Origin of the sequence: Streptomyces sp. NPDC001604, assembly GCF_042893475.1 — a bacterium.
Classification (GTDB): Bacteria; Actinomycetota; Actinomycetes; order Streptomycetales; family Streptomycetaceae; genus Streptomyces.
Window position 1 is genome coordinate 171,752 of the sequence record NZ_JBIAUY010000011.1, and the last position, 57,426, is coordinate 229,177.

48 protein-coding genes and 1 pseudogene are annotated in these 57,426 nt (G+C 71.3%); 25 read left to right on the forward strand and 24 right to left on the reverse strand.

Going from position 1 to position 57,426, the window contains the following annotated elements; all coding sequences use genetic code 11:
- Positions 1-200 precede the first annotated feature (200 nt).
- Together ACFY1E_RS28015 and ACFY1E_RS28020 are read left to right on the forward strand one after the other, a co-directional pair.
- On the forward strand, positions 201-845 hold the full coding sequence (locus ACFY1E_RS28015; protein ID WP_389080392.1) for a ScbR family autoregulator-binding transcription factor: 645 nt from the start codon (positions 201-203) through the stop codon (positions 843-845).
- A gap of 244 nt (positions 846-1,089) precedes the next feature.
- Entirely contained in the window at positions 1,090-2,259 is a 1,170-nt protein-coding gene (locus tag ACFY1E_RS28020) for a damage-control phosphatase ARMT1 family protein (protein ID WP_389080394.1), read from the forward strand.
- Between the two features lie 15 nt (positions 2,260-2,274).
- On the opposite strand, the gene ACFY1E_RS28025 is transcribed toward ACFY1E_RS28020, so the two are convergent.
- Positions 2,275-3,537, reverse strand: a complete 1,263-nt coding sequence (locus ACFY1E_RS28025) for a cytochrome P450 (protein WP_389080395.1) — start codon at positions 3,535-3,537, stop codon at positions 2,275-2,277.
- A gap of 633 nt (positions 3,538-4,170) precedes the next feature.
- On the opposite strand from ACFY1E_RS28025, the gene cyc2 reads away from it, so the two are divergent.
- From cyc2 to ACFY1E_RS28055, 6 genes are all read left to right on the forward strand, one after another.
- The gene (gene cyc2 / locus ACFY1E_RS28030) at positions 4,171-6,327 is read left to right on the forward strand and encodes a germacradienol/geosmin synthase Cyc2 (RefSeq protein ID WP_389080397.1); all 2,157 of its coding nucleotides are present in this window, start codon (positions 4,171-4,173) and stop codon (positions 6,325-6,327) included.
- 101 nt (positions 6,328-6,428) lie between these two features.
- Entirely contained in the window at positions 6,429-8,306 is a 1,878-nt protein-coding gene (phsA, locus tag ACFY1E_RS28035) for an O-aminophenol oxidase PhsA (RefSeq protein ID WP_389080399.1), read from the forward strand.
- Positions 8,307-8,388: 82 nt separating this feature from the next.
- A complete protein-coding gene (locus tag ACFY1E_RS28040; protein WP_389080400.1) occupies positions 8,389-8,964 on the forward strand; it encodes a PDZ domain-containing protein in 576 nt (191 codons plus the stop codon).
- 156 nt (positions 8,965-9,120) lie between these two features.
- Entirely contained in the window at positions 9,121-9,738 is a 618-nt protein-coding gene (locus tag ACFY1E_RS28045) for a LysE family translocator (RefSeq protein WP_389080401.1), read from the forward strand.
- 117 nt (positions 9,739-9,855) lie between these two features.
- Positions 9,856-10,983 carry a M24 family metallopeptidase gene (locus tag ACFY1E_RS28050; RefSeq protein ID WP_389080403.1) on the forward strand — a complete coding sequence of 376 codons (1,128 nt, stop codon included), beginning with the start codon at positions 9,856-9,858 and terminating at the stop codon, positions 10,981-10,983.
- Between the two features lie 47 nt (positions 10,984-11,030).
- The gene (locus ACFY1E_RS28055) at positions 11,031-11,978 is read left to right on the forward strand and encodes an aminoglycoside phosphotransferase family protein (RefSeq protein ID WP_389080404.1); all 948 of its coding nucleotides are present in this window, start codon (positions 11,031-11,033) and stop codon (positions 11,976-11,978) included.
- Positions 11,979-12,278: 300 nt separating this feature from the next.
- Here ACFY1E_RS28055 and treZ read toward each other — a convergent pair whose 3' ends face one another.
- Positions 12,279-14,024, reverse strand: a complete 1,746-nt coding sequence (gene treZ, locus ACFY1E_RS28060) for a malto-oligosyltrehalose trehalohydrolase (protein WP_389080405.1) — start codon at positions 14,022-14,024, stop codon at positions 12,279-12,281.
- Positions 14,025-14,197: 173 nt separating this feature from the next.
- On the opposite strand from treZ, the gene ACFY1E_RS28065 reads away from it, so the two are divergent.
- The 3 genes from ACFY1E_RS28065 (at position 14,198) to ACFY1E_RS28075 (ending at position 16,689) form a co-directional block, all read left to right on the forward strand.
- Entirely contained in the window at positions 14,198-14,749 is a 552-nt protein-coding gene (locus ACFY1E_RS28065; RefSeq protein WP_389080407.1) for an FHA domain-containing protein, read from the forward strand.
- 159 nt (positions 14,750-14,908) lie between these two features.
- Complete coding sequence (locus tag ACFY1E_RS28070) at positions 14,909-16,273, forward strand: M14 family zinc carboxypeptidase (protein WP_389080408.1); 1,365 nt, start codon at positions 14,909-14,911, stop codon at positions 16,271-16,273.
- On the forward strand, positions 16,270-16,689 hold the full coding sequence (locus tag ACFY1E_RS28075; RefSeq protein ID WP_389080410.1) for an SSI family serine proteinase inhibitor: 420 nt from the start codon (positions 16,270-16,272) through the stop codon (positions 16,687-16,689). Before ACFY1E_RS28070 ends, ACFY1E_RS28075 begins: the two co-directional genes overlap by 4 nt.
- Positions 16,690-16,732: 43 nt before the next feature.
- Here the strand turns inward: ACFY1E_RS28075 and ACFY1E_RS28080 are convergent, their stop codons facing one another.
- Both ACFY1E_RS28080 and lpdA read right to left on the reverse strand, forming a co-directional pair.
- Complete coding sequence (locus tag ACFY1E_RS28080) at positions 16,733-17,983, reverse strand: M14 family zinc carboxypeptidase (protein WP_389080411.1); 1,251 nt, start codon at positions 17,981-17,983, stop codon at positions 16,733-16,735.
- 155 nt (positions 17,984-18,138) lie between these two features.
- Positions 18,139-19,584, reverse strand: a complete 1,446-nt coding sequence (lpdA, locus tag ACFY1E_RS28085; RefSeq protein ID WP_389080413.1) for a dihydrolipoyl dehydrogenase — start codon at positions 19,582-19,584, stop codon at positions 18,139-18,141.
- A gap of 88 nt (positions 19,585-19,672) precedes the next feature.
- On the opposite strand from lpdA, the gene ACFY1E_RS28090 reads away from it, so the two are divergent.
- Complete coding sequence (locus tag ACFY1E_RS28090) at positions 19,673-20,593, forward strand: LysR family transcriptional regulator (RefSeq protein WP_389080414.1); 921 nt, start codon at positions 19,673-19,675, stop codon at positions 20,591-20,593.
- Positions 20,594-20,719: 126 nt separating this feature from the next.
- Here ACFY1E_RS28090 and treY read toward each other — a convergent pair whose 3' ends face one another.
- The 3 genes from treY to glgX form a co-directional block, all read right to left on the reverse strand.
- Positions 20,720-23,077: a malto-oligosyltrehalose synthase gene (gene treY, locus ACFY1E_RS28095; protein WP_389080416.1), complete on the reverse strand. Its 2,358-nt coding sequence runs from the start codon at positions 23,075-23,077 to the stop codon at positions 20,720-20,722.
- A 728-nt stretch (positions 23,078-23,805) separates the two neighbouring features.
- On the reverse strand, positions 23,806-24,054 hold the full coding sequence (locus ACFY1E_RS28100) for a hypothetical protein (RefSeq protein WP_389080417.1): 249 nt from the start codon (positions 24,052-24,054) through the stop codon (positions 23,806-23,808).
- A gap of 76 nt (positions 24,055-24,130) precedes the next feature.
- Positions 24,131-26,260: a glycogen debranching protein GlgX gene (gene glgX / locus ACFY1E_RS28105; RefSeq protein ID WP_389080419.1), complete on the reverse strand. Its 2,130-nt coding sequence runs from the start codon at positions 26,258-26,260 to the stop codon at positions 24,131-24,133.
- Positions 26,261-26,453: 193 nt separating this feature from the next.
- Here glgX and ACFY1E_RS28110 point away from each other — a divergent pair, with 193 nt between their 5' ends.
- The 4 genes from ACFY1E_RS28110 (at position 26,454) to ACFY1E_RS28125 (ending at position 30,876) form a co-directional block, all read left to right on the forward strand.
- On the forward strand, positions 26,454-27,254 hold the full coding sequence (locus ACFY1E_RS28110) for a Tat pathway signal sequence domain protein (protein WP_389080420.1): 801 nt from the start codon (positions 26,454-26,456) through the stop codon (positions 27,252-27,254).
- A 53-nt stretch (positions 27,255-27,307) separates the two neighbouring features.
- A complete protein-coding gene (locus tag ACFY1E_RS28115) occupies positions 27,308-28,639 on the forward strand; it encodes a copper amine oxidase (protein WP_389080422.1) in 1,332 nt (443 codons plus the stop codon).
- Between the two features lie 71 nt (positions 28,640-28,710).
- Complete coding sequence (locus tag ACFY1E_RS28120) at positions 28,711-29,988, forward strand: SAV2148 family HEPN domain-containing protein (protein ID WP_389080543.1); 1,278 nt, start codon at positions 28,711-28,713, stop codon at positions 29,986-29,988.
- A 102-nt stretch (positions 29,989-30,090) separates the two neighbouring features.
- Positions 30,091-30,876, forward strand: a complete 786-nt coding sequence (locus ACFY1E_RS28125; protein ID WP_389080423.1) for a 3'-5' exonuclease — start codon at positions 30,091-30,093, stop codon at positions 30,874-30,876.
- A 4-nt stretch (positions 30,877-30,880) separates the two neighbouring features.
- Here the strand turns inward: ACFY1E_RS28125 and ACFY1E_RS28130 are convergent, their stop codons facing one another.
- Complete coding sequence (locus tag ACFY1E_RS28130) at positions 30,881-31,753, reverse strand: phosphotransferase enzyme family protein (RefSeq protein ID WP_389080425.1); 873 nt, start codon at positions 31,751-31,753, stop codon at positions 30,881-30,883.
- Between the two features lie 187 nt (positions 31,754-31,940).
- Between ACFY1E_RS28130 and ACFY1E_RS28135 the strand changes: the two genes are divergently transcribed.
- From ACFY1E_RS28135 to ACFY1E_RS28150, 4 genes and pseudogenes are all read left to right on the forward strand, one after another.
- Positions 31,941-32,876, forward strand: coding sequence for a carbohydrate ABC transporter permease (locus ACFY1E_RS28135; protein WP_389080426.1), 936 nt, complete (start codon positions 31,941-31,943; stop codon positions 32,874-32,876).
- Positions 32,873-33,706, forward strand: coding sequence for a carbohydrate ABC transporter permease (locus tag ACFY1E_RS28140; RefSeq protein ID WP_389080428.1), 834 nt, complete (start codon positions 32,873-32,875; stop codon positions 33,704-33,706). The genes ACFY1E_RS28135 and ACFY1E_RS28140 overlap by 4 nt, the downstream gene beginning before the upstream one ends.
- The gene (locus ACFY1E_RS28145; protein ID WP_389080430.1) at positions 33,706-35,013 is read left to right on the forward strand and encodes an ABC transporter substrate-binding protein; all 1,308 of its coding nucleotides are present in this window, start codon (positions 33,706-33,708) and stop codon (positions 35,011-35,013) included. Before ACFY1E_RS28140 ends, ACFY1E_RS28145 begins: the two co-directional genes overlap by 1 nt.
- Before the next feature lie 66 nt (positions 35,014-35,079).
- Positions 35,080-35,291, forward strand: a pseudogene (locus tag ACFY1E_RS28150) (ErmE/ErmH/ErmO/ErmR family 23S rRNA (adenine(2058)-N(6))-methyltransferase); the annotation flags it as partial.
- Between the two features lie 210 nt (positions 35,292-35,501).
- Here ACFY1E_RS28150 and ACFY1E_RS28155 read toward each other — a convergent pair.
- On the reverse strand, positions 35,502-37,760 hold the full coding sequence (locus tag ACFY1E_RS28155; RefSeq protein WP_389080431.1) for an MMPL family transporter: 2,259 nt from the start codon (positions 37,758-37,760) through the stop codon (positions 35,502-35,504).
- A gap of 411 nt (positions 37,761-38,171) precedes the next feature.
- On the opposite strand from ACFY1E_RS28155, the gene ACFY1E_RS28160 reads away from it, so the two are divergent.
- Genes ACFY1E_RS28160 through ACFY1E_RS28175 form a run of 4 tightly spaced genes read left to right on the forward strand, consistent with a single transcriptional unit; the run spans position 38,172 to position 41,092 of the window.
- The gene (locus ACFY1E_RS28160; protein ID WP_389080432.1) at positions 38,172-38,717 is read left to right on the forward strand and encodes a DUF1697 domain-containing protein; all 546 of its coding nucleotides are present in this window, start codon (positions 38,172-38,174) and stop codon (positions 38,715-38,717) included.
- Positions 38,718-38,774: 57 nt separating this feature from the next.
- Complete coding sequence (locus tag ACFY1E_RS28165) at positions 38,775-39,812, forward strand: ketopantoate reductase family protein (RefSeq protein ID WP_389080434.1); 1,038 nt, start codon at positions 38,775-38,777, stop codon at positions 39,810-39,812.
- Positions 39,813-39,822: 10 nt separating this feature from the next.
- The gene (locus ACFY1E_RS28170; RefSeq protein ID WP_389080435.1) at positions 39,823-40,419 is read left to right on the forward strand and encodes a TIGR03086 family metal-binding protein; all 597 of its coding nucleotides are present in this window, start codon (positions 39,823-39,825) and stop codon (positions 40,417-40,419) included.
- Between the two features lie 55 nt (positions 40,420-40,474).
- Positions 40,475-41,092: a DsbA family protein gene (locus ACFY1E_RS28175; RefSeq protein WP_389080437.1), complete on the forward strand. Its 618-nt coding sequence runs from the start codon at positions 40,475-40,477 to the stop codon at positions 41,090-41,092.
- 12 nt (positions 41,093-41,104) lie between these two features.
- On the opposite strand, the gene ACFY1E_RS28180 is transcribed toward ACFY1E_RS28175, so the two are convergent.
- The 15 genes from ACFY1E_RS28180 to ACFY1E_RS28250 form a co-directional block, all read right to left on the reverse strand.
- The gene (locus ACFY1E_RS28180; RefSeq protein ID WP_389080438.1) at positions 41,105-41,854 is read right to left on the reverse strand and encodes a sirohydrochlorin chelatase; all 750 of its coding nucleotides are present in this window, start codon (positions 41,852-41,854) and stop codon (positions 41,105-41,107) included.
- Between the two features lie 5 nt (positions 41,855-41,859).
- Positions 41,860-42,738 (reverse strand): ABC transporter permease, encoded by an 879-nt coding sequence (locus tag ACFY1E_RS28185; RefSeq protein WP_389080440.1) that lies wholly within the window; start codon positions 42,736-42,738, stop codon positions 41,860-41,862.
- Entirely contained in the window at positions 42,725-43,504 is a 780-nt protein-coding gene (locus ACFY1E_RS28190) for an ABC transporter ATP-binding protein (protein WP_344401978.1), read from the reverse strand. The genes ACFY1E_RS28185 and ACFY1E_RS28190 overlap by 14 nt, the downstream gene beginning before the upstream one ends.
- Positions 43,505-43,538: 34 nt before the next feature.
- Positions 43,539-44,651 (reverse strand): aliphatic sulfonate ABC transporter substrate-binding protein, encoded by a 1,113-nt coding sequence (locus ACFY1E_RS28195; RefSeq protein ID WP_389080441.1) that lies wholly within the window; start codon positions 44,649-44,651, stop codon positions 43,539-43,541.
- A 231-nt stretch (positions 44,652-44,882) separates the two neighbouring features.
- Positions 44,883-46,211, reverse strand: a complete 1,329-nt coding sequence (locus tag ACFY1E_RS28200; protein WP_389080443.1) for a sulfate adenylyltransferase subunit 1 — start codon at positions 46,209-46,211, stop codon at positions 44,883-44,885.
- Positions 46,212-46,213: 2 nt separating this feature from the next.
- Positions 46,214-47,152: a sulfate adenylyltransferase subunit CysD gene (gene cysD, locus ACFY1E_RS28205; RefSeq protein WP_389080444.1), complete on the reverse strand. Its 939-nt coding sequence runs from the start codon at positions 47,150-47,152 to the stop codon at positions 46,214-46,216.
- The gene (gene cysC, locus ACFY1E_RS28210) at positions 47,149-47,715 is read right to left on the reverse strand and encodes an adenylyl-sulfate kinase (RefSeq protein WP_389080446.1); all 567 of its coding nucleotides are present in this window, start codon (positions 47,713-47,715) and stop codon (positions 47,149-47,151) included. Before cysC ends, cysD begins: the two co-directional genes overlap by 4 nt.
- Positions 47,712-48,422 carry a phosphoadenylyl-sulfate reductase gene (locus ACFY1E_RS28215; protein ID WP_389080447.1) on the reverse strand — a complete coding sequence of 237 codons (711 nt, stop codon included), beginning with the start codon at positions 48,420-48,422 and terminating at the stop codon, positions 47,712-47,714. Before ACFY1E_RS28215 ends, cysC begins: the two co-directional genes overlap by 4 nt.
- Positions 48,419-48,598: a hypothetical protein gene (locus tag ACFY1E_RS28220; protein ID WP_030940226.1), complete on the reverse strand. Its 180-nt coding sequence runs from the start codon at positions 48,596-48,598 to the stop codon at positions 48,419-48,421. The genes ACFY1E_RS28215 and ACFY1E_RS28220 overlap by 4 nt, the downstream gene beginning before the upstream one ends.
- A gap of 31 nt (positions 48,599-48,629) precedes the next feature.
- Positions 48,630-50,327, reverse strand: a complete 1,698-nt coding sequence (locus tag ACFY1E_RS28225; protein WP_389080449.1) for a nitrite/sulfite reductase — start codon at positions 50,325-50,327, stop codon at positions 48,630-48,632.
- 154 nt (positions 50,328-50,481) lie between these two features.
- Positions 50,482-50,565 (reverse strand): putative leader peptide, encoded by an 84-nt coding sequence (locus ACFY1E_RS28230; RefSeq protein ID WP_310591794.1) that lies wholly within the window; start codon positions 50,563-50,565, stop codon positions 50,482-50,484.
- A 127-nt stretch (positions 50,566-50,692) separates the two neighbouring features.
- On the reverse strand, positions 50,693-51,265 hold the full coding sequence (locus ACFY1E_RS28235; RefSeq protein ID WP_389080450.1) for a GNAT family N-acetyltransferase: 573 nt from the start codon (positions 51,263-51,265) through the stop codon (positions 50,693-50,695).
- Positions 51,266-51,398: 133 nt separating this feature from the next.
- The gene (locus tag ACFY1E_RS28240) at positions 51,399-52,673 is read right to left on the reverse strand and encodes a hypothetical protein (RefSeq protein ID WP_389080452.1); all 1,275 of its coding nucleotides are present in this window, start codon (positions 52,671-52,673) and stop codon (positions 51,399-51,401) included.
- A gap of 174 nt (positions 52,674-52,847) precedes the next feature.
- Positions 52,848-54,137 (reverse strand): GAF domain-containing protein, encoded by a 1,290-nt coding sequence (locus ACFY1E_RS28245; protein ID WP_389080453.1) that lies wholly within the window; start codon positions 54,135-54,137, stop codon positions 52,848-52,850.
- A gap of 293 nt (positions 54,138-54,430) precedes the next feature.
- Positions 54,431-56,065: an acyl-CoA dehydrogenase family protein gene (locus ACFY1E_RS28250; RefSeq protein ID WP_389080455.1), complete on the reverse strand. Its 1,635-nt coding sequence runs from the start codon at positions 56,063-56,065 to the stop codon at positions 54,431-54,433.
- 210 nt (positions 56,066-56,275) lie between these two features.
- On the opposite strand from ACFY1E_RS28250, the gene ACFY1E_RS28255 reads away from it, so the two are divergent.
- Entirely contained in the window at positions 56,276-57,418 is a 1,143-nt protein-coding gene (locus ACFY1E_RS28255; protein WP_389080456.1) for a YihY/virulence factor BrkB family protein, read from the forward strand.
- The last annotated feature ends 8 nt before the right edge of the window (positions 57,419-57,426 follow it).

The window sequence follows — 57,426 nt, forward strand, 5'->3', positions numbered from 1 at the left end:
ATCATTATGCTGAGCTGGACGGACCCACCTGGATCGAAGTGACGGACGAGGCCGGGGCTGATGTGGGGGTCTGTGGCCTCCAGGGCGAGCCGACAGTTTTCGAGTGCGAAGTCTGTACCGCCGCACGGTGAGATATCGTTCACTGGGAGTGAGAGAAACAGACAGTCCGGCCCGTTTACAGCCCCAGGAGTGTTCAGTCGATGGCGAGGCAGTTACGCGCCGAGCAGACCCGCGCGACGATCATTGCGGCCGCAGCAGACCTGTTCGACCGCCGCGGCTACGAATCGACCAGCTTGAGCGACATCGTGGAACACGCCCAAGTCACCAAGGGCGCCCTCTACTTCCACTTCGCGGCCAAGGAGGACCTCGCCCACGCCATCATGGAGCTGCAGTCCAAGGCCTCGCACGAGGTGACGAAGGATCTGGACGGACGCGGCTACTCCTCGCTCGAAACCCTGATGCGCATCACCTTCGGCATCGCCCGGCTCTCCGTCGAGGGCCCGATACCCCGGGCCGGGCTCCGGCTTGCCACTGGCGAAGTCGCCGTGCGGCCGCCCCTGCAGCACCCCTTCACCGAATGGCGGGACCTCGCCACTCGCAAACTCCTCGGCGCCGTCAAGGAGTCCGACGTCCACCCGGACATCGATGTCGACGCCGTCGCCCACTCCCTCGTCAGCTTCTTCGTCGGCACCCGCGTCGTGGGCCGTTCCCTCGAACCCGTCGCCCACCAGCCCCGCAGACTGGCCGAGATGTGGCACCTCACGATCCGCGGCCTGGTCCCGGTGACCCGCCGCGCCCGCTATGTGAGCCTCGCCGCCCGGCTGGAGCGGGAGCGCTCCGCTTGAATGGCCGAAGTGCTGCTCCACCGCGGGTGCCGTGGCGTCGGGTGGGCCGGGCGTCGGGTGTGTCCGGCGTCTGCGGCTGCGTCGTGGCTTGTCGCGCAGTTCCCCGCGCCCCTTACAGGGCGCTTGTCTGCGGGGCGTCGTGGTTTGACGCGCCCGCGCGTTGGGCCGCCGATCGACACGGCCCCGCGCCCCTTTCGGCGCCGGGGACCGGAGTGGAGTCGCTCGGCCCGCTTAGGGTGGGTGCATGCCCCACAGCCCGTCCGTGCCCGTGATCCTCGGCAACGAGCCGGGGTCCTTCCCCCACAGCGTGCTCGCCGAGCGGCACCCCGCGATCATCCGGCAGGTCCGGGATGCCTTCCCCTACGGCCCCGCACAGCACCGCGCCCTCGACGCGCTCCTGGCGAGCTGCACCAAGGGCGTCGTCGAACCGCTCCCGGCCGAGGCGCACGACCGGGACCGCTGGGAGGCGTGGGGCCTGGCCCAGTACGCCGGCCGCTCCTGGTACGACATCCCCTGGCTCTGGTCGGAGAGCTACTTCTACCGCCAACTCCTCGACGCCGTGGGCTACTTCGGCCCCGGGCCCTGGCAGGGCATCGACCCGTTCCGCCCCTTCAAGCTGGCCGAGCTCGACTCCCCGGAGACGGACGAGGAACTGGCCGCCCTCGACGCCCTGCCCGCCGACGACCAGGACCGCGCCCTGCTGCACGGCTCCCTCTGGGGCAACCGCGCCGACCTCGGCTTCCGCCTCTCCGCCACCGGCGCCGGCACCGCGGACACCGCCCCGGGCCTGGTCGCCGACGACAGCGAGACCCTCTGGTCGCTGCTCCCGTCGTCCGGTGCGGGCACGCTCTGCCTCATCGCGGACAACGCGGGCCGCGAACTCATTCCCGACCTGCTCCTCATCGCCCACCTCCTGGAACGCGGGCGCATCGGGCGTGCCGTCCTGCACATCAAGCCGTACCCCTACTACGTCTCCGACGCGACGACGGCCGATGTGCTCGACGGGCTCAGGAGACTGGCGGGGGCGCGGGGCGCAGCCGTCGAGTACGGCCGCATCCTGTGGTCGGCGATGACCGACGGCCGCCTCGCCCTCCGCGCCCATCCCTTCTCCGCGGCACCGCTGCCGTACGCGGACATGCCGGGCGACCTCCGCGCGGAACTCGCCACGGCCGCGCTGACCGTCGTGAAGGGCGACCTCAACTACCGCCGTCTCGTGGGAGATCGGCTGTGGACCCCGACCACGCCCTTCGCTGACGTCACGGCCCACTTTCCCGGCCCGGTCGCCGCTCTGCGTACCCTGAAGTCCGACGTGATCACCGGCCTGGCCCCCGACACCGAGGCCGCGCTCGTGGCGGCCGAGGGGCAGCGGTGGCGGACCGGCGGCACCCACGCACTGATCCAGGTACGGACGTGAGGGCCGTGTCCGAACTCAGTCCACCTGCACCGGCAGCGACTTGATCCCGTTGATGAAGTTGGACGTCAGCCGCCTGGCGGGCCCCGCCGTACGCAGGACCGGCAGGGCGCGCAGCGCCGCCCCGTACAGCACCCGCAGCTGCAACCGCGCGAAGTGCGCGCCCAGGCAGACGTGCGGGCCGTCCCCGAAGGAGACGTGCGGGTTCGGCGTACGGGACAGGTCGAGGCGGTCCGGTGCGGCGAAGACCCTCTCGTCGTGGTTCGCGGAGGCATGGAAGACGACCACCTTGTCGCCCGCACGGATGCGCCGCCCCGCCAGCTCGGTGTCGCGGGCAGCGGTGCGGCGGAAGGTGAGGACGGGCGGGTGCCGACGGAGCAACTCCTCCACCGCGAGGGACAGTTCGGCCTTCCCGGCGTGCAGCAGCTCGTACGCCTCAGGGTGCTCGGCCAGGATCAGCAGGCCGCCGGGTGCGGCGCTGCGGACGGTGTCGTTGCCCGCGACGGTGAGCAGGAAGAAGAACATCTCCAGTTCGGTGTCGGCGAGTTCGGGGTCCTGGGCGAGCGTCGTCATCACGTCGTCGGCGGGGTGACGGCGCTTGTGCGCCGCGAGCTGCTGGGCGTAGGCGAACATGTCCCGGAGCATCGCGGGGGAGCGGGGGTCGACCGGTTTGCCGTCCGCGTCGAGCACGGGGGTGCCGGCCTCGTCCGGGTCCTGGTAGCCGATGACCCGCTGCGTCCAGTGCAGCAGCAGACCGCGGTCGCTGTCCGGGACGCCGAGCAGGTCGGCGAGGTTGAGCAGGGCGTAGTCGTCGGTCACGGCGGTGACGAGGTCGACGGTGCCGTCGGTCGTACGGGCCGTCTCCAGCGCCTGGGCGAACAGGGTCCGGGCCCGCTCCTGCACGACCGACGCGAAGCGGTCGATCCGGCCGGGGGTGAAGGCGCGGCTGACCATTCGCCTCAGGCGCCCGTGCCGCGGCGGGTCCTGATTGAGCATCATGCGCCGGATGAAGGGAAGGTCGGCGGGGTCGGGGTCGCGGATCTGGGTCGCTCCGAGGTGTGAGGAGTACGTGGCCGAGTCCTTGAGGACGCGTACGACGTCCGCGTGCCGGGTCACCGCCCAGAATCCGGGCCCGGCCGGCCAGCCCAGCACCTCGGGCTCGTCCTGCCAGGCCACGGGGTGGTGGTCGCGCAGGACGCGGTAGGCGGCGTGGGGGACTCCGGCGGCGTACTGCCGTGGATCGAAGACGTCCGGGACCGGCGGGGCCTCGTGCGCATGCATGCGACCACGGTGGGGTTCCCCGCGGGGCTTCGGCAAGGGAACGCGGGACGTTTCGCGCGATGTGCCTCCTTTGTCGGCGGCTGCGTCGTGACTGGTCGCGCCCACGCGGCGGAGCCGCAGATCGATGCAGTCCCGCCGCCCTGTGGGTGCGTCCTCCCGTGTTGTGGTTCTCGGGGCCGGTCCGGCACGGGTTTCTCACCGAGGCCGCCGTGGGGGACGTGCTGCCGAGCCTCGGGCGGATGGCGGCGGGATTCGGGGTCGCCGCCGTCGCCGGGATCGCGGCGGGTGTCGCGGTGGGACGGTCGCGCCGGGCCTACGCCCTGTGCAGTCCCGTCCTGCAGTTCGCGCGGGCCGTGCCGCCGCCCGCGCTGGTCCCGTCTTCGTCGTCGTCCTCGACTTCGGCACGCCGCCTCCCACATCGTCCTCGACCTGCCCGTCGAACTCCCCGGAAAGCGCGACCGGATCGCCACCAGCGGCCTGCCAGAGTTCGTGGTGCTGCGAGCGGAGGTGGGGCGGGCGGTGCGGGGCTCCTAGGGCCGCCGTCCTGTTCCCGGTTCGCCCCGGATTCACGCGATGGTGTGATCATGTCCCGGCCCGCGGATGGTCCCGCAGGGCCACGGGTAGGGCCCGGCCATGACGCAGCAGCCCTTCGAACTCCCGCACTTCTACATGCCGTATCCCGCACGGCTGAACCCACATGTCGACGAGGCGCGTGCCCATTCGACCGAGTGGGCCCGCGGGATGGGCATGCTGGAGGGATCCGGGATCTGGGAGCAGTCCGACCTCGACGCCCACGACTACGGACTTCTGTGCGCCTACACCCACCCCGAGTGCGACGGCCCCGCCCTCTCCCTGATCACCGACTGGTACGTGTGGGTCTTCTTCTTCGACGACCACTTCCTGGAGACCTTCAAACGCAGCCAGGACCGCGTCGGCGGCAAGGCCTACCTGGACCGGCTGCCCTTGTTCATGCCGCTCGACCTCGCCACTCCCGTACCGGAGCCGCAGAACCCGGTCGAGGCCGGGCTCGCCGACCTCTGGGCCCGCACCGTGCCGTCGATGTCGGTGGACTGGCGCCGCCGCTTCGCCGTGGCGACCGAGCACCTGCTCAACGAGTCCCTGTGGGAGCTGTCCAACATCAACGAGGGGCGGATCGCCAACCCCGTCGAGTACATCGAGATGCGCCGCAAGGTGGGCGGCGCCCCCTGGTCGGCGGGGCTCGTGGAGTACGCGACCGCCGAGGTGCCCGCGTCCGTGGCCGCATCGAGGCCGCTCAGGGTGCTGATGGAGACGTTCTCCGACGCCGTCCACCTGCGCAACGACCTGTTCTCCTACCAGCGGGAAGTCGAGGACGAGGGCGAGAACAGCAACGGCGTGCTCGTCCTGGAGACCTTCTTCGACTGCACCACCCAGGAGGCCGCCGACACCGTCAACGACGTCCTCACCTCCCGCATGCACCAGTTCGAGCACACCGCCCTGACCGAAGTGCCCGCACTGGCCCTGGACCGGGGCCTCACCCCGGACGAGGTCGCCGCCGTCGCCAAGTACACCCAGGGCCTGCAGGACTGGCAGTCCGGCGGCCACGAATGGCACATGCGCTCCAGCCGCTACATGAACGCCCGTGCGCAGGCCACGCACCCATGGCACGGCCTGACCGGCCCCGGCACCTCCGCCGCCGACGTCGGTGCCCTGCTCGCGGCGGCCGGCGCCGAGCGCCTGCGCGCCTACACGCACGTGCCGTACCAGAAGGTCGGCCCGTCCCTGCTGCCCGACTTCCACATGCCCTTCGAGGTGGAACTGAGCCCCCACCTGGACGGCGCGAGGCATCGCCTCACCGGCTGGATGCACGCCATGGGCATGCTCCAGGAGGGCGTCTGGGACGAGGACCGGCTCGCCGCCGCCGACCTCCCGCTGTGCTCCGCGGGCCTCGACCCCGACGCGACACCCGAGGAACTCGACTTGAGTTCGCAGTGGCTGGCCTGGGGGACGTACGGCGACGACTACTACCCGCTCGTGTACGGCCACCGCCGCGATCTGGCCGCCGCACGGCTGACCACCCGGCGCCTGGCGGACTGCATGCCCGTCGACGGCGAGGAGGCCCCCGCCCCGCTCAACGGCATGGAACGCGGCCTCACCGACCTCTGGGCGCGCACCACGGCGCAGATGACCCCCGAGCAGCGGCGCACCCTCAGGGACTCGGTGAACGTCATGACCGAGAGCTGGGTGTGGGAGCTGTCCAACCAGCTGCAGAACCGCATCCCCGACCCGGTCGACTACCTGGAGATGCGCCGCGCCACCTTCGGCTCCGACCTCACCCTGAGCATGTGCCGGATGGGCCACGGCCCCGCGGTCCCGCCCGAGGTCTACCGCAGTGGCCCCGTCCGCGCCCTGGAGAAAGCCGCCATCGACTACGGGTGCCTCATCAACGACGTCTTCTCGTACCAGAAGGAGATCGAGTACGAGGGCGAGATCCACAACGCGATCCTCGTCGTGCAGAACTTCTTCGGCATCGACTACCCGACCGCACTCTCCGTCGTCCACGACCTGATGACCCAGCGCATGCAGCAGTTCGAACACATCGCCGCGCACGAACTGCCCGTCGTGTACGACGACTTCAACCTCACCCAGGAGGCACGCGAGGCGATGGACCGCTATGTGAAGGACCTGCAGAACTGGATGGCGAGCATCCTCAACTGGCACCGGAACGTGGACCGTTACAAGCCGGACCATCTGGCCCGCCGCACTCACGGCTTCCTCCCGGAACGGTCGGCCGCCATGACCGCACATTAAACTTTTTCGTGCGGAACGGGACATTCAGGGAACTTGGGCGAGGCGTCGGGAGTCTTCTGAGACAAGGGGAACAGACCACAGAACACGGGGGTGTTCGAGCCTTGACCGAAATCATCGAGAGGATCACCGAGGGCGGCAGCACGGGGGAGACGGCGCCGGCTCCGGACGAACTGGCGCCGTACGTCACGCCGTTACCCGTCCCGCCCGTCGTACGTCCCGGATCCGGTGACGTCCTGCGGGAGACGGAGATCGCCCTGCGTCCGACCTGGGTCCGGCTGCACCCGCAGCTTCCGCCGACCCTGATGTGGGGGTACGACGGGCAGGTGCCGGGCCCGACCATCGAGGTGCGCCGCGGGCAGCGTGTCCGCATCGCCTGGACCAACCGCATTCCCCGGGGCAGCGAGTACCCGGTCACTTCGGTGGAGGTCCCGGTCCGCGCCCCCGGCACCCCGCCGCCCACGACCGAACCCGGCCGCGAGGGCGTCGAGCCGAACAAGGACGTCGCCGCCCTGCCCGCCTGGTCGGTGACACACCTGCACGGAGCCCAGACGGGCGGCGGCAACGACGGCTGGGCCGACAACGCCGTCGGGTTCGGCGACGCCCAGCTGTCGGAGTATCCGAACGAGCACCAGGCGGTGCAGTGGTGGTACCACGACCACGCCATGAACATCACCCGGTGGAACGTGCACACGGGCCTGTACGGCACCTACCTCGTCCGTGACGACGAGGAGGACGCCCTCGGGCTGCCCTCCGGGGACAGGGAGATCCCGCTGCTGCTCGCCGACCGCAACCTCGACACGGACGAGGACGGCCGGCTCAACGGACGGCTGCTGCACAAGACGGTCGTCGTCCAGCAGCAGAACCCGGAGACGGGCAAGCCGGTCTCCATCCCGTTCACCGGCCCGTACACCACGGTCAACGGCCGCATCTGGCCGTACGCCGACGTGGACGACGCCTGGTACCGATTCCGGCTGGTCAACGCGTCCAATGCGCGCATCTACAGCCTGGTCCTCGTCGACGAGGACGACAACCCGGTGCCGGGAGTCGTCCACCAGATCGGCAGCGACGGCGGACTGCTGCCCCGCCCGGTCCCGGTCGACTTCGACGACGCGCTGCCCACGCTGACCGCTGCCCCCGCCGAGCGCTTCGACCTGCTCGTCGACTTCCGCGGCCTCGCGGGCCGGACGCTGCGCCTGGTCAACAAGGGCCGCGGACAGGCGCCGGGCGTGCCCGACCCGGTGAACGACGTGCGCTACCCGGCGGTCCTGGAGTTCCGCGTGGGCGACAGCGGCTGCACGGACGACTTCGAACTGCCCGAGGTGCTCTCCGGCTCCTTCCGCCGGCTCACCCACGACATCCCGCACGGCCACCGCCTGGTCGTACTCACCCCGCCCGCCACCAAGGGCGCCGGCGGACACCCGGAGATATGGGAGATGACCGAGGTCACCGACCCCGCCGGCATCCAGGTCCCGGCCGACGGCATCATCCAGCTCAAGGGCCCGGACGGCACGACGAAGACGTACCGGCGCACCTCCCGGACGTTCAACGACGGCCTCGGCTTCACCATCGCCGAGGGCTCCTACGAGCAGTGGAGCTTCCTGAACCTCGCGCCGATCGTCCACCCGATGCACATCCACCTGGCCGACTTCCAGCTGCTGGGCAGGGACGCGTACGACGTCTCGGGCTTCGACCCGGCGGTGGGCGGCACCCGCGCGCCGATCGCGTACGACGCGGGCACGCAGCTTCCGCTGGCGCCCAACGAACGCGGCTACAAGGACGTCTTCCGGGTCCCCGGCGGTCAGATTCTGCGGGTCATGGGGAGGTTCGACGGTGCGTACGGCCGGTTCATGTACCACTGCCACCTTCTCGAACACGAGGACATGGGCATGATGCGGCCCTTCGTCGTGATGCCCGAGGAAGCGATGAAGTTCGACCACGGCGGCGCGCACGGCGGCCACGGCGAGGGCCACACGGGCTGACCCCGCGGGCCGTCGCAGTCTCACCCGTTCGTGGCTCGTCGGGCGCCGGGGCTCCGGGTAGAGCTCCAGCCGGAGGCGATCCATGGAACAGACTGCGTTGCGTCCCAAGCCGATGCCGGGCGGGGAGCCCGGCGGCGGCACCGAACCCGGCTCCGCCCGGCGCCCGCATGCCGTGCGCCGGCGCGGCCGACGGCTCAGGACCGCCCTGTTCGGCCTGCTCGTCGGAACGGTCCTGGTGCTGTCCGGGGTAGGACTCGGCACCGTCGGCGCCACGGTGATCGGCATGAGCAAACTCGCCGACCTGCAACGCCAGGCGCAGGCCCCCGGCAGCCCGTCGGCCAGGGCGCACCCCAGTCCGTCGTCCCCGACGGCATCCGCGTCCCCGGCGCCCGCCGTCGCGACCCTGGGCCTGGAGGCCGTGGACGCGTACAAGGCGGGCGCCCTGGTCGTCGGCGTCCACGTGCCCGGCCCGGGCTATGCGGCGGGACTGGTCCGGGGAGACGTGATCCTCGCGTTCGGCAGGACCCGCATCGACTCGGCCGCCGACCTCGCACGCGCCGTCGCCCGGGCCCGCCCGGGCGACGGCATCACCCTGACGGTCCGTCATCGAAGCGGCGGCTACCAGCAGTTGTCGGCGATCCCGGGCGTCGTCACATGACCACCCGGAAGTGAGTCGGGCAGCAGGGCCGACCGGGGCGTCCCGGTCGGCGATCTGCTCGCCCTCCCAGGGCAGCCGCAGCGTCCAGGCCGCGTATCCGTTCAGCGGCGGGGAAAACAGTGGTCCCCGTCCATGGAGTGGGCCACGATGAGCCGCATGCTGAGCACCCTTCTCGCCTTCCTCGGCGCCTGTACCTTGATCGCCGCCTCACCCGGCCCCAGCACGGTGCTGATCATCAAGCAGTCGCTGCGCAGCCGCCGCTCCGGCTTCCTGACCGTGCTCGGCAACGAGACCGGCGTCTTCGTCTGGGGCGTGGTCGCCGCGTTCGGGCTGACCGTGCTGCTCGCGGCCTCCGAAGTGGCGTACGGGGTGATGCGGATCGTCGGCGCGGTCGTCCTGGTCGGCTTCGGCATCCAGGCGCTGCGGCAGGCGCGGCGCACCAAGGAAGCCCCGGACGGCTGGGAGGGCGCCGAGAGGAGCGGCTGGGCCGCCTACCGCGGCGGGCTGCTGCTCAACCTCGCCAACCCCAAGGCGGCGATCTTCGCCATGTCCTTCCTGCCGCAGTTCGTGCCGCAAGGCGTCGCGCACCTGCCCGCGATGATCGGTCTCGCCGCACTCTGGGCCGTCTACGAGGTCGGTTACTACGGCCTGTACGTGTGGTTCGTCGGCCGGACGCGGGCCGTCCTGTCCCGCGCCGGGGTGCGCCGGCGCCTGGAGCAGGTCTCCGGGGGCATGCTGCTGCTCCTCGGTGCCCGCCTCGCCCTGGAGGGCTGACGCCATGGCCGACGCAGCGCCCGAAAGACCGGCAGACCGGTCGCGCCGCCCCCGCGGTACGGGCAGGATGCTGCCCGTAGTCCCTTGTGGTCCCTTCACCCGCCCAGGGAGGCCCGGATGACCGGCAGTACGCGCGCGCCCTTCACCGCCGACGACTACCGGGACCGGATGGACCGCGCCGCGCGGGCCGCCGCCGACGCCGGTCTCGCCGGGCTGCTGGTGGCGCCCGGCCCGGACCTGGTGTGGCTGACCGGCTATGCACCCCCCGCGGTCACCGAACGGCTCACCCTGCTGGTCCTCGTCCAGGGACGCACCCCCGTCCTGGTCGTCCCCACCCTGGAGGCCCCCGACGCCGCACAGGCCGCCGGCGCTCCAGCCCTGGCGCTGCGCGACTGGACCGACGGCAAGGACCCCTACGCGGCGACCGCCGCCCTGCTCGCCGGCAGCGGCCGCTTCGGCATCAGTGACAACGCCTGGGCGATGCACCTGCTCGGACTGCAGCGGGCGCTGCCCGGCACCGACTACGCGTCGCTCACCGACGCACTGCCGATGCTCCGCGCCGTCAAGGACCCGGCGGAACTGGAACTGATGGCGGCCGCGGGAGCGGCCGCAGACGCAACGTTCGAGGAGATCCGCAAGGTTCCCTTCTCCGGCCGCAAGGAGTCCGAGGTCGGCGCGGACCTCGCCGACCTGCTGCGACAGTTCGGCCACTCGCAGGTCGACTTCACCATCGTCGCCTCCGGCCCGAACGGCGCCAACCCGCACCACGAGGTCGGCGAGCGCGTCATCGAACACGGCGACATGGTCGTCCTCGACTTCGGCGGCCTCAAGGACGGCTACGGCTCCGACACCTCCCGCACCGTCCACGTCGGCGACCCCACCGACGAGGAGCGCCGGGTGCACGACCTGGTGCGCGAGGCCCAGGAGGCGGGTTTCCGGGCGGTGAAACCCGGCGTGGCCTGCCAGGAGGTCGACCGAGCCGCCCGGGCGGTCATCGCGGAGGCCGGGTACGGCGAGTACTTCATCCACCGCACCGGGCACGGCATCGGCGTCACCACGCACGAGCCGCCGTACATGATCGAGGGCGAACGGCAGCCGCTCGTGCCCGGCATGTGCTTCTCCGTCGAGCCCGGGATCTATCTGCCCGGCCGCTTCGGCGTGCGCATCGAGGACATCGTCACGGTCACCGAGGACGGCGGCCGTCGCCTCAACAACACCGACCGAGAGATGGTCATAGTGGACTGAACGACCCCAGGAGCCCCAGCACACCTTCGAGTGACAACGGCGCGACCATGACCCAGGCACCGACACCCACCGCGGACACCGTCCGCCGGCTGGTCAGTTCTCTGATCAAGGAGGGCACTGCAAGGGGGGACGGCGGACCCGAGGTGCGGCCCGTCGCCGAGGGCGGCGAGCACTCCACCTGGTGGGTCGGCACCCGCCATGTCCTGCGGCTCGCCCCGGACCGCGAGGCCGCCCTGCGCCGGCGCCGTGAACTGCGCCTGCGTGACCTGGTACGCCCGCATCTGCCGGTCGCCGTGCCGACCAGCGTGGCGCACGGCGAGTGGGCGCCCGGGCTGACGTACACGCTCGACACCAAGGTGCCCGGCGGGACGGCGGAGCAGTACGACGTGTCCGCCGTCGGTGAGGCCGACCTCGCGGGGGTGCTCACCGGGCTGCGCGAGGTGCCCGCACGGCAGGCCGAGACGCTCGGTGTGCCGCGCACCGCCCCGCGCTCCCTGGAGGCGCTGCGCCGGGCCGCCGTACACGCCGCCGAACGCCTCGCCGCGGCCGACGAGTTCGACCCCTCCCGCCTCCACCAGCTCACCCCGCAGGCCGCCGTCCAGCTCGCCGCACAGCCCGGCACCGCGGTTCTCGTCCACCACGGCCTCAAGGGCGAGCACCTCGTGGTCAGCGCCGACGGCAGGGTGCGCGGCATCCTGGACTGGACCGACGCGGTCGTCGGCGACCCCGCCGAGGACATCGCCGGCCTCGCGATCGCGGTCGGCTCACCGGCCGCCGTCCGCGCCGCCACACTCGCCGGCTACGCCGCCCGCCCCTGCCTCCGCGGCCTCTGGCTGGCCCGCTGCGATACCGTCGTACGCCTCGCCGAACACCTCAAGGGCCAGGACACCGACCCCCTGCCCCTCCTCAGGCTCCAACTCCGCCGCGCCTGGGAGGCGATCCTCCTGGAGAGGGTGACGGAGTTCCGGGACGAGGACGCGGACGACGAACTCTAGGCAGCCTCGGCAGGTCCGGTGCAGCGGCGTGGGGCGGTGTTCGTGTGTGGCTGCCGCCGGGCGGGCGCGACCGTCGTGACGGAAGCGCGGAGGGCCGGGCGTGGCAGGGTCCGCGGAGTGACTGGTGCCGTTCAGGTCTGCGGCAGCGCTGTGGCCGACTTGCCGGGCAGCCGCGGCACCGCGTGTGCGCTCAAGGGTGCGGGGCGGTCTTCGTGTGTGGCTGCCGGGCGGGCGTGATCCGCCGCGAGGGCCCCGCGGACGGCCGAGTGTGGCACGGTCCGCGGAACTCCCGGTGGCCGTTCAGGCCTGCAGCAGGACCACGGCCGACTCCCCGGGCACATGCAGCACCCCGTCCGCGCCCGGCGGCTCGACGGGCTCCCATGCGGCCAGTACGTCCGCGTGGCGGGGGCCCAGGGGGATCGCCGCCGGCTCCTTGGCGAGGTTCACGGCGACGCGGACGTCCCCGCGGCGGAAGGCCAGCCAGCGCTCCCGCTCGTCGAAGGCCACCTTGGTGTCGGCGAGGTCGGGATCGGTCAGGTCGGCCTGCTCGTGCCGCAGGGCGATCAGCCTGCGGTACCAGTCCAGCACGCGCGCGTGGGGCTCGTCCGAGAGCTCCGCCCAGTCCAGGCAGGAGCGGTCGCGCGTCGCCGGGTCCTGCGGATCGGGGACGTCCTCCTCGGCCCAGCCGTGCGCCGCGAACTCCCGCCGCCTGCCCCGCCGTACCGCCTCGGCGAGTTCCGGATCGGTGTGGTCGGTGAAGAACTGCCAGGGCGTGCCGGCCGCCCACTCCTCGCCCATGAACAGCATCGGGGTGAAGGGTGCGGTCAGCGTGAGGGCGGCAGCGCAGGCGAGCAGGCCGGGGGAGAGGAGCGCCGACAGGCGGTCGCCCTGGGCGCGGTTGCCCACCTGGTCATGCGTCTGGCTGTAGCCAAGGAGCCGGTGCCCGGCCACCCGCGTGCTGTCCAGGGGGCGCCCGTGGTGCCGGCCGCGGAAGCTGGAGTACGTGCCGTCGTGGAAGTAGCCGTGGGTCAGGGTCCGGGCCACCGCGGCGAGCGGAGCGCGGGCGAAATCCGCGTAGTAGCCCTGGGACTCGCCGGTCAGCGCGGTGTGCAGGGCGTGGTGGAAGTCGTCGTTCCACTGCGCCTGCAGCCCGAATCCGCCCTGTGCCCGGGGCGTGATGAGCCGCGGGTCGTTGAGGTCGGACTCGGCGATCAGGAACAGCGGTCGGCCCAGATCGGCCGCGAGGGCGTCCACGGCCGTCGACAGTTCCTCGAGGAAGTGGCACGCGCGCGTGTCCGCCAGCGCGTGCACCGCGTCCAGGCGCAGCCCGTCGATCCGGTAGTCGCGCAGCCACGCCAGCGCGCTGCCCAGCAGAAACGCCCGCACCTCGTCCGAGCCGGGAGCGTCCAGGTTGACGGCGGAACCCCAGGGCGTGTGGTGCGTGTCCGTGAAGTACGGACCGAACGCGGGCAGGTAGTTGCCCGACGGCCCGAGGTGGTTGTGCACGACGTCCAGGACCACGCCGAGGCCCAGTTCGTGCGCCCGGTCGACGAACCGTTTCAGCGCCTCGGGCCCGCCGTACGGCTCGTGCACGGCCCACAGCGAGACACCCTCATAACCCCAGCCGTGCCGGCCCGGGAAGGGGCACAGCGGCATCAACTCGACATGGGTGATGCCCAGTTCGGCCAGATGCCCGAGCTGCTCGGCGGCCGCGTCCAGAGTGCCCTCGCGGGTGTACGTGCCCACGTGGAGCTCGTACAGGACCGCGCCCGGCAGCGGGCGCCCGGCCCACTCGGTGCGCCATGCGTACCGGTCGTGCTCGACGACCGCGCTCAGCCCGTCCGGCCCGTCCGGCTGCCGCCGCGACCGCGGGTCGGGCAGCACGGGGCCGTCGTCCACCGCGAACCCGTACCGCGAGCCGTCCCGCGCCGCGGCCTCCGTCCGCCACCAGCCCTCCCGGTCCGGATCGCGCTCCAACGCGCGCGTGGCGCCGTCGCACTGGAGCGTCACTCGGCCGGCCTGCGGTGCCCACACCTCGAACTGCACGGACGGTTCCCCTTTGTCTGCTCACCGTGATGTAGCCCGTCCATGGTGCTTCAAACGAGATCAATCCGCTTTTGAATCACCCCTTTTACGGCGGGTGTCGTCAGGTGCGCGCGCGTGGCGGCCGTTTTCTCGTTTTCTGGACACCCGCGGTTCACTGACCGACAATCACCAACGTGACGTCGTCTTTCGAGTTCAACACGTACCCCGCGCGGCTGTCCGACGGGGAGCGCGACAAGGCGCTGAAGGTGCTGCGTGACGGCGTCGCCATGGGTCGGTTGTCGCACGATACGTTCATCCGCCGCATGGAGCTGGCCCTCACCGCCCGCCGCTCCGAGGAACTCGCCGCACTCACCGCCGACCTCCCGCAGGAAAGCCGCGTCGCCCGCCTGGTGTTCGGCACCGTGGAGGCGGTCTCCGGCTTCACCGTACGGCTGCGCAGGGCCTGGCAGGCCGAGCGGCTCCCCAAGCTGCTGCTGCCCCACCCCGCGGGCGGCCACCCGCTGCGCATCGGTCGGGATCCGGCCAACGGACTGCGCCTCACGCATGAAACCGTGTCCCGTGTGCACGCCGAACTCAGCCGCCAGGGCGGCATGTGGGTGCTGCGCGACCTCGGCTCGACCAATGGCACCACGGTGAACGGCCGGCGGGTCATCGGAGCCGCCGTCGTGCGCGAGGGCGATCAGGTGGGCTTCGGGCGGATGGCGTTCCGGCTCGCCGTCGACTGAGCCCCGCTGAGTCACGCCTTAGCTTTGGCCTGGGCATGACACCCTGTTGACGTGGGGTGATGGCGCAAATCGCATTGTGTTCCATGGTGTTGACGTACCCGTCAAGTCGTGACTGACTGTGCGTACGCCATGCACATCAGGTGAACCGACGGCGCCACATTGTGGAGGTGTGCCCTGCCGCCCCTCCTGCGCTACCCGACCGTCGACGAGCTCGGCGCGCGGGCGGCTGCACTCGTCTCCCGGCGTCCGAGCGACGCCCGTCTGCGCCGCGTCGGTACCTCGCGCGCGGGCACCCCCATGTGGCTGCTTTCCGTCGGTCACGGCAGCCGTCAGGCCCTCGTCGTCGCAGGGCCGCACGCCAACGAACCGGTCGGCGGCGCCACCGTGCTCCGCCTGGCCGAACGGGTCCTGGCCGACCCCGGTTTCACGGAGGGCGCCGACGCCACCTGGAACCTGCTGCTGAGCCTCGACCCCGACGGCCTGCGCCGCAACGAGGGCTGGCTGCCGGGCCCGTACAGCCTCGGCCGGTACTTCCGGAACTTCTTCCGGCCCGGCTTCCTGGAACAGCCCGAATGGCTGCCCGACGGCGCGGCCGCCGCCGCCCTGCCGGAGACCCGCACCCTGCTCGACCTCCAGGACGAACTGCGGCCCTTCCTGCAGTGCTCCCTGCACGGCGTCGACGTGGGCGGCGGCTTCGTCGAGCTCACCCACGACCTGCCGGGCCTCGCGGGCCGCCTCGCGCACACCGCCGCCCGCTTCGGCATCCCGCGTGAACTCGGGCCCTACGACACCCTGTACTGGCCGAGCCTCGGCCCCGCCGTCCACCGCATCCCGCCGCCCCGCATCGGCGACCTGGCCGCGGCCATCACCGAGGCGGCCGTCGAGTCGACCTGGTTCCACCCCTACCGGCACGGCACGGTCACGGCGGTCGTCGAGGCGCCCATGTGGGGCGTGGCGGCCGTGGAGGACGGCTCCCCGCCCGCCGACGCGGCCGAGGTGCTGCGCGCCGTCAGCCACACCCTGCGCCACGACACAAGGCTCCTGGAGGTGCTCCTGGCGCGGCTGCGGCCCCATCTCGCAGGCATGCCGGACGCGGCCCGCCTGCTCGCCCCGGTGGACGACTATTTACTGGTCTGCCCCGGGCTCGCCGACGCATGGGACCCCGATGTCGCCGACGGCGCGCGTCCCCTCCCGCCGCTCAGCACCGCCCATCTGGCCGCCCTGCGCATCGCCGGGCGGCGGCTGGCGCTGCGCACGGCGGGCCTGCTGCACCAGCTCGTGACCCGCGCCGGCCGCGACCCGGCCGGCGTGCTGCCGGACCTGGACCGTCTCATCGACGACTGGTGCGCGGACTACCGCGAGGGCATGGGGGCGCGCTGGATCCCGGTACCGCGCCAGGTGGAGTACCAGTCGCGCGTGGTGCTCGCCGCGTTCGAACTCGCCCTGCGGCATGCGCCCGCGTGCTCCCGTTCGGGTGAGTCGGGGTGGGGTTCCCAGGCCGCCGTGCCGATGCATCGGGAATGACGATCAGCACCACAGTGAAAGCGGTACGGGGCTCGCTGCTGGCGGCCGCCCTCCTCGCCGGCGGCGCGGCCCCGGCCCAGGCGGCGTCCCCGGGTTTCCCGCCGACCGACTGGCTCTACCTCACCGTCACCAAGGGCGACGCACGGTCCCCCCACACGCGTGACACCCTGCTGCTGTGCGACCCACCCCAGGGGCACGCGCGAGCAGCCGACGCATGTGAGGAGCTGGCGGCGGCGGACGGCGACATCGCCCGCATCCCGTCGAAGAAGAACATCTTCTGCCCGATGATCTACGCCCCGGTGACCGTCCACGCGCGCGGGGAGTGGAACGGCCGACGGGTCGAGTACACCCAGACCTTCTCCAGCGCCTGCGTCATGGCCGGCCGCACCGGGTCGGTCTTCGCGCTGGACGCCTGACCCGCGCGCTGCGGCGGCCTGCCGGGCGCGTGACGGCTCGTGGTCAGGCCGCCCGGTCGCGCGCGTGCAGCGCCGCCGCGAGGACCGTCCGCAACTGGTGCTCGACCTGGTGCTCCAAAGGCACCCAGCGGGCGCGGAAGCGCTCCGCGAAGGCGTCGCTCCAGGTCGCCACCAGCCGCTCCAGGCCCGGTGCCGCCCGGTCGTCCGCCTCCTGCAGGACACGCAGCAGCATGGCCGCCGCCCGCAGCGGCAGGCGGCGGCCGAACGCGTCCACGCTGCCGACGTACGCCATCGTGTTGTCGGCGGGCGGCGTGCGCATCCAGTCCGCGGCCAGGCCCGGAACCAGTTCCAGCGCCCACTTGGCGGCCCGCAGCAGCGGACCGTCGAGGCCCTCCAGACGCGGCAGCGCCTCGGCGAGCACCCGCTCCACCTCCAGCGCGTCCCGCAGCAGCCGGCGCGCCAGCCGGCGCATCGCCGCGGCCGGAGCGGGATGCGGGGCGGGGTCGTCCACCAGGTCGCTGGCCCACATCGGCACCTCGACCACCGCCGTCAGACCGCCGTGCCGGTGCGGGTCGTACCAGGTGCTGTGGCGTGCGTCGTCCGGCATGCTCGGATACGCGGCGCCCGCACCGGGGGAGGGCATCACATGCACCCCGGGCCCGGACGCGGCCCAGCCCGCGGCGTCCGAGGCGCCCGTCTCCACCGGGATGTGCAGCTCGGCGGCGGACTTCGCGAACGGCTCGGCGAGACCCGGTATGTCCTTGGTCAACTGGACCCAGCTGCCGCCCAGATCGGTTCCGTGCAGGGTCGCCTGGAGGTAGGGGCGCAGCTCGTCGATGACCCGGGTGAGCGCGCGGGTCTCGGGCGGCAGCCGGTGCGGCGGCAGCACCGACGGCGACCACTCCGGCTGCTCCTCGGCCGCCGGCCGGAAGAACCCGAGGTGGTAGTCGAACAGGCTGCGGGGCGCCGGTGTGCGGTGCAGGCTCGCCCCGTCGGGGTCGGCGCACAGCAGGAAGTGCCAGGAGGTGTCCGCACGCAACTCCCCCTCGGACACCACCCGTTCGGCGAGCGCGAGGGACGTGGAGCCGCCGGTCGGCTCATTGGCGTGGGCGCCCGCGACGACGAGCACGGCACGCCGCGCATGGCCCACGGACAGCAGGTGCAGCGGTCTGCCCGCGCGGGAGACGCCGACCTGTCTCAGCGTGCACAGACCCGGTCTGTGAGCGGCCAACGCGCCTGCGGACGCGATGAGTTGAGTCAGGGTGGGATAGCGCAGCTGCGGCAGGAGACTCACCCCCGTCACGTCCGCCCGGCTTCGCAATCCGCAGTACCCCACGCTCCAGGTGAAGTGTCAATAACGCCTGGGGGGAGGCTCCAGGGGGCGCCCAGATGCATTCACCGCCGACGACAAGGGGCGTTGCCTGCGACGGGGGCGCGGACATCGGCGCTTCACTGCTGGTGCAGTCCGCGTCCGGCGAGCGTCAGGAAGGTCTCGCCGACCGCCTCCGACAGTGTCGGATGCGGGTGGATGTGGCGGGCCACGTCCGAGGGGTAGGCGTCCCAGCCGACGATCAGCTGGCTCTCCGCGATCATCTCGGACACATGCGGGCCCACCAGGTGCACACCGAGCACCTGCCCGCCGTCGGCCTCCGCGACGACCTTCACCATCCCGCCCTGTCCGTGCACCATGCCCTTCGCGACCGCGGTCAGAGGCATGGTGTTGACGTTCACCTCGTACCCGCGCGCGCGTGCCTCCGCCTCGCTCAGGCCCACGGCCGCGGTCTGCGGCGACGAGTACGTCACCCGGGGCACGGCCGCGTAGTCGACCGGTACCGACGCCACGCCGGCCAGCGTCTCGGCCACCAGCAGGCCCTCCGCGAAGGAGGCGTGCGCCAGGCCGAGTGACGGCGGGGGCAGCAGGTCACCGACGACGTGTACGCCGCCCACCGGCGTCTCCAGCCGGGCCCAGTCGGCCGGTTCGACGAAGCCGCGCGCGTCCGTGGTGAGGCCCGCGGCGGCCAGGTGCAGGCCGTCGGTGACCGGCGTCCGTCCGACCGCCACCAGGAGCCGCTCCACCTCGACGGCACGGGTCTCGCCGCGGGCGGTGCGCACACGCGCGCGTACGCCGCCCTCGAGCAGCTCGGCGTCCAGCAGCCGCGCGCCTGCCTGCACGTCGATGCCGCGCTTCTTCAGGCCGCGCGTCAGGTGACGGCTCACGTCCACGTCCTCGAGCGGCACGAGCCGGTCGGCGGCCTCCACGAGGGTGACCTCCGCACCCATCGAGCGGTGGAACGAGGCGTACTCGACGCCGATCGCGCCACCGCCGAGCACCAGGACGGAGGCCGGCAGACCCGGCGCGAAGAGCGCGTCGTCGCTCGTCACCACGCGCCGGCCGTCCGGCTCGAGCCCCGGGAGCGTGCGCGGCCGCGAGCCGGTGGCCAGGACGATCCCACGGCGTGCGGCGAAGTCCCGCACCCCCGGCGCGGATTCACCGTCCGGGCCCTGCACCAGTACCGTGCGCGGCCCCGTCAGCCGGGCGCTGCCCCGCAGGACCCGTACGCCGGCCTGCGCGAGGTGTGCCTCCACGCCCCGGTGGTTGCGGCTCACGATGTCGTCGCGCGTGGCGACCAGCGCGGGCCAGTCGACGGCGTCCAGGCTCGCCTTCACCCCCCAGCGCTCGCGCGCCTCGGCGATGCCGTCGACGAGCTCGGCGGCGTGCAGCATCGCCTTGCTGGGGATGCAGCCGCGGTGCAGACAGGTCCCGCCGACCTTGTCGCGCTCGACGAGCACCACATCGAGCCCGAGGGCGGCGGCGCGCAGGGCGGTGCTGTATCCGCCGGTGCCGCCGCCGATGACGATGACATCCGCAGTGCTCAAGTCTCGTGTGTCGGCCATGCCCCCACCCTCCGTCCGCCCCTTGCCATAAGTCCAAGGCAATATTCTTGTGGAACCGATGCAAGACGTTCATGAGACGAGGCGGGTCATGAGTCTGCGCCAGATGGAGTACTTCCTGGCGGTGGTCGACGAGGCGTCCTTCACCCGCGCGGCCGAGGTCCTGCACGTCTCCCAGCCCGCGCTCTCGCACCAGATCAAGGCCCTGGAGCGGTCGGTCGGCGGCGCGCTCCTGGAGCGCATGCCGCGGGGAGTGCGCCTCACGCCGATGGGCCGCGCCTTCCGGCCGCACGCCGAGCGTGCCGTCCGCAGCGCGGCCCAGGCCCGCCGCGCCGCCCGTGCCGCCGCCGGCGCCGAGGGCGGCGAACTGCACATCGCCGCCGTCCACTCCGTCGCGGTCGGCGTCCTGCCGGACGTGTTCGCCCGCTGGCGCACCGCCCACCCCCACGTGCTGCTCCACCTGCACGAGTACGCCACCTCCCAGGCCCTGGAGGAGGAGATCGAGCGCGGCACCGCGGACCTCGCCGTCGGCCCCGCACCCGCCGACCGTCCCGGCACCGTCGTGCCGGTCGGCGAGGAGGAGGCCGTCCTCGTCGTCCCCTTCGACGACCGCCTCGCGGGCCGTACGACGGTGACCCTGCCCGAACTCGCCGACCGCCACTGGATCCGCTGCGCCATGGAACCCGTCGTCCACGGCGAGCGCTTCCTCGACTGGGCCTGCGGGCGGTCCGGTTTCACGCCGCGCACCGCCGTGTGGACCGAGCACACGTCGACGGCCGTACGGATGGCTGCGTCCGGAGTCGGCGTCTGCGTCGCCCCCTCCCACATCGTGCGCGCAACGGTGGGCGGGGACTGCACGGTCCTCTCCCACATCCCACCCTGGCGCCGCCCGATGACCGCCTTCGCCCGCGTACCGCCAACCGGCGCGGCCAAGGCCTTCGTGGACCTCCTGAGAGCGTCATGGCCGACACCGGGGACGCCCGAAGCCGCCTGCGGAACGGCCGCGTCCTGAAGCGCCGCGGGCTGTGCCGATCTGCGGCTCCGCCGCGCGGGCGCGGCAAGCCACGACGCAGCCGCTGACGATCGACGACCCCTCGTACCCCGCGGCGGAGCCGCAAAGCCACGCAGCCCGTGGAGGCTAGTCCGCGGCAACCCGCTCCAGCAAGGCCACCGGCAGCCGCCCGAAAAGCTCCCCCACACGCGCGTGCCCCTCAAACTCCCGCCCGGGGGACAGCACATCGGACCAGCGCCCGCCCGGCAGGGGCAGCACGGTGTCCCCCCAGCCCCCCGCCTCCGCCAGCCGCAGCGACAGCCGCGTCACGGCCGTGACGACCTCTCCGGACCGCGCGAACGCCACGCAGTGGTCCGCCGCCGGGCCCTCGGCGGTCAGCGGCGCGTACGTCGCTGCCTCCCCGAAGACCCCGGGCCGTCGCGCACGAAGCCGTAGCGCGGCCGCGGTCACCTCACCCTTCTCGCCGGGATCCGCGGAGGGCGGGAACCGCACCGGACGCCGGTTGTCCGGGTCCACCAGCGCCAGGTACTCGCCCTCGGTGCCCTGGTAGACGTCGGGCACACCCGGCATCGTCAGCTGGACCAGGGCGGTGCCCAGTACGTTCGCCCGGATGTGGGGCGCGAGCGCCTCGCGGAGGGCCATCACGTGCTCGCCCGGAGCCCCGCAGGGACCCGCCGAGACGAACGCCGCCACCGCCTCCTCGTAGGCGGGCTCCTGCTCCGTCCAGCTCGTCAGCAGTCCCGCCTCGCGCACATGCTTCAACAGAGCCTGCTGAACGCGCTCCTCGGCGGCCGCACCGAGCCCGAACACCGTCTGCCAGGCCGCCCACGCCACCTGCGCGTCCGGCACGCCCTCACCCGCGCGTGTCACCTCCGCCAGCACGTCCGCCCAGCGCTGCGGGCACTCGGTGAGCACGGCCAGCGCCGCCCGTACGTCGGCACTGCGTTTCGTGTCGTGGGTCGACACGACGGTCCCGGTCGCGGGCCAGTCGCGCTGCACGCGCGCGCAGTAGGCGTGGAACTCCTCCGGGGACACCGCCGGGCTCCCCGGGTTGCCGCCCACCTCGTTCGCCGACAGCAGCGGCACATAGCGGTAGAACGCCGTGTCCTCCACGGACTTGGCCCGCAGCGCGGACGCGGTCTGCGCGAACCGCGCCCGGAACTCCACGTGGTCGGGCCCGTCGCCATGACGCCCGAGGACCAGATCCCGTACGACGTCCACCGCGCCGGCCTCCTCCGGCACGACGAAGGCGAGCTTGGCCTCGGCCGCGGCCTCCTCGGTGACCACGGAGGACGCGTCCCCGGAGGCGTACGGCCGGTAGACCTCCAGCCGGACCAGCAGCTCCTGCAGCGCCGTGCGCAGCGCCCAGGGAGCCCGGTCGCGCAGCGCGGGGTCCGGCGCGGCGGCGCACAGCCGGCTCGCCACCCGTGTCAGCCGGTCGATCTCGGTGGCCAGCTCGTGCGTGAGCACCTTGTACGCCGCCCGCCGTACCGTCGCCGCCCAGTCGCCGCCGCGGTCCGTCTGCGGGGCCGCGAACCGCCGGTACCGGCCGACGAGTTCACCGAACCCGGCCGGGTCGGTGAAGAGCCCGTCGATGTGGCGCAGGGCGTCGTAGCCGGTAGTGCCCGCCACGGGCCAGGAGGCGGGCAGGGCCTCCCCGTCGGACAGGATCTTCTCCACGACCGTCCAACGGCCCCCGGTCGCCTCGTGCAGCCGCCGCAGATACGCGTCGGGGTCGGCGAGCCCGTCGGGATGGTCGACGCGCAGCCCGTCGAGCACGCCCTCGTGCAGCAGCTGCAGGACCTTCGCATGCGTGGCCTCGAACACCTCCGGGTCCTCGACCCGCACCCCGATGAGCTCGGAAATGCTGAAGAAGCGCCGGTAGTTGAGCTCGGTGCGGGCCAGCCGCCACCACACCGGCCGGTACCACTGCGCGTCCAGGAGCTGCGGCAGCGGCAGTTCCTCGGTGCCCTCGCGCAGCGGGAACACATGGTCGTAGTAGCGCAGCAGGTCACCGTCGACCCGCAGCTCACCGATGACCGAGCCGAGCGGGCCGCCCAGCACCGGCAGCAGCACCTGGCCGCCCTGCGCCTCCCAGTCGATGTCGAACCAGCGCGCGTACGGCGACTTGGGGCCCTCCCGCAGCACCTCCCACAGCGCGCGGTTGTGGCGCGGAGCCATGGCCATGTGGTTCGGCACGATGTCCGCCACCAGGCCGAGACCGTGCTCCCGCGCGGTGCGCGCCAGCGTGCGCAGCCCCTCCTCGCCGCCCAGTTCCTCACGCACACGCGCGTGGTCCACGACGTCGTAGCCGTGCGCCGAGCCCGGTACGGCCTCCAGGACCGGGGACAGGTGCAGGTGCGAGACGCCGAGCGAGGCCAGATACGGCACGGCCGCCGCCGCGGCCGCGAACGGGAACTCGGGCTGCAGCTGCAACCGGTAGGTGGCCGTGGGCACCGCGGGGTCGGGTCGCTCAGGTGTCATGCAAACCTACGTACCCGCCCTGCCGCCCTTCGTGTCATCGTCCCCTCCACCGGTGCACGCGCGCGTGGCCGGCGTCGAACGATGGGGAGCACCGGGCGAACGTACAGGGACGTCACCGGCCTGACCGTGCCGCTGCTGCCGGTGGTGTCCTTCCTGGGACGGCTGCCGCCGGCCGTGATCTAGTTCGGCAGCGTGCTGCTGGTCGCCCGCACCGGCGGGTCCCCGGCCGCCGCAGGGCTGACGGGGGGAGTGCCGGCGGCCGGGCAGTCGGCTTGCGGCCCGCTGGTGGGGCGGCTCGCCGACCGGCACGGCCGGCGCACGGTCGTGCTCGCCTTCTCCCTCGCCGACGCCGCCGCGACAGCCGCACTCGCCGCCGGGGCCCTCGCCGGCCTGTCCGTCGCCCTGCCGGCGCTCCTCGGGGCGGCGGCAGGCGCGACCGTGCCGCTGATCGGCCCCCTGGGCCGCGCCAGTCCGGTGGCGCCGGCCCGCCGGTCCGCGGCCTCCGAGTCCATGGTCGGCTCGGCCCTCTCCTTCGAGCTCCTTCGAGAGCGCCCTCGACGAGATCTCCTTCGTCCTGGGCTGGCCCTGGTCGGCCTGGCCGCCGTACCCGCCCACCGGCCCGAAGCGTCCCGCGCCCCCGAGCGCCCCGCTCCGTGCACCCTCTCCACGCCGCCCTCGCCCTCCAACGTGGGCGGCCTCCACGCGGTCGTCACCGTCCTGGGTGTCGCCTACGCCCCGCACCTGGTCACCGTGTTCGGCCTCACCGAGCGGGCGGTACCGCCCACCCGGCCGGCCGAGGCGATGGTGCTCGCGACGAGTGTGATCGTCGGCGGGCAGGCCCTCGCGGTCGCGGTCGGCGGCCGCCTCGCCGAGTCGTACGGCCCCGCGGCCGCCTTCGCCGCGGCGAGCACGGCTGCCGCACTCGCCTGCACGATCGCCCAGACGGCGCGCCCGTCCTCGTACACCGGGCCCACCAACCGGACCCGCCCTCCACGCGCGCGTACCCGACGAGCGGCCGGTCACACCGACGCAGGAAGTGGACCTGGAGCCGACCTAGACCGGCCGTTGCAGCACCGTCAGGCTGCGGTCCACCAGCGTCAGCCGGTCGCCCGCCTGCACCTTCGGGCCGGTGTGCGGCGGCACCCCGTCCGGGCGGGCGGTGTCGACCACGACCTCCCACTGGCGGCCGTGGTTGACGGGCACCACGAAGTCCAGCGTTTTCGGCGAGGCGTTGAACATCAGCAGGAACGAGTCGTCGGTGATCCGCTCCCCGCGCGTACCCGGCTCGGAGATCGCGTTGCCGTTGAGGAACACCGTCAGCGCCGAGGCCGGCGCCGAGTCCCAGTCCCGCTGGGTCATCTCCTTGCCCTCCGGTGTGAACCAGGCGATGTCCGACAGCTCGTCATGGGTGCCCTCCACCGGGCGGCCGTGGAAGAAGCGGCGCCTGCGGAAGACCGGATGGTCCTTGCGCAGCCACACCATCGCGCGCGTGAAGGCCAGCAGCTCGCCGTCGGCCCCGTCCTCCTCCGCCTCGGGGGCCGGCCATTTCACCCAGGCCAGTTCGTTGTCCTGGCAGTAGGCGTTGTTGTTGCCGCGCTGGGTGCGCGCGAACTCGTCGCCGTGACTGATCATCGGCACGCCCTGGGAGAGCATCAGCGTGGCGACGAAGTTCCGCATCTGGCGCGCCCGCAGCTTCAGCACCTCGGCGTTGTCGGTCTCGCCCTCCTCCCCGCAGTTCCAGGACCGGTTGTGGCTCTCCCCGTCCCGGTTGTCCTCGCCGTTGGCCTTGTTGTGCTTCTGGTTGTAGGAGACGAGGTCGTGCAGGGTGAAACCGTCGTGGCAGGTGACGAAGTTGATCGAGGCGAGCGGGCGCCGCCCGTCGTCCTGGTAGAGGTCCGAGGAACCGGTCAGCCGGGACGCGAACTCGGCGAGCGCGCGCTGCTCGCCCCGCCACAGGTCCCGTACGGTGTCGCGGTACTTGCCGTTCCACTCGGTCCACAGCGGCGGGAAGTTGCCCACCTGGTAGCCGCCCTCGCCGACGTCCCAAGGCTCGGCGATCAGCTTCACCTGGGAGACCACCGGATCCTGCTGCACCAGGTCGAAGAACGACGACAGCCGGTCCACCTCGTGGAACTGGCGGGCCAGCGTCGCCGCGAGGTCGAAGCGGAAGCCGTCGACGTGCATCTCGGTGACCCAGTAGCGCAGCGAGTCCATGATCAGTTGCAGGACGTGCGGGGACCGCATGAGCAGCGAGTTCCCGGTGCCCGTGGTGTCCATGTAGTAGCGCGGGTCGTCGGTGAGCCGGTAGTACTGCGGGTTGTCGATGCCCTTGAAGGACAGCGTCGGGCCCAGGTGGTTGCCCTCGGCCGTGTGGTTGTAGACCACGTCCAGAATGACCTCTATGCCCGCTTCGTGCAGTGCCCGGACCGCCGACTTGAACTCCAGGACCTGCTGGCCGCGGTCGCCCCAGGAGGCGTACGCGTTGTGCGGGGCGAAGAAGCCGATCGTGTTGTAGCCCCAGTAATTGTTCAGGCCCATGTCGACCAGCCGGTGGTCGTTGACGAACTGGTGCACCGGCATCAGCTCCAGCGTCGTCACGCCCAGCTCCACCAGATGCTCGATGATCACCGGGTGCGCGAGCGCCGCGTAGGTGCCGCGCAGCTCCTCCGGCAGCCCCGGGTGCTGCATGGTGAGGCCCTTGACATGGGCCTCGTAGATCACCGTCTCGTGGTAGCCGCGCCGGGGCCGCCGGTCGTCGCCCCAGTCGAAGTACGGGTTGACCACGACCGACGTCATCGTGTGCGGCGCCGAGTCCAGGTCGTTGCGCCGGTCGGGCGCGTCGAAGTGGTAGCCGTAGACCTCCTCGCCCCAGCGGATGGAACCGCTGATCGCACGCGCGTACGGGTCGAGCAGCAGCTTCGCAGAGTTGCAGCGCAGGCCGCGCTCGGGGGCGTACGGGCCGTGCACACGGAAGCCGTAGCGCTGTCCCGGCATGATGCCGGGCACGTACGCGTGCCGTACGAATGCGTCGCTCTCGCGCAGTTCCACCGCCGTTTCCGAGCCGTCGTCGTGCAGCAGACACAGCTCTACTCGGTCCGCGGCCTCCGTGAAGACCGCGAAATTGGTGCCGGCGCCGTCGTACGTGGCACCGAGGGGATACGCCTCGCCAGGCCAGACCTGCATGGACACGACTCTTTCAGGTGGAACGCGCCCCCGGGGGCGCCTTGGCGTCGAGTGTCCCCGAAAGTGATGGAACCACCTATGACTTACGTCCCTCTTACCGGGCGACCTTTGCATACGCCGTATGGGAACGCCGTATGCCAATCAGTGGGGCAGAAAAGTACTCCCGGGGATGAAGGGGGAGTAGGGGGCAAATGTGCGCAAGATAGTGCACCGCCACCTGGGCAAGGTGGTGGCCGGTGCGGCCATAGCGGTGGCCGGAACTGCCGTGATGGTCGGGATCACGCTACCGGGGACGGCGGGGGCCGACGATTCGGGAGGGACCAGGGCGGGGCAGGCCCCGCAGGCGGCTCAGACGAACGGCACGCCCGCTCCGGGTGTCGTGGAGCAGGCCCCGGCCGAGGGCGAGAAGGGCAAGGGTCTCGATCCACTGACCGACGACGAGACCAAGCGCGTCGAGAAGATCGCGCTGAACCGGCAGCTGCTGAACTCCGGTGAGAACGTCAAGGGCGCCCGCGGCCCGCAGCGGCTCACCGTGGAGCTGACCGAGCCGGACACCGACCAGCCGGACAGCGTGAACGCGCCCCGGCGCGCGGACGTGACGTTCTACGACTACCGGAACGACACCGTGGTCACCAAGACCGTCAACCTGGACACCGGCAAGGTCGAGGAGACGAGCACCCAGCACGACGTCCAGCCGCCGCTCAGCATCGACGAGCAGGCCGAGGCGGCCCGGCTGCTGATCGCCGACCCGCTGGGCGCGGGCCTGAAGGCGGACTACAAGGACGCCACGGGCAAGGAACTCACCTCCCCGGACCAGCTGACGCTCACCAGCATGGTGTTCCGGGCGACCCCGGGCGTGAAGCCGGCCGAGCTCGGCAAGTGCGGCGAACACCGCTGCACCCGGCTCTTCCCGAAGGTCAGGAACGGTGCCTGGATCGACACTCGGGACTTCGTGATCGACCTGAGCGCCCGCAAGGTCGTCAGGCTCGGCTGAGCCGCCCTCCGTTCTTTTCACACCTGCTTCTCCTGTGAGGGAGTCACTTCGTCATGCACGTGAACAGAGACAGCCGTGCCCGCCGCAGTGCGCTGCGCAGACGGGCCCTGGTGGGCCCGCTCGCCGTCGGGCTCGCCCTCGGCGGCACGGCAGCGGCACCGGCCTTCGCCGACCACAAGGAGGCGGCCGCCGCCGCGGCCCCCCAGTGCAGCGCGGCCTACCAGATCGAACAGAAGCTCTCCTCCGGCACCACCTGGCGGATGTGCTGGCGCTTCGAGAGCAGGTCCGGGGTCATCCTGGACGACATCTCCTACCAGCCGCCCGGCGAGTCCCAGCCGATCAAGGTCCTCAACAGCGCCAGACTCGCCCAGATCGACGTTCCGTACGACGACGGCAGCGTCGAGTACAACGACGTCACGGACTACAACTTCGGCGACGGCCTGCTGAACCTCACGCCCGAGGAATGCCCGGGCGGCACCATCAAGACCGTCAAGGTCGCGACGCCCTTCTACTCGGACTCGCCGAACGTCAAGGGCCTGTGCGCCACGACCCGTTCCCGCGGCCACGCCTACCACCTGCTCTCCGACGCCAACAAGACCTACCAGGCGCAGGGCAAGGACCTGCTCCTCTACACGGTCAACAAGGTCGGCTGGTACGAGTACATCACCGAGTGGCGCTTCCAGGACGACGGCACGATGAGCATGAACGCCGGCGCCACCGGCAGCCTCTCGCCCGACGACTACGACGCGGGCGACGGCCGCGGCTGGCCCATCGGCAAGGGCGCCAAGGCCTACGCCACCAGCCACAGCCACAACATCTTCTGGCGGCTCGACTTCGGCCTCGACGGCTCCTCCAAGACCAAGGTCGAGCAGTACGACTCCAAGGTCAGCGCCCCGGTGGGCAGCCAGCAGGCGCCGACCAACAAGACGACCCTCACCAAGGTCACCAAGGAACTCGCGGGCGACGCCAAGGACATGCGCTGGTGGCGCGTGGTCAGCACGGCCGGCAAGAACAAGGACGACCACCCGCGCTCGTACGAGATCGTCCAGGGGCCCACCGCGAAGTACCCGGGCCGCAGCTTCACCAGCCATGACGTGTACTTCACCGAGTACAACAAGTGCGAGCAGTACGCCAGCGGCAATCCGCTCAACTGCGGGGCCGGCCACGGCAAATCCGTCGACAAGTGGGTCAACGGGCAGACGCTCACCCACCCCATAGTCTGGGTGAACGTCGGCTTCCACCACATAGCCCGGGACGAGGACCAGCAGCCGATGCCGGTCCACTGGCAGGGCTTCTCCATCGCCCCGCGCGACGTCACGGCTATGAATCCGCTCACTCCGGCCGACCTGGCCGGTCAGAACGGGCACTGGCGCCAGGGCAGTTGAGAATCGACCTGTCCATCCGGCTGCACCGCTGACCGCTCCCGGAGTACCCTTCCTTGATCGTTGACACGGGGATGCTCGGGGGAGCGGAAGGCGGTGCGCGGGTGGGGTCGGGAGGGCTGGAGTTGCCCCCTGGTGACGAGGGTCACGAGGGGCACTCCACAGATGTCCCGCCCGGCACGGTGTCCCTGGCCCGGCCGATGGCGACGAATTCGATCGGGCCGGAGCTGGACTGGGATGCCGACGCCTGGCGCGAGGTGCGTACGCGCGCCCAGCGAGCCGGCCGGGCCTACATCTGGCTGAACCTCGTCGAACAGCGGCTGCGGGCGGTCGTGGCCGCTGTTCTGCGGCCCATCTACGAACCCGTCCACGGCGACGACTGGGTGGTCGCCGCGGCCGGGCCGGCCGGCCAGGAATGGGTGCAGCGTGCGGTCGCCGTACGGGAGGTCAGCCGTCGCAAGGGCTATCTGCTCGACCCGGCCGACGACAACGTGCTCAGCTTCCTCACCCTGCCCCAGCTGCGCGAGCTGATGGTGCAGCACTGGCCCTGCTTCGAGCCGTACGTCGACGACCGCCGCGACGTCGAACTCGCCCTGGACGAGCTCGAGGTCACCCGCAACGTCGTCTCCCGCAACCGGGCCCTGTCCGAGGCCGTCCTGAACCAGGCCGAGCGGGCCTCGGCGAAGCTGCTGGACATCCTCGGCGCGGCCGGGGACGTGCCGTCGGCCCGCAGGCTGCCCGTGGACGCGGTGGAGGAACTGGTCGGCGACCGGTACGCCGACGTGGTCGCCGTACACCCCGACCGGGTACGGCTCCTTCGCCAGTTCCCGGCCGAGGACATCTTCGGCGGTGCCCGCCGCCTCGACGCCGTCGGCATCGGCCTCAACCTTCTCGTGCAGAACTTCTCCGGGCGCCGGCTGGTGCGACTGGCCGAGGCGGGCTGCCGCGTCCGGCTGCTGTTCCTCAACCCCGCCTCCAGCGCGGTCAAACGACGCGAGCGGGAACTCGGCATGAAGCGCGGTGAGTTGAGCCGCGCGGTCGAGATGAACATCCTGCACATGCGCCGCGTCCGGTCCAGGCTGCGCGACCCGGCCGCCTTCGAGATCCAGGTCTACGACGAGACCCCGCGCTTCACGGCCTACCTCGTCGACGGCGACGGCTCGGACGGTGTCGCCGTCGTGCAGTCCTATCTGCGGCGCTCGCGCGGCATGGAGGCCCCGGTGCTGGTCCTGCGCAACGGCAGCCGGGTGGTGAAGCCGGACGACATGGACAAGGGAGTGGAGAGCGGGCTCTTCCCGACATACCGCGAGGAGTTCGAAACGTCCTGGGCGGATTCGCGACCTGTGTCCTGAACTGTCGCCGCGGCCAAGCGGAATGCGGTCCTCGGATTGTCAGTGGCCCATGGGAAGGTGGAGACCACTGGGGGAAAGCACCACCAAGAAGGGGGGCCACGCATGGGCTGGCACCGGGAGCTGCTGATCGGCTTCGACCTGGAGACGACCGGGACCGATCCGCGTGAGGCGCGCATCGTCACGGGGGCCGTGATCGAGGTCAGGGGCGGACAGCCCATGGGGCACCGGGAGTGGCTGGCGGATCCGGGCGTGGAGATCCCGGCGGAGGCCGTGGCGGTGCACGGCATCAGCAATGAACGCGCGGCGGCTCAGGGCCGCCCGGCCGACGAGGTGGCGAACGCCATCGCGGACGTCCTGGCGACGTACTGGAAGACGGGCGTCCCGGTCGTCGCCTACAACGCGACCTTCGACCTGAGCCTGCTCTCCGCGGAACTGCGCAGATACGGACTGCCGTCCCTGCGCGACCGACTGGGCGGCATCGACCCCGGCCCGGTCATCGACCCGTACACCATCGACCGCTGGGTCGACCGCTACCGCCGCGGCAAGCGCAACCTCGAAGCGGTCTGCACGGAATACGGCGTCACCCTCGACGCCGCCCACAACGCCTCCGCCGACGCCCTGGCCGCAGCCGGCCTGGCCTGCGCCATAGCCACCCGCCACCCCAAGATCGCAGCCCTCGGCCCGGCGGAACTCCACCTCCGCCAGATCGAGTGGTACGCGGAGTGGGCGGCAGACTTCCAGAACTTCCTGCGCGGCAAGGGCGATGCCACCGCGGTGGTCGACGGCACATGGCCCCTGCGGGAACCCGCGCCGCGGCTCCGCCGCGCGGGCGCGACCAGCCACATGGGACCCGCAGTCGCCGGACAACAACAAGCCCCGGATCAATAGGCGCTCAGAACGAATACCACCGCACGGTCTCGTCCCCGTCACGCAGTGACGCCACCCGCCGCCTGAACTCGGCCAACGCGGCGGGACTGGTCGCAGCCTGCTGTGCAACCCACGCACAACTGGCCGTCTCACGGGCACCGCGCAGCACGGAGCAACCCTCCCACTCCCGCACATCCCACCCGTACGCCTCGGTGAACTCCTCATAAGCCGCCGCAGTCAACCCGTAGCGGTCACGCGAGAGCGCCATCACCACCAGATCGTGCTCACGCAGATCGGCGGAGAAGGTCTCCAGGTCGATCAGGACGGGCCCGTCCGGGCCGACATGCACATTGCGGGGCAGCGCATCGCCGTGGACGGGGCCCGGCGGCAGATGCGGAGTGAGTGCCGCGGCGGCCGCGGCGAACCCGTCGCGGCGCTCACGCAGATACGCCGCGTCCGCGGGGTCGATCGCGTCGCCCGCGAGCCGCAACCAGCGTTCCACACCGCCCAGCAGCTCGCGGGGCGGCAGCTCCAAGGCATCGACAGGGGGAGTGGGCAGTGCGTGGACGACCCGTAGCAGTTCGGCCAAATCCCGGGGCTCGGCCGGCCGTACGGCGTCCGGGATCCGGTGCCACACCGTCACCGGGTGACCCTCGACCAGCAGCGGCTTGGGCTCCGCCGCCCGCACCGCGGGCACCCCCGCCTCGGCGAGCCACAGCGCGATGTCCAGTTCGCGGCGCGCCCGGTCCAGGAGTTCGGCGTCACGGCCCACCTTGACGACCAGGTCGCCGGAGGCGAACACCGCGTTCTCGCCCAGGGCGAGCAGCCGTGCGTCCCGCGCCGGGCCGGGCAGCACCCGCGCCGCGGCCAGTACGTCCCGCGCCCGTGACTCGTCCATCGCCTTCCTCCCACGTCCGCGTATGCATCGGTGAACGGCGTCGAGTTTGCGCCACCCACCGGCCCAGTCTCGCATTCGCACAGGTCGGACCGTGTGCGTACGGCCTTGACGGTGCATACCGCCTTCACGACCATGACTCAGGCCCGCCGGGTCCGAACGTCACGAGCCGCGCAAAGGAGCCGATCACGTGACACTGGTGACCGCGACGAGGCGGTCGGCGCAGGGCGTGCCACGCACCGCCGGGGACCGTCGGCTCCCCGACCGCGGGGCCTGGTTCCTTGTGCTGCCCGCGCTGATCCCGATCCTCGTACTGAGCGTCGGACCACTGCTCTACGGCATCCTGCTGGCCTTCACCGACGCCCAGTCGGGCCGCACCAGGTCCACCGAGTGGATCGGCGGCCTCAACTTCCAGGACCTGCTGCACGACACGCTGTTCTGGGAGTCGTTCCGGATCGGGCTGGTGTGGGCGGTCGGTGTGACCGTGCCGCAGTTCCTGCTCGCGCTCGGCCTCGCCCTGCTGCTCAACCAGGACCTGCGGCTGAGGTGGCTCGCCCGGGCCCTGGCGATCGTCCCCTGGGCCATGCCCGAGGTCGTGGTCGGCATCATGTGGCGGCTGGTCTACAACCCGGATGCGGGCGTCCTCAACGAGACCCTGCGCGACCTGGGCCTCGGTGACGGGCGGGACTGGCTCAGCGGCCTCGGGTCCGCGCTGCCCGCGGTGATCGTCGTCGGCGTCTGGGCGGGCATGCCGCAGACCACGGTCGCGCTGCTGGCCGGACTGCAGAACACCCCGCGCGAACTGCACGAGGCGGCGGCGGTCGACGGGGCGGGCGCCTGGCGGCGCTTCCGCACGGTCACCTGGCCCGCCCTCAGACCGGTCGCCCTCGCCATCACCGCCCTCAATCTGATCTGGAACTTCAACTCCTTCGCCCTGGTCTATGTGCTGACCAACGGCGGACCCGGCGGCCGCACCCGGCTGCCCATGCTGTTCGCCTACGAAGAGGCCTTCCGCTACGGGCAGTTCGGGTACTCGGCGGCGATGGGATGCGTCATGGTCGCTCTGATCTCGCTGCTCCTCGCGGTCTTCCTGGCCGGCCGGCTCAGGGGAGGGGACGGCACATGAGGACCAGGACCGGCACCCGCGTCGGCCAGTACGCCGCCCTGCTCGCCTATCTCGTCTTCCTCGCCTTCCCTTTCCTCTGGCTGGTCTCCACGGCCTTCAAGTCGCCGCGTGAGCTGGGCAGTCTGCACCCCACCTGGATCCCGCGGCACCCCACCCTGGGCAACTTCCGGCAGGCCTTCGACGAGCAGCCACTGCTGCACGCCGCGCTCAACTCCCTGCTCGCGGCGGCCGGGGCGGCGGTGATCGCCGTACTCATCGCGACCCCGCTGGCGTATGTCATGGCCCGGCACCGCACCCCGCTGACCCGGGCCGCCACCGGCTGGGTGGTCGTCAGTCAGGCGTTCCCACTGGTCCTGGTCATCATCCCGCTGTTCCTCGTGCTGAAGAACCTGCACCTGATCAACTCGCCGGCGGGACTCACGCTGGTGTACGTGGTGTGGGCGCTGCCGTTCGCGCTGTGGATGCTGGCGGGGTATGTCCGGGCGGTACCGGCCGAGGTCGAGGAGGCGGCCGCGGTCGACGGGGCCGGGCGGGTACGGACCCTGGTGTCGGTGGTGGCGCCCCTGCTCGCGCCGGGGATCGCGGCGACGGGACTGTTCGCGTTCGTCACCGCGTGGAACGAGTTCTTCTTCGCGCTGGTCCTGCTGAAAACACCGGACAGACAGACCCTGCCGGTGGTGCTCAGCCATTTCATCGGAGCAGAGGGCGTCGCGGATCTCGGCCCGCTGGCGGCGGCCGCGTTCCTCGCCACCCTTCCCTCACTGGTCGTCTTCGCGGTCATCCAGCGGCGGATCACCGGCGGCATGCTCACCGGGGCGGTGAAGAACTGATGCGCAGCACAACCGGATCCACCGGCCATGCAGGATGCGTTCTGGCCCTCGTCCTCATGCTGCTGCTCGCCGGTTGCACCAGTGGTGGCAGCGGAGGTGCGGCCGGCGGACGGATCACCCTGCGGTTCCAGTCCCTGGCCTGGCAGCAGGAGTCCGTCAAGGCCAACAAGGAGCTGGTGAAGGAGTGGAACGCCGGCCATCCGCGCGTCAAGGTCGAGTATGTCCAGGGCAGTTGGGACAGTGTCCATGACCAGTTGCTCACCTCCTTCGAGGGCGGCGAGGCGCCCGACATCATCCACGACGCCTCCGACGACCTCGCGGACTTCGCCTACGGCGGCTACCTCGCCGATCTGACCGACCTGCTGCCCCAGCGGCTCAGGTCGGACATCCCGCAGCGGAGCTGGCAGACGGCGACCTTCGGCGACGGCATCTACGGCGTGCCCTTCCTCCAGGAGCCGCGCGTCCTCGTCGCCGACGCGAGCCGGCTGAGGAAGTCGGGCGTACGGATACCGACGCCCGAACGGCCCTGGAGCTGGGCCGAGTTCCGGCAGGTGACGAAGCGGCTGAGCGGCAACGGCAAGTACGGCGTCGCCTGGCCGCTCAAGGAGCCCGTGTCCGCCACCCTCAACCTGTCCCTGTCGACGGGCGGCAGGCTCTTCCACCGGGGTACGGACGGCAAGGTCACGGTCCGCTTCGAGGCGGCCGACCAGCTTGTGCCGCGCACGGTCCACGACCAGGCGAACATCGACCGCAGCGCCTCTCCCACCACCCTGGGCAGCGGCGGCTCGGACACCCTGCCCGGCTTCTTCGGCGGCAAGTACGCGATGGTGCCGCTCGGCTTCTCCTACCGGCAGCAGATCGTGCAGCAGGCGCCGAAGGGCTTCGACTGGCAGGTGCTGCCCGCCCCGGCCGGCGCCGACGGACTCACCCAGGGCGTCAGCCCGCAGACCCTGTCCATCGCCGAGGACAGCCCGCACAAGAAGGAGGCCGCCGAGTTCGTGGACTACCTGCTCCGGCCGAAGAACATGGTGCGGCTGGCGCTGGGGGACTGGATGCTGCCGACGGGCACCCAGGCGCTCAGGGACCCCGCCCTGCACACGGCCAAGGACGGCTGGGCGACCGGCACCGCCCTGGCCGCCCACCTGCGCTCGGCGCCCGCCCAGTCCGTCCGCGGCTACCCCGAGTGGAAGGACAAGGTGGCGACCCCCGCGTTCCAGGAGTACTACAGCGGGGCCATCGGCCTCGACGAACTGCGCAGACGGCTGGAGAAGGACGGCAACCTCGTGCTCGCCCGCTACCAGCGCTGACAGCGGGCAGCCGGACGGCCGCCACGGAAAACGCGTTGCCCGGCGTACGGCCGTCCGCCCAGTGTGCTGCGCACCCGGTTCTCCGGCACGGCCCATGTCCGGGTGATCGACGGTGACTTCCTCGCCGCGCGGCACCCGCGCACCCCCTTCTCCGTCGCCGGAAACGTGCCTTCTCCAGCACCGCGGCCATCGTCGTCAGCCGGCCCCGCCACGAGTGGCGACTGGTCGGCCGCGTGGCCGTACGACAGCTGCCGCTGCCTCGTGGAGCTGGGCTTCTCGGGCGTCGGCGGCTCGCTCCCGCCGCCTGAAGGAGATCCAGGCCGACATGGCGAAGGAAGGGGGAACCCGGCGGGTAGCCAACCTGATCGAGGCCGAACTGGCCGCAGGGCTCCGGTAGTTGTGGGCATGGCGAGGGCCCGCCGGCTCCCCTGTGGCCGACGGGCCCTCGGTCGGTGAGGGTTCAACCCTCTGTGGGGGGCTCAGCCCCTTCAGACGCCCAGTCGCTCACCCTCGTCGCGCCGCACCGGGTGCGTGATGACCTCAGCCGACTCGTCGTGCGTCAGGTCGGGCAGCCGGTTCAGCCACTTCGGCAGATACCAGTTGCGCTCGCCCAGCAGCGCCATCACCGCCGGGAGCAGCACACCCCGGATGATCGTCGCGTCGATGAGCACCGCGGCCGCGAGGCCGACGCCCATCTGCTTCATGGACTGCATGGACAGCGTGCCGAAGATCGCGAACACGGCGACCATGATGACCGCGGCGCTGGTGACCACACCGGCCGTGGTGACCACACCGTGCTGGATCGCGTCCCTCGTCGTGCGCCCCCGCATCCGCGCCTCGCGGATCCGCGAGACCACGAACACGTGGTAGTCCATCGACAGGCCGAACAGGATCACGAACAGGAACAGCGGCAGCCAGGTGATGATCGCTCCGACGCCCTCCGCGCCCACCAGGGAGGCGCCCCAGCCGTGCTGGAAGACGGCGACGAGGATGCCGTAGGCCGCGCCCACCGACAGCAGGTTGAGCACGATCGACGTGATCGCGACCGTCAGCGAGCGGAACGACAGCAGCATCAGCGCGAAGGCGAAGACCACGACGAACGCGAAGACCGGGACGACGGCGCCGCCGAGCTGGTCGTTGAAGTCCTTCGAACCGGCCACCTGTCCGGTGATCGGCGCCTGCACGCCGTCCAGCTTGCCGAGGGTGGCGGGCCGTACCTCGTCGCGCAGCTTCTCCAGGCTGGCGCCCGCCTTGTCCAGGTCGGAGCCGCCGACCAGCGGGACGTACACGTAGGCGATGTTCTGCGCGTCGTGCAGCTTGATCTCGACCGGGCCGCGCGAGGCACCCGAACTGATCGCCCGCGCCTTGAAGTCGGCGAGCGCGGACTTCACCTCCGGCGCGTTGATGTCCTTGGCCTTGACGACGACCTCGGCCGGCTCGGAGCCGCCCGGGAAGGCCTCGTTGACCCGGTTGTACGTCTGCACGATCGGCAACGAGTCGCCGAACTCCTGGTCCAGCGTGAGGTTCTGGGTCTTCATGCCGAGTGCCGGAGCCGCGACGGCCAGCAGTGCACCGGCCGCGACGAGCACGGAGACCAACGGCTTGGCGAGCACACCGCGCAGGACCGCCGTCCAGAACCGGCTCTCCCCGCCCGTGCGGGCGGCCCGGCGCTCCATCGCCTTGCGCAGGAAGGGAATCCGCCCCTTCTCGACCCGCTCGCCCAGCAGCGAGAGCAGCGCCGGCAGCACCGTCACCGACCCGACCATGGCGACCGCCACGACCATCAGCGAGGCCAGACCCATCCCCTGGAACGTGACGAGCCCGGTGAAAAGCATGCCCGCCATCGCCACGCACACGGTGATGCCGGAGACGACGATCGCCCGGCCGCTGGTGGCGGCGGCGATCCGCAGCGCCGTCTGCGCGTCCCGCCCGGCGGCGCGCTCCTCACGCTCACGGCGCAGATAGAACAGGCAGTAGTCGACACCGACGGCCAGACCGACCAGCAGCATCACGGAGTTGGCGGTGTCGCTCATCGGCATCACATGGCTGACGACGCCCATCAGACCCATCGTCGCCATGATCGCGGTGATCGCGAGCGCCACCGGCAGCAGCGCGGCCACCAGCGCACCGAAGGCGATGAGCAGAATGCCGAGAGCCACCGGTACCGCGGACAGCTCGGCCTTCTTGAAGTCGTCGCCGAACGCGTCCTTGAACGTCTTGTTCATGCTGGCGCCGCCGATCTCCTCGATCCGCAGCGTCCCATGGTCCTTCTGCGCCCCCGCGACAGCCTTCAGCACCGGCTCCACGCGCTCGTACGCGGTCTCGGCGTCGCCGCGCATGTCGAACTGCACCAGCGCGCTGCGCCCGTCCTTGGAGATCGTGTGCGTGACGTACGGCGACTTCACATCCGTGACCTTGCCGGTCCCGTCGACCGCCTTCACGACCGCGTCCACGGCCGCCTTGAACTCGGCGTCGGTCGCCTTGAGGTTCCCGGCCTTCGCCTGGATCAGAACCGTCTCACTGGCCGGTTCCTCGATCCCCGCATCCTCGATGATCTTGGCTGCGGTGTGTGTCTCGCCCTTGAGCTGTTCGCTCTCTTTGACGTCGACCCGGCCGACGGCCGAACCGAGCCCCATCGCCAGGACGACGAACAGCACCCAGATGCCGACGGCAGCCCATCGGTGCCGGGCGCTCCAGCCACCGGCCCGGGCGGCTATGCCCCGCACCCGCGAATCTCCGTTCCCCATGACGGGCTTGCCCCCTCGTCTGCGGTGACAGCCCCCTGCCGCCACCTTTCGCTTCGAAGGTATGGGTCGGATAAGAGCGTCTCGTCGTGCTGCCCGGTGAAGTGCGGCGGGCGCGGGTCCTCCCCTCGGACCCCGACGTCTCACCGCTGGGGAGGATTTCGGTCCCTTACATCTATCGGGAGTTCTCGGGGATGAAGACCGGGGTGTCCGGGACGGAGACCGGGGTGTCCGGTCCGTCGGCATCGCTCCTCTTTGGTATTGCGAAACCTTGTTGAACAAGTCACAGGTGCGTGTATCGGTTGATCCGGAGCCCCGGGTTCGGACAGAGTTTCGGGCAGTCCGCCCGCGCGGACCGCCGCGGCCGTCGTGCCCGCCCCCACGGGGCACGACGGCCGCTCTATGGTGTGCGCCATGACGACGTATGCGGCGCTGCTGCGCGGGATCAACGTGGGCGGCAAGAAGAAGCTGCCGATGGCCGAACTGCGGCAGCTGATGGACGGCCTCGGCTACGACGGCGTGCGCACCCATCTGCAGAGCGGCCAGGCCGTCTTCGCATCCGGCCACGGCGACGAGGAGTCCCTGGCCGCCGAACTCGCGCAGGCCATCCAGAAGCACTTCGGCTTCGCCGTCGACGTGATCGTGCGCGACCACGCCTACCTCAAGGCGGTCGCCGAGGCCTGCCCGTTCCCGGCCGCCGAACTGGAGCCCAGGCAGCTCCACGTCACCTACTTCTCCGCCCCGGTCGACGAGGAACGGTTCGCGGAGATCGACCGGGAGGCCTACCTCCCCGAGGAGTTCCGGCTCGGCGACCGCGCCCTGTACCTGTACGCGCCGGACGGCCTCGGCCGCTCCCAGCTCGCCGCCCACCTCGCCAAACCCCGTATCAACAAAGGGCTGATCGCCACGAGCCGCAACTGGAACACCGTCGTGAAACTGGTGGAGCTCACGAGAGAGTGACCGGGCGGAGACCCGGCTCTTCATGGCAGGTACACACGACTGTGCGAGGCTCGTCCCATGCGTTACATCATCATCGGAGCGGGAGCCGTCGGCGGTTCGATCGGCGGGCGTCTCGCGGGTGCGGGACGCGAGGTGGTCCTGGTCGCGCGCGGTGCGCACCACGCGGCGCTGCGGGACGGCGGCCTGCGCCTGAAGGTGCCCGACGGCGAGTACACCCACCGGCTGCCGACCGTCGAAGGGCCGGACGAACTGGGCGAGTTGAGGGCCGAGGACGTGCTCGTCCTCGCCGTGAAGACCCAGGACACCGTGACCGCCCTGCAGGCCTGGGGCCCGGCGCCGGTCGCGGGCGGCGGCACCGCGGCCGAGCGGCTGCCGTTGTTCTGCGCGCAGAACGGAGTCGAGGGCCAGCGGCTCGCCCTGCGGGTCTTCCGGCGGGTGTACGGCGTCTGCGTCTGGCTGCCGTCCACGTTCGTCGAACCGGGCGTCGTCTCCGCCCCATGCGCCCCGCTGACGGGCATCCTGCATCTGGGCCGCCACCCGCACGGCATCGACGAGACGGTACGGCTGGTCGCCGCCGACCTGGAGAGGTCCCGTTTCGAGGCACCGGTCGTGCCGGACGTGGCGCGCTGGCAGTACGCCAAGCTGCTGTCCAACCTGGGCAACGCTCTGGAGGCGGTCGCCGGGCCGATCGCCGGTGACGAGGCCGTGGCGCTGTACCGGCGTGTGCGCGCCGAGGGCGAGGCCGTGCTCGATGCCGCCGGGATCGCGTACGCGAGCGTCGAGGAACAGCAGGCGGCACGCGGCCACAAGGTCGACCTGGTGCCCCTCGACGGAGCCCCGCGTGGCGGCGGCTCCTCCTGGCAGTCGCTCACCCGGGGCACCGGCACCATCGAGGCCGACCACCTCAACGGCGAGATCGCGCTGCTGGGCCGCCTGCACGGCGTACCGACCCCGCTCAACGAGCTCCTCCAGCGCCTCGCCAACACCTTCGCGCGCGAGCGCCGGGCCCCCGGATCCATGCCGGTCGAGGACCTCGTCCGCCTCGCCGACGAGGCTGTCGCATTTGTTCAAGAGCCCGGAGCGGCCTCCTCCTAACGTGTGATGCATGACGTACGACGACGACCCGAAGCACCTGCACACGTTCATGGCCGAGTGCGCCGCCGAGGCGGCGCGTGTTGCGCGCGGCGTCCCGGCGGACCGGCTCGGCGAGGCCACCCACTGCACCGACTGGGACGTCCGCGCCCTGGTCAACCACTGGGTCCTCTACACCTCGCACGGCCTGGAGCACCGCGCCCTGCGCAAGCAGCTCCCCGAGGAGCTGACCGCCCGCGACTTCACCGCCGACCCCGACTGGCCCGCGGCCTACGCCGCCCAGCTGGACCGCGCCGTCGCGGCCTGGGCCGACCCGGCGGTGTGGGAGGGCGAGATCGACCTCGGCATGGCCAAGATGCCCGCCGCCGAGATCGCCTCGATGGTCATCAAGGAGATGGCGGTGCACGGCTGGGACGTCGCCACCGCCACCGGCCAGCAGTTCCACGTCTCGGACGACGCGGCCCGCTTCGTCCTCGACGTGGTCGAGAAGCACGCCGAGCTCTACCGGCAGTACGACGGCTTCGCCGACCCGGTACCGGTGCCGGACGACGCCCCGGTGTTCGACCGGGCGCTCGCCGCCAGTGGACGGGACCCCGAATTGGGCCACTGAAAGGGGACAGGATTGGGCCGGGACACTGCGCCACCTGGCCACTACCGTCGACCCCATGACGAACACCTCGCCGACCCGGGTCGACTTCTGGTTCGACCCCGCGTGCCCCTTCGCCTGGATCACCTCCCGCTGGCTCCTGGAGGTCGAGCGCGAACGCCCGCTCGACCTCCGGTTCCATGCAATGAGCCTCTACCTGCACAACCTCGGCAACGAACTCCCCGACTGGTACCGGGAGTTGGTCGACAAGTCGATCGGCCCGGTACGGGTGGCGGTGGCCGCAGCCGAGCGGCACGGCGAGAAGGTGCTGCGGGACCTGTACACGGCGTTCGGCACCCGCATCCACGAACGCAAGGCCGAGGACTTCGACGCCGTGATCACCGACTCCCTCGCCGAACTCGGCCTCCCCGCGGACCTCGCTTCGGCCGCGCACGACCCGTCGTACGACGAGGCCGTACGGCGCAGCCACGAGACGGGCACCGAGCCGGAATCGGGCGGCTATGTGGGCACGCCCACCATTCATGTCGACGGAACGGTGTGGTTCGGACCAGTGCTGAGGGCGATCCCGCGGGGCACGCGAGCGGCCGAACTCTTCGACAGCTTCCGGGTGCTGGCGACCGACCCCGACTTCTTCGAACTGAAGCGCACCCGTACGGGCGGGCTGTCCTTCGACTAGGGCCTGTCGCCCTCAGGCGCTCGCCCGCACCGGCAGCAGCGCCCCGGTGGACGCCTCGTCGTACCTGTGCAGCAGCACCCGTGCCACTTCCGGTGCCGCGCCCAGCACATCAGCGAGGACATCCGCCTGTGCCGCGCCCCGCGCGATGCGGTCCGGCAGGAAGCCGGGTGCCAGGACGTACGGCGCCACGGCCACCCGCTCGCAGCCCAGCGCCCGCAGCTCGCGGACCGCGTCCTCGGTGCGCGGAAGAGACGCGGAGGCGAACGCAGGTCGCACGGCGCACCAACCGGTGTGCCGCCACTCCCGCGCGATTTCTGCGATCACTGCGATCGCCTCCGGGTCGGTGGACCCCGCCGAGGCCAGCACGACCCCGGTCGAGGACTTGTCGGCGGGGCTCAGCCCCGCCTCGTACAGACGGCGTTCCAGCGCGGACAGCAGCAGCGGCGACGGGCCGAGGACGTCCGCCTGCCGGATCCGCAGCTGCGGCGGCGCGTCCCGCAGCACCGCCGGGATGTCCGCCTTCGCGTGGAACGCGCGGGTCAGGAGCAGGGGGAGCGCCACGACCTCGCGGACGCCCTCCGCCGCCAAGGACTCCAGCACCCCGTGCACCGAGGGGACGTTGAAGTCCAGGAAGCCCGTCTCCACCCGTACGTCCGGGCGCAGCGAGCGCACCCGGCGTACGAGCGTGTGCACCGTCGCGGCGTGCCGCGGGTCGCGGCTGCCGTGGGCGATGACGAGGAGGACGGGCTTCGAAGGGTGCATGGGACTCAGCTCTTCACCAGCAGACCGCGGCTGCGCAGCACCCACCGCTCCAGCGGGCTGAAGATCAGCAGGTCGATGGCTATGCCGACGAACAGGATGAGCAGGATCGCGAGGAAGACCGTCGACATGCTGCTGTTGGTACGGCCCACCTCCAGCAGCTGGCCCAGGCCCATGCCCATGTCCGGGGACTGGGCGATGATCTCGGCGGCCATCAGCGAACGCCAGGAGAACGCCCAGCCCTGCTTCAGACCGGCCACATAGCCGGGCAGCGCCGCCGGCATCACGATGTGCCAGGTGCCGCGCAGGCCGGTCGCACCCAGCGTGCGGCCCGCCCGCAGGAACAGCGGGGGCACCTGGTCGACGCCGGACACCAGACCGTTGGCGATCGAGGGAACGGCACCCAGCAGGATCACCGTGAACATCACCGAGTTGTCCAGTCCCAGCCAGATCACCGCGGGGGCGACCCAGGCGACCGAAGGCAGCGACTGGAGCCCGGAGAGGATCGGGCCGAACGCCGCACGCACGAACTTCACCCGGGCCACCACCAGGCCCAGCGGCGTCCCGATGACCAGCGCGAGCAGGAAGCCGAGCAGACCGCGGGAGACGCTGCCCCAGATGTAGGAGAGCAGCGTGCCCTTGACCCACTGGTCCTCGACCTCGCCCCAGACATCGGAGGGGGAGGGCAGCTTCGACGGGTTGTCGACGACCGGGTAGAGCAGGCTCCAGGCCACCAGCACCACGGTGATGGCGATGACGGGCGGCAGGATCTTGTTCTTGAAGGTCTGCGCGAACGGCGTACGGCCGGCCGCCGTCGTCTCCAGCGCGTCGAGGCCCGCCTCGACACTTCCGGCGTCCTGGGCCGGCGTCGTCTCAGTGCTGGCCATGACGGCGGATCTCCCCACGCAGTACATCGGTGATCTCAAGGGACAGTTCGGCCACGGGCGCGTCCTCGATACGGCGCGGCTGCGGGATGTCCACCGCCCACTCGCGGGCGATCCGCCCCGGACGGGACGACAGGAGGATCACACGTTGCGCGAGCCGTACCGCCTCGCGCACGTTGTGCGTGACGAAGAGAACGGACACGCCCGTCTCCGCCCAGATCCTCGTCAGCTCGTCGTGCAGCACGTCGCGCGTGATGGCGTCGAGGGCCGAGAACGGCTCGTCCATCAGCAGGAGGTTGCTCTCCTGGGCGAGCGCACGGGCCAGCGCCGCACGCTGGCGCATACCGCCCGACAGCTCGTGGACACGCTTGCCGTACGCGCCCTTCAGACGGACGAGTTCGAGCAGCCGCTCGGTCCGCTCGCGCCGTTCGTTCTTCGGAACCCCCCTGAGCTTCAGGGCGAGTTCGATGTTCTTGCCCGCCGTCAGCCAGGGGAAAAGGGCGTGTTCCTGGAACATGAGGGCCGGGCGGCCGTCCGTCGCGATGGAGCCGACGGTCGGCTTGTCCAGTCCGGCCACCAGGTTCAGCAGGGTGGACTTGCCGCAGCCCGAGGCCCCCAGGAGGGTGACGAACTCGCCGGGCGCGACATCAAGAGTGATGTCGTCCAGGACGAGCTGCTGCCCGCCCGGTCCTGCGAAGGACTTCGAAACATGCTCAAGGCGAGCGGCGTACTCCACCGACTCTTCGGCCTTGGCGAGGGTCGTTGCCATGGTCGTCACCTCCTGGGAACTCGTCGGGCGGGGATCAGCTGGAGCCGAGACCGGCGTCGTCGACCGTGCTCTCACCCTCGGCCTTGAGGACCTTGTTGAGGATCGTGAGGTCGTAGATGCCCTTCAGGTTCGGCTTCTCCAGGAGGCCGGCCTTGACCGCGTGCTCCGCCTCGGTGTTGAGGGTCGCGGCCAGCGGGTCGTTCGTGAACTGGATCGACTTCCAGGCCGGGTCCAGGACCTTCGCCTTGAGCGCCTTGCCGGAGTCGGCCTCCAGCTGCTTGTTGGCCACCGCCTTCGCCTGGTCCGGGTTGGCGTTGATCCACTTGTTGGCCTCGACCGAGGCCTTCAGCACGGCCTCGACGGCCTTCGGGTGCTCCTTGAGGAAGGCCTGCCGCACGATGATGTTCGTGATCACGAACTTCTTGTCCGGCCACAGCGACGCCTCGTCGAGCAGCACCTTGCCGCCCTCCGCGACCAGCTTGGACGCGGTCGGCTCGGGCACCCAGGCGCCGTCGATGGCGCCGGACGCGTAGGCGTCGGGAGTGATCTTGTTGTCGGTGCGGACCACCGACACATCGCCCTTGCCGGTGTTCGCGTCGACCTTCCAGCCCTGGTCGGCGATCCAGTTGAGGAACGCCACGTCCTGGGTGTTGCCGAGCTGCGGGGTCGCGATCTTCTTGCCCTTGACGTCCTTCAGGGACTTGATCTTCTTCGGGTTGACGACCAGCTTCACGCCGCCGGAGGCCGAACCACCGATGATCTTCAGGCCCTTGCCGCCGGACTTGACGTAACCGTTGATCGACGGGGAGGGGCCGATCCAGCCGATGTCGATGGAGCCGGAGTTGAGCGCCTCGATCTCGGACGGGCCCGCGTTGAAGATCTGGTAGTCCGCCTTGGTGGCGCCCAGTTCCTTCTGGAACAGGCCCTGCTGACGGGCGACGAGGGCGGTGCCGTGGGTCAGGTTGCCGAAGTAGCCGATCTTGACGGAGCCGAGCCCGTCGATCTTCGACGACCCTGCGGCGACCTTCTCCTTGGAGTTGTCGGTCGTGGACTTGGACCCGTAGCCGCAAGCGGCGAGCGTGAGCAGGGGAAGGGCGGCTACCACGGCTACGCCGCGGCGAAGGAACGTTGAGCGGTTGACAGGCACGGGAGGTGTTCCTCTCGGAGGCCCGGCGGTCACGGTCTTTCAGGTCGTGGCCGGGAGGTCGGCAGGTCTTCGTCGCTTCCGGGACGTCGGGTGGGGGGACGGGGCGCGCAGGCAGTGCGCGTACGTCAACGCACACATCGCGCCACTCCGCCCTGCCCGCTGCCCAGAGCGCCGCTGCCGACGCGGCCGCCCTCCTTCGCGAACGTGGAGTAGTAGTCGAGGGAGTTCATGTCAGAAGTCCCAACCGTCGTCTTCTGACTCGTCCTTGACCGGCTCCGGGGACGCGAACGACTCGCCGACCATGCCCGCGGTGAGCGTGGTGCCGTCGTTCGGGTCGATCAGGATGAACGAGCCGGTGCGGCGCGAGTCGGCGTAGGAGTCCACCGGCAGCGGTTCCGCGGTGCGGATCTTCACGCGGCCGATGTCGTTGGCGACGAGCTGTCCCGGGTGCGGGTGCAGGGACAGGTCGTCGAGCGTGAGACGGGACGGGATGTCCTTGACGATGGCCTTGACCGTGCGGGTGCCGTGCTTGAGCAGCACCCGGTGGTTGATGGTCAGCGCCTGGTCGGCGACGTGGCAGACGGTCGCCTCGATGTCCTGCGTGGTCGCCGGGGCGTCCTTGCTGGGCACGATCAGGTCGCCGCGCGAGATGTCGATGTCGTCCTCCAGGAGGATCGTCACCGACTGGGTGGTCCAGGCGACGTCGACCGGCTCACCGAGCAGGTCGATGCCGGAGATGCGGGAGGCACGGCCCGAGGGGAGCACCGTGACGGCCTCGCCGACGTGGAAGGAACCCGCGGCGATCTGGCCCGCGTAGCCCCGGTAGTCCGGGTGCTCGGCGGTCTGCGGGCGGATCACGTACTGCACGGGGAGGCGCGCGTGGCAGTGGCTCAGGTCGTGTGTGACCGGAACCGTCTCCAGGTGTTCGAGCACCGTCGGGCCGCCGTACCAGTCCATGTTGGCGGAGGGCTCCACCACGTTGTCACCGGCGAGCGCCGAGATCGGGATGGCGGTGACCTCGGGGACGCCCAGTTCGGTCGCGTACGCCGTGAACTCCTCGGCGATCGCGGCGAAGACCGGCTCCTTGTAGTCGACCAGGTCCATCTTGTTGACGGCGAGGACGACGTGCGGGACGCGGAGCAGGGCGGCGATCGCGGCGTGCCGGCGGGTCTGCTCGACGACGCCGTTGCGGGCGTCGACCAGGATCACCGTCAGCTCGGCGGTGGAGGCACCCGTCACCATGTTGCGGGTGTACTGCACATGGCCGGGCGTGTCGGCGAGGATGAACCGCCGCCGGGGCGTGGCGAAGTAGCGGTAGGCCACGTCGATCGTGATGCCCTGCTCGCGCTCGGCGCGCAGACCGTCCGTCAGCAGCGCGAGGTCGGGGGCCTCCTGGCCGCGGCTCGCGGAGGCGCGCTCGACGGCCTCCAGCTGGTCGACCAGCACCGACTTGGAGTCGTGCAGCAGCCGGCCGACGAGCGTGGACTTGCCGTCGTCGACCGAACCGGCGGTCGCGAACCGCAGAAGGGTCGTCTCGGAGAGTTCCGTGGTCGTGCTCATGCCTAGAAGTACCCCTCGCGCTTACGGTCTTCCATCGCGGCCTCGGACATCTTGTCGTCGGCGCGGGTGGCGCCGCGCTCGGTGAGCCGGGAGGCGGCGATCTCCGTGATGACCTGCTCCAGCGTCACGGCGTCCGAGTCGACGGCGCCCGTGCAGGACATGTCGCCGACGGTCCGGTACCGGACGAGCCGCTTCTCGACGGTCTCGCCGTCCTTGGGACCGCCCCACTCGCCCGCGGTCAGCCACATGCCGTTGCGGGCGAACACCTCACGCTCGTGCGCGAAGTAGATCTCCGGCAGCTCGATGCCCTCACGGGCGATGTACTGCCACACGTCCAGCTCGGTCCAGTTGGACAGCGGGAAGACCCGGACGTGCTCGCCGGGCGCGTGGCGGCCGTTGTACAGGTTCCACAGCTCGGGGCGCTGGCGGCGCGGGTCCCACTGCGAGAACTCGTCCCGCAGGGAGAACACCCGCTCCTTGGCGCGCGCCTTCTCCTCGTCACGCCGGCCGCCGCCGAAGACCGCGTCGAACTTCTCCGCCTGGATCTTCTCCGTCAGCGGCAGCGTCTGCAGCGGGTTGCGGGTCCCGTCCGGGCGCTCCTTGAGCACCCCCCGGTCGATGTAGTCCTGCACCGACGCGACGTGCAGCCGCAGCCCGTGCTCGGCCACCGTCCGGTCGCGGTACTCCAGGACCTCGGGGAAGTTGTGCCCGGTGTCCACGTGCAGCAGCGAGAAGGGCACCGCGGCCGGCGCGAAGGCCTTCAGCGCCAGGTGCAGCATGACGATGGAGTCCTTGCCGCCGGAGAACAGGATCACCGGCCGCTCGAACTCGCCCGCCACCTCGCGGAAGATGTGCACCGCCTCGGACTCGAGGGCGTCCAGGTGCGAGAGGGCGTACGGGGCGGCCGTACCCTCCTCGACCGCAGCGACGGTCGTCGTCATGCCAGTCCCCTTTCGGTGAGCAGCGCGTGGACCGCGGCCGCGGACTCCTGGACGGTCTGGTGCTGCGACTCGATGCGCAGATCGGGCGACTCGGGCTCCTCGTAGGGGTCGTCCACCCCGGTGAGCCCGGACAGCTCGCCCGCCGCCTGCTTGGCGTACAGACCCTTCACGTCACGTACGGAGCACACCTCGACGGGGGTCGCCACATGCACCTCGATGTACGGTGCCCCGCCCTCCTGGTGGCGCTTGCGCACCGCCTCGCGGCTGTCCGCGTACGGCGCGATCACCGGGACGAGCGCCTTGACGCCGTTGCGGGCGAGCAGTTCGGCGAGGAAGCCGATGCGCTGCACGTTGGTGTGCCGGTCCTCGCGGCTGAAGCCGAGGCCCGCCGAGATGAACTCGCGGATCTCGTCGCCGTCGAGCACCTCGACCAGGTGGCCCTCCGCGCGCAGCCGGCCGGCCAGCTCGTACGCGATGGTGGTCTTGCCGGCACTCGGCAGACCCGTGAGCCAGACGGTGGCTCCGGTCGTCACGTTCGTCTCCTGAATGTCTGTCGTCGTCATCCGTGCAGCCCGCACTCGGTCTTGGCGCTGCCCGCCCAGCGGCCCGCGCGCGCGTCCTCGCCCTCCAGGACGCGGCGGGTGCAGGGGGCGCAGCCGACGGAGGCGTAGCCGTCCATCAGCAGCGGGTTGGTCAGTACGCCGTGTTCGGCGACGTAGGCGTCCACGTCGTCCTGGGTCCAGCGGGCGATCGGGGAGATCTTGACCTTCTGCCGCTTCTCGTCCCAGCCGACGACCGGGGTGTTCGCCCGGGTCGGGGACTCGTCGCGGCGCAGACCGGTCGCCCAGGCCACATAGTTCTTCAGGCCCTGCTCCAGCGGCTGGACCTTGCGGAGCTTGCAGCACAGGTCGGGGTCGCGGTCGTGCAGCCTGGGGCCGTACTCCGCGTCCTGCTCGGCGACCGTCTGACGCGGGGTGAGCGTGATGACGTTGACGTCCATCACGGCCTCGACCGCGTCGCGGGTGCCGATCGTCTCCGGGAAGTGGTAGCCGGTGTCGAGGAACACCACGTCCACGCCGGGCAGGGCGCGCGAGGCGAGGTGGGCGACCACCGCGTCCTCCATGGACGAGGTCACGCAGAAACGCTTGCCGAAGGTCTCGGCCGCCCACTGGAGGATCTCCAGCGCGGAGGCGTCCTCCAGGTCACGGCCGGCCTGCTCGGCGAGCGCCTTGAGGTCCTCGGTCGCCTTCTCTTCCTGAACCGCGGTCATATCTCGTCTCCCCCTGCTTCGGAGTGCTGAAGACCCCGGGCGAGCAGCCCGAGGAACTTCAGCTGAAAGGCCCGGTTGCACGCAGCGCATTCCCAGGCGCCGTGGCCCTGCTCGGAGGGACGCAGGTCCTCGTCGCCGCAGTAGGGGCAGTAGAAGGGGGCGGCCCGCTCGCTCACGGCCCCTCCTTTCGCTGTCGTTCGCTGACGCTCACGACAGTGCCTCCTCGGATGCGCGGGAGGCCCAGGCGGCGAACCGCTCGCCGTCCTCGCGCTCGGCCTGGAACCGCTTGAGGACGCGCTCGACGTAGTCGGGCAGCTCCTCGGAAGTGACCTTCAGGCCACGGACCTTGCGGCCGAACCCGGCCTCCAGGCCCAGTGCACCGCCGAGGTGCACCTGGTAGCCCTCGACCTGCTCGCCCTGGTCGTTGAGGACGAGCTGGCCCTTGAGACCGATGTCCGCCACCTGGATACGGGCGCAGGCGTTCGGGCAGCCGTTGATGTTGATGGTGATGGGCTCGTCGAACTCCGGGATACGGCGCTCCAGTTCGTCGATCAGGGACGAACCGCGCTGCTTGGTCTCGACGATGGCCAGCTTGCAGTACTCGATGCCGGTGCAGGCCATGGTGCCGCGCCGGAAGGGGGACGGCTTGGCCGTCAGGTCCAGCGCCTCCAGGGCCTCGACCAGCGGCTCGACCTGCGCCTCCTCGACATCGAGGACGATCATCTTCTGCTCGACGGTCGTCCGCACCCGGCCCGAGCCGTGGGCCTCGGCGACCTCCGCGATCTTCGTGAGCGTGGCGCCGTCGACGCGGCCGACGCGCGGGGCGAAACCGACGTAGAAGCGGCCGTCCTTCTGCCGGTGCACACCCACGTGGTCGCGCCAGCGGCCCGAGGGCTCGGCGGGCGCGGGACCGTCGACCAGCTTGCGCCCCAGGTAGTCGTCCTCCAGGACCTGGCGGAACTTCTCCGGGCCCCAGTCGGCGACGAGGAACTTCAGACGGGCGCGGGTGCGCAGCCGCCGGTAGCCCCAGTCGCGGAAGATGCCGACCACGCCGGCCCACACCTCGGGCACTTCCTCCAGCGGCACCCAGGCGCCGAGCCGGACGCCCAGCTTCGGGTTGGTGGACAGACCGCCGCCGACCCACAGGTCGAAGCCGGGGCCGTGCTCGGGGTGCTCGACGCCGACGAAGGCGATGTCGTTGATCTCGTGCACCACGTCGAGCAGCGGGGAGCCGGAGATCGCGGTCTTGAACTTGCGGGGCAGGTTGGAGAACTCCTTGCTGCCGATGTAGCGCTCGTGGATCTCCTCGATCGCCCAGGAGCCGTCGATGATCTCGTCCTCGGCGATACCGGCGACGGGTGATCCGATGATCACGCGCGGGGTGTCGCCGCAGGCCTCGGTCGTGGACAGGCCGACGGCCTCCAGCCGGTTCCAGATCTCCGGGACGTCCTCGATGCGGATCCAGTGCAGCTGGATGTTCTGCCGGTCGGTGATGTCCGCGCTGCCGCGCGCGAACTCCTGAGAGATCTCACCGATCACACGCAGCTGCTGGGTGGTGAGACGGCCGCCGTCGATGCGCACCCGCAGCATGAAGTACTTGTCGTCCAGCTCCTCCGGCTCCAGGATCGCGGTCTTGCCGCCGTCGATCCCGGGCTTGCGCTGGGTGTACAGACCCCACCAGCGCATCCGTCCGCGCAGGTCGTTGGGGTCGATCGAGTCGAATCCGCGCTTGGAGTAGATCGTCTCAATGCGTGTCCGCACATTGAGACCGTCGTCGTCCTTCTTGAACTGCTCGTTGCCGTTCAGCGGGGTGTGGTGCCCCGCGGCCCACTGGCCCTCACCGCGGTGACGGCTCACCTTGCGGCGGGGAGTCGCGGCGGCAGGCTTCTGCGGGGTGGCGGCCATGGTTGATACGTCCTTCGGGACAGGCGGGAAAGCGGCTCTGACCTGCGCGTTCGGGCGCATGGGCATACGTGCGCGTCATTGCGCGGGATAAGAGGGGATGTCAGGAGATGTCGGGCGGGCTGCCCCGTGGCCGGAGGCCACTGTGGATGCTGCGTCAGCGCGCCGGACAGATGGCGCTGGACATGCGGCCGAGGTCGACGTGCCGCCGACTCACCAAGGCAATTCCAGTTCCAGACATGACGGAAGCGTGTCACGGCAATCTGGACACAGTCCAGCTTCATCCATGATGCGGACACCCTTGTCCCGAATCGCGAGACAAGGGTGTCGTCGATCACATCGGTTGCCGCCGGTCTTGTCGGTGCAGGTCAGGCGCGGTATGCCCCGGGCCACGGGCCCGGCGCCGCCACCTCCGCCTGCTCCTCGACCTTGGTGTCGAAGAGCCTGAAGCCCCGGCGCAGATAGTTGTCCATGGCGTGCTCCCCGTCCAGGCTGCACGTATGCAGCCAGACCCGCTTCGTCTGCGCCAGTCCGGGCCAGCGCTCCGCGAGGTCCCAGGCACGGGCGGCACCGTACGACAGCAGGTGCCCGCCGATCCGCCGGCCCCGGAAGGCGGGCACCAGACCGAAGTAGACGATCTCCACGACCCCGTCGTCCTGCGGCTCCAGTTCCACGTATCCCGCGGGCGTTCCCCGGTCGTATGCAACCCAAGTCTCCACGCCCGGCCGGCCCAGGTGCTCCTGCCACCGCGCATACGTCCAGCCCAGCCGGTCGATCCAGCGGATGTCACCGCCGACGGACGCATACAGGAACCGGCTGAACTCGGGCGAGGGAACCTCGGAACGAACAATCCGCACGTCCCCTTCCGGCGCGGCAGCCGGAAGCAGATCGGTCGGCGCGGTCTGCTCCAGGGACCAGGTGGTCACGGGAATGTTGGTCATGCCGGCCAGGGAATCATCCGGCCTGCGGATCTGTCGATCGCCGCGGTCCGGTAGCGCCCCAAAGGGGCGCGGGGAACGGCGCGACCAGCCACAACGACGCCGCAGACGAATAACGACCCAGCCCGCGGAGTGACTACTCCAGAGCCCCGTCGATCGACCTCAGCGGCAACGCGTACAACACTCGCCCGCCCTGCGACCACACCTCACCGGTCTCCTCCCAATAAGAGAGGGACCCGGAGGGTCCGGTCCAGCAGCGGTTCGTCCCGTCCGAGCCGCACCGCGTGGCCTTCGCGCCGCGCGCGTTCTGCCGCCACAAGGTGCCGTGGCCGTCCGCGGTGTCCGCCGCGCGCGCCAGGTACCACTGTGAGCCGTACGACAGGACCCCGCCGACGCCGGCCGTCTTCGTCTCGTACGCCTCGGTCGCGGTCGTGCGTCCCGCGGGGTCGGTGGCCAGCAGGCCGGCGCGGGCCGGGTCGCTGCTGAACGCGTAACGCCACAGCCGGGTGTGCCGGCCGCTGTCCGCGGGCACCCACTCGCTCGCCACCAGGCTGTCCGGCGCGGTGCTGCGGTCGAGGGAGATCGCCGCCGGGAGTGCGCTCCCACCGGTGGGCCGGTACGAGCCGACGGCCGGCAGGACGTACCGCGCGCCGTCCGCGGCCCAGCCGCCGCGCACCCTGCCGACCGCGCCGCTGTCGACGGTGGCCCGCTGGATGCGGTGCACGTCGTAGACGTACAGGCCGTCGGCAGCGGTGACCAGGAGCTTGTCCTGGTACCAGACCATGCCGGATACGGGGGAGGTGAGCCCGCGGTAGTCGCGGCCGCCGTCGACGGGGACGGCGAGGGCCGCCCAGGCGTAGGTGAGGCGGTCGGGGTCGCTCGCGTCGACGAAGGCGACCCGGGCCAGGCCCGGCTTCGCCGACCTGCCCGTCTGGTGGGTCCAGCCGGAGAGGATCACACGGCGGTCGCCCCAGTGGCCGTCGTCGTCCGCGTCCCCGGAGGTGGTGACCGCGCCGGCCCGCCAGCCGCGGGTGTCGGCGGCGTCCCAGCAGTACGCGCGGGTGGCCGCGGGCGCCACGGGCAGCGCCGTGCGCTCGCCGGTCGCACAGGCGGCGGCGCCCAGCAAGGAGTGGTCGGTGTCGTCGAGGACGGTGCTCACGCCGACGGGCCTGCCCATGGCGGCGGCGAGCCGGTCGAGGGTGCTGCGCGGAACAAGCCGCTCCTGGAGCCGCAGCCCGGTCGTCCGCTCGGGCGCGGCGAGTGCCTTGAGGGCCCCCGGCCTGTCGCCGACCGTGGCCTGCGAGGCGCTGATCATGGTGGCGGCGGCGGTGAGTGCGAGGGCGGTCCCGGCGAGGAAGGCGCGCAGCGCACGGCCCCGCTTCTGCCTGCGGTGTCGGCCACGTTGCTTCATACGTCCTCCCGAGGCGGGCCAACTGCGGCCATTGGTCCGTGTGTTGACCAAAGGAGCAGGTGGGGTGGCCCGTAGAGGGATGCTACGGCAGTCCGGGGCGGTAGGGCACGAAGACCGTGCAAATATGCGGAAGATACGGCCGTGTGGTCACTGAGGGGCATGTGTCGGACACGCTCAGGACGTGTCGGCCGGGTGCCGAACGTTGATCACCGCCGGTGCCGTCGACTGCGGCAGCAGATCGCGCGGATCGGCCGGCAGGAGCAGCTCCACCTCCGCGTCCTCGGCGAAGCGGTACGGCCGGTGCTCCAGCAACCCGCCGAGATAGCGCCGTACTCGGGACATCTCGGCGCGCACCGTCACCGTGCGGGCCGGGTCGCCGAACACCTCCTCGGCCAGGCCCGCGGCGCTGCGGCCGCCGCGCTGCAGGGCGAGCAGATACAGCAATTCGGCGTGCCGGGGACTCAGTTCGTGGCTCCAGGAGCCCGCCGACCCGGACACCGTGACCGACCAGCGGCGCGACTGCGTCAGGTCCAGCACGATGCGCGTGGCGCCACGCGGCACCGGCTCGTCCGTGGCCCGGATCAGCCAGCCCTCGGCCAGCGGCTCCACCATGCACAGACCGAGCGGCGGCAGCCACCGGCGGCCCGCCGTCAGGGACTTGGGCAGGGCGATCCGGCTGGTGTACGGCATCCCGGTCACCGCCGCGGTCCAGCCGTCCCGGTCCACGGCCAGGGCCCTGCCGCCCACCCGGGCCAGCACCGGCGCGGCCACCGCGCGCAGCCGCTCCAGCGAGGTCAGATGCAGCTCGCGCAGCCGGGCCTCGGCGAGCTTGGCCACCGAGTCCACCCAGGCGAGGGTGGCCGGGTGCATCGTCTCCAGCGGTCCGCTGACGTCCACGACACCGATCAGCCGGCCGTCGCGCGGGTCCGTGATGGGCGCACCGGTACAGGTCCAGGAGGTCTGCGAGCGCACGAAGTGCTCCGAGCCGAAGACCTGCACGGGGCGGCGCACCACGGCCGGGGTGCCGATGCCGTTCGTCCCGACGACGTCCTCCCGCCAGTCGGCGCCCGGTTCGAAGCCGAGCCCGTCCGCCTTGCGCAGTACGGCCGGGCTGCCCTCGCGCCACAGCACCCGGCCGTCCGCGTCGGCGACCACCATGATGTGGTGGGCGACGTCCGCGACCGACAGCAGCCCCTCCCGCAGCACCGGCAGGACGTGCCGCAGCGTCGTGCTCTCCCGGCGCCGCCGCACCTCGTCGGAGGGCAGCAGCCCGGAACGATGGTCGCGTTCGGGGTCGATGCCGCTGCGCAGCATGCGCCCCCAGGACTGCTCGATCACCGGGCGCGGCGCGACGGCGGTGCGCTGCCCGGAGAGCCTGGCGGCGCGGACCTCGCTGAGTACCCGCGCCGCGCGCGCCGTGTCGACCACGGCGAGCTGCGTCACGTCCGTCGGCGGGTGCACCACGGGGCCTCCCGGAAGAAGGGCTCGGGACAACCGGTTTCTGGCCGCGTTTCGGCCACGGAGCCGGAGTCGTCCGTACTGTCCGTCCATAGTGCCGTCCGTTCGTGGCGGACGGGCCTACTCCAGCCGCAGACAGCAACAAGTTGCAACCCCTTGCAACCCTGGTGGACCGGCTCCTGCTTGATTGAATATTGAGCAACGCCGTCCCGAGCGGCGTTCGTGGCCTCGAACGGGCCGGTTGGGCGGGGGTGGTGCCGTGTCGGCGCAGCACCACCCCCGTACGACATGAGCCCCGGTCAGGACACCGGTCGGGCCCGCTCCACCACCGACGCCAGGTCCAGCGTGTGGGGCAGCGTCCCGAAGGCCGCGCCCCCGTCGCCGCCCAGTCGTGCGGCGCAGAAGGCGTCGGCCACCTCCGGTGGGGCGTACCGGACGAGCAGCGAACCCTGGAGCACCAGCGCGAGCCGTTCCGTCAGCCGCCGGGCCCGTCCCTCGATCCCGTCCAGGTCGGCCAGCTCGGTCAGCAGGTCCTTGATCGCGGCGTCCAGGCGGTGGTCGGCACCGCGGGCCCTGCCGACCTCCTGGAGATAGGCGTTGAGGGCGTCCGGCTCGCGCTGCAGGGCGCGCAGCACGTCCAGCGCCTGCACATTGCCCGCGCCCTCCCAGATCGAGTTGAGCGGCGACTCGCGCACCAGCCGGGGCAGCCCCGACTCCTCGACGTACCCGTTGCCGCCCAGGCACTCGGCCGCCTCGACCGTGACCGGCGTACAGCGCTTGGTCACCCAGTACTTGGCGGCCGGCACGGCGATCCGCAGCAGCGCCCGCTCCTGCTCGCTCCCGTCGTCACAGGCGGCGGCGAGACGCAGCGCGAGCGTGGTCGCCGCCTCGGACTCCAGCGCGAGATCGGCGAGGACGTTGCGCATCAGCGGCTTGTCGACCAGCTTCCCGCCGAACGCCTCCCGGTGGGTGCAGTGGTGCACGGCCTGCGCGACCGCCTGCCGCATCAGACCGGCCGAGCCCAGCACGCAGTCCAGCCGGGTCGCCGCCACCATGTCGATGATGGTCCGCACCCCGCGCCCCTCCTCGCCGACCCGGCGGGCCCAGGTGCCGTCGAACTCGACCTCACCGGAGGCGTTGGAGCGGTTGCCGAGCTTGTCCTTGAGCCGCTGGATCAGGAAGACGTTGCGGGAGCCGTCCTCCAGGACGCGCGGCACGAGGAAGCAGGTGAGCCCTTCCGGGGCCTGGGCGAGCACCAGAAAACCGTCGGACATCGGGGCCGAGCAGAACCACTTGTGCCCGGTGAGCTCGTACGTGCCCTCCTCGGCGAGGGGCCGTGCAGTCGTCGTGTTGGCGCGTACGTCGCTGCCGCCCTGCTTCTCCGTCATGCCCATCCCGAACAGCGCCCCTGCCTTGAGGCGGGCGGGCCGCAGCTCGCGGTCGTAGACCATGGACGTGAGCCGCGGCTCCCACTCGGCGGCAAGAGCCGGGTCGGTGCGCAGGGCGGGGACGGCCGCGTGCGTCATCGACAGGGGGCAGAGGTTCCCGGCCTCGACCTGCGTCCACACCAGGAACGCGGCGGCTCTGCGGACATGGCCGCCGGGCCGGACCCAGGCCGCGGTCAGCCCCGCCGCGACACCCTTGCCGAGCAGGCGGTGCCAGGCGGGGTGGAAGTCGACCTCGTCGACACGGTGGCCGTGGCGGTCGTGGGTGCGCAGCCGCGGCGGGTTCTCGTTCGCCTGGACCGCCCACTCCTGCAGCTGCGCCGAACCGGAGGCCCGGCCGAGCGCGGCCAGCTCGCCGCGCACCTCGTCGAGCAGCTCGGGGTCCAGGTGCCGTTCGACGGCCTCGGTGAGGGCGCGGTCGGCGCCGAAGAGGTCGTAGTCGGTCAGGGGTGGGGGCTGGTTGGTCACGGTGTGCGTGGTGCCTGCCATGCGGCGAAAGTACCCCGGGGCCGGGCGCGGGTCACGCACGGTCCTCGGCCGCGGAGGCGGTCGGTTCTCGCCCCCGCCCCTGCCCGGGCGGCCGGACGGACACCGAACGATCCGGCGCACGCGGACATGACAGAAAAATGGGTTGTATCCCTCCAGCGGCCGCCGGGCCGGGGGATGAGCGCACTCGGCCACGGCGGATACCGTTAGGTCGTGCAGTCAGCAAGTGAATCGCCGCAGAGCAGCCCTCCCTCCGGGCGTCTCCACCGGGCGCGTGCCCTCTATCGGAACGTCTCGAAGCGCAGGACTGCCTGGCTGCTGCTCAAGGACACGGTCAACTCGTGCATGGAGTACCGCATCCTGGGCCTCGCGGCCGAGGCCGCGTTCTTCACGCTGCTGTCCGTGCCGCCCCTGCTCCTGAGCCTGATCGGCCTGCTCGGCTACGTCGACGCCTGGACCGGCGCCCACTCCATCGCGAGCCTGGAGACCAACATCCTGGAGGCGTCCCGCACGGTCCTGTCCGACAAGGGCGTCTCGGAGATCGCCCAGCCCATCCTGCACGACGTGATGAAGGGCGGCCGGCCCGACGTCATCTCCATCGGCTTCCTGTTCGCCCTGTGGTCGGGCTCCCGCGCGGTGAACGTCTTCATCGACACCATCACCGTGATGTACGGCCTCGACGGCGTCCGCGGCATCGTGAAGACCCGCCTGCTGTCCTTCGCGCTGTTCATCGTGGCCCTGCTGATCGGCTCGGTCGCGCTGCCGCTGATGGTGGCCGGGCCGGACGCGGTGGTGAACGTCGTGCCGTGGTCGACGACCGTCGTACAGGTCCTGTACTGGCCCGTGGTCATCGTCCTGTCGATCGCGTTCCTGACCACGCTGTACCACGTGTCCGTGCCCGTCCGCTCCCCGTGGATCGAGGACGTGCCCGGCGCCCTGGTCGCCCTCGCGATGTGGGTGCTCGGCAGCTTCCTGCTGCGCATCTACCTGACCAGCACGGTCGAGGGCCCCACCATCTACGGCTCGCTGGCCGCGCCCGTCGCCGTACTGCTGTGGATCGGTGTGTCCGCGTTCGCCGTCCTCGTCGGGGCCGCGGTCAACGCCGCGATCGACCGGGTCTGGCCGGCCGCCGCCACCGCCGCCGCCCGCGCCGCGAACGAGCGGATGCGCGAGGTGCAACTGGCCGAGCACGTGGCCCGCGCGGCCGCCGGCCACGAAACCGACCCGACCGACCCGGACATGCCCTCCGAGTTCCCGGAACGCTGGTCCCGCTTCCTGCCCCCGGAGGACGTGACGTCAAGGCTGCGGACACATGTGAAGAGCACCCACCCGCACCACAAACACGACGGTCCCTGATGCGCCCC

Excerpts from the sequence above, each read along its gene's own strand:
- ACFY1E_RS28240 (WP_389080452.1), bottom strand. The coding sequence starts at position 52,673 with ATGAAGCAACGTGGCCGACACCGCAGGCAGAAGCGGGGCCGTGCGCTG.
- ACFY1E_RS28130 (WP_389080425.1), bottom strand. The coding sequence starts at position 31,753 with ATGGACGAGTCACGGGCGCGGGACGTACTGGCCGCGGCGCGGGTGCTG.
- cyc2 (WP_389080397.1), top strand. The coding sequence starts at position 4,171 with ATGACGCAGCAGCCCTTCGAACTCCCGCACTTCTACATGCCGTATCCC.
- ACFY1E_RS28215 (WP_389080447.1), bottom strand. The coding sequence starts at position 48,422 with ATGACCGCGGTTCAGGAAGAGAAGGCGACCGAGGACCTCAAGGCGCTC.
- ACFY1E_RS28045 (WP_389080401.1), top strand. The coding sequence starts at position 9,121 with ATGCTGAGCACCCTTCTCGCCTTCCTCGGCGCCTGTACCTTGATCGCC.
- ACFY1E_RS28075 (WP_389080410.1), top strand. The coding sequence starts at position 16,270 with ATGACGATCAGCACCACAGTGAAAGCGGTACGGGGCTCGCTGCTGGCG.
- ACFY1E_RS28050 (WP_389080403.1), top strand. The coding sequence starts at position 9,856 with ATGACCGGCAGTACGCGCGCGCCCTTCACCGCCGACGACTACCGGGAC.
- ACFY1E_RS28225 (WP_389080449.1), bottom strand. The coding sequence starts at position 50,327 with ATGGCCGCCACCCCGCAGAAGCCTGCCGCCGCGACTCCCCGCCGCAAG.
- ACFY1E_RS28190 (WP_344401978.1), bottom strand. The coding sequence starts at position 43,504 with ATGGCAACGACCCTCGCCAAGGCCGAAGAGTCGGTGGAGTACGCCGCT.
- ACFY1E_RS28250 (WP_389080455.1), bottom strand. The coding sequence starts at position 56,065 with ATGGCAGGCACCACGCACACCGTGACCAACCAGCCCCCACCCCTGACC.
- ACFY1E_RS28155 (WP_389080431.1), bottom strand. The coding sequence starts at position 37,760 with ATGGGGAACGGAGATTCGCGGGTGCGGGGCATAGCCGCCCGGGCCGGT.
- ACFY1E_RS28175 (WP_389080437.1), top strand. The coding sequence starts at position 40,475 with ATGACGAACACCTCGCCGACCCGGGTCGACTTCTGGTTCGACCCCGCG.
- ACFY1E_RS28180 (WP_389080438.1), bottom strand. The coding sequence starts at position 41,854 with ATGCACCCTTCGAAGCCCGTCCTCCTCGTCATCGCCCACGGCAGCCGC.
- ACFY1E_RS28200 (WP_389080443.1), bottom strand. The coding sequence starts at position 46,211 with ATGAGCACGACCACGGAACTCTCCGAGACGACCCTTCTGCGGTTCGCG.
- glgX (WP_389080419.1), bottom strand. The coding sequence starts at position 26,260 with ATGCAGGTCTGGCCTGGCGAGGCGTATCCCCTCGGTGCCACGTACGAC.
- ACFY1E_RS28040 (WP_389080400.1), top strand. The coding sequence starts at position 8,389 with ATGGAACAGACTGCGTTGCGTCCCAAGCCGATGCCGGGCGGGGAGCCC.
- ACFY1E_RS28055 (WP_389080404.1), top strand. The coding sequence starts at position 11,031 with ATGACCCAGGCACCGACACCCACCGCGGACACCGTCCGCCGGCTGGTC.
- ACFY1E_RS28170 (WP_389080435.1), top strand. The coding sequence starts at position 39,823 with ATGACGTACGACGACGACCCGAAGCACCTGCACACGTTCATGGCCGAG.
- ACFY1E_RS28090 (WP_389080414.1), top strand. The coding sequence starts at position 19,673 with ATGAGTCTGCGCCAGATGGAGTACTTCCTGGCGGTGGTCGACGAGGCG.
- treY (WP_389080416.1), bottom strand. The coding sequence starts at position 23,077 with ATGACACCTGAGCGACCCGACCCCGCGGTGCCCACGGCCACCTACCGG.
- ACFY1E_RS28230 (WP_310591794.1), bottom strand. The coding sequence starts at position 50,565 with ATGTCTGGAACTGGAATTGCCTTGGTGAGTCGGCGGCACGTCGACCTC.
- ACFY1E_RS28185 (WP_389080440.1), bottom strand. The coding sequence starts at position 42,738 with ATGGCCAGCACTGAGACGACGCCGGCCCAGGACGCCGGAAGTGTCGAG.
- ACFY1E_RS28015 (WP_389080392.1), top strand. The coding sequence starts at position 201 with ATGGCGAGGCAGTTACGCGCCGAGCAGACCCGCGCGACGATCATTGCG.
- ACFY1E_RS28115 (WP_389080422.1), top strand. The coding sequence starts at position 27,308 with ATGCACGTGAACAGAGACAGCCGTGCCCGCCGCAGTGCGCTGCGCAGA.
- lpdA (WP_389080413.1), bottom strand. The coding sequence starts at position 19,584 with ATGGCCGACACACGAGACTTGAGCACTGCGGATGTCATCGTCATCGGC.
- ACFY1E_RS28025 (WP_389080395.1), bottom strand. The coding sequence starts at position 3,537 with ATGCATGCGCACGAGGCCCCGCCGGTCCCGGACGTCTTCGATCCACGG.
- ACFY1E_RS28145 (WP_389080430.1), top strand. The coding sequence starts at position 33,706 with ATGCGCAGCACAACCGGATCCACCGGCCATGCAGGATGCGTTCTGGCC.
- ACFY1E_RS28020 (WP_389080394.1), top strand. The coding sequence starts at position 1,090 with ATGCCCCACAGCCCGTCCGTGCCCGTGATCCTCGGCAACGAGCCGGGG.
- ACFY1E_RS28160 (WP_389080432.1), top strand. The coding sequence starts at position 38,172 with ATGACGACGTATGCGGCGCTGCTGCGCGGGATCAACGTGGGCGGCAAG.
- ACFY1E_RS28125 (WP_389080423.1), top strand. The coding sequence starts at position 30,091 with ATGGGCTGGCACCGGGAGCTGCTGATCGGCTTCGACCTGGAGACGACC.
- cysC (WP_389080446.1), bottom strand. The coding sequence starts at position 47,715 with ATGACGACGACAGACATTCAGGAGACGAACGTGACGACCGGAGCCACC.
- ACFY1E_RS28165 (WP_389080434.1), top strand. The coding sequence starts at position 38,775 with ATGCGTTACATCATCATCGGAGCGGGAGCCGTCGGCGGTTCGATCGGC.
- ACFY1E_RS28235 (WP_389080450.1), bottom strand. The coding sequence starts at position 51,265 with ATGACCAACATTCCCGTGACCACCTGGTCCCTGGAGCAGACCGCGCCG.
- ACFY1E_RS28140 (WP_389080428.1), top strand. The coding sequence starts at position 32,873 with ATGAGGACCAGGACCGGCACCCGCGTCGGCCAGTACGCCGCCCTGCTC.
- cysD (WP_389080444.1), bottom strand. The coding sequence starts at position 47,152 with ATGACGACGACCGTCGCTGCGGTCGAGGAGGGTACGGCCGCCCCGTAC.
- ACFY1E_RS28120 (WP_389080543.1), top strand. The coding sequence starts at position 28,711 with ATGCTCGGGGGAGCGGAAGGCGGTGCGCGGGTGGGGTCGGGAGGGCTG.